The following is a 57,671-nucleotide window of genomic DNA, read 5'->3' on the forward strand; positions in this document are numbered from 1 at the left end:
TCGCTCGCCTTCGGCTCGCAGACGGCGCCTTGGCTGCCGCACGGCTTCTGACCCCGGCGGCGGTGGCGGCCCCGGTCGCGGGCTGGCAGCGCGGGCACCAGAAGAGGTTGCGGGCGGCGAGCGGGGCGGTGCGCACCTCGGTGCCGCAGATGTGGCAGGGCTGGTTCGCCCGGCGGTAGACGTAGACCTCGCCGCCGTGGTCGTCGACGCGCGGCGGGCGCCCCATGGCCTCCGGCAGGTGCTCGGGGCGCACGGTGTCTATCCGGTTGTTGCGCACGCCCTCGCGCATCAGCTCCACCAGGTCGTCCCAGAGTGCCCGCCACTCCTCCGGGCCGAGGTCGCGGCCCGGCCGGTACGGGTCGATGCCGTGCCGGAAGAGCACCTCGGCGCGGTAGACGTTGCCGACGCCCGCGACCACCTTCTGGTCCATCAGCAGGGCGGCCAGGGTGGTGCGGCTGCGGGAGATGCGGCGGTAGGCGGCGGCCGGGTCGTCGCCGGGGCGCAGCGGATCGGGGCCGAGCCGCTCGTGCACGGCCCGCTTCTCGTCCTCGGTGATCAGCGCGCAGGTGGCCGGGCCGCGCAGGTCCACATAGGAACCGCCGCCCGCCAGGCGCAGCCGTACGGTGTCGGCGGGCGGCGGGGCGGGCAGCGCGCCGAAGGCGACCTTGCCGAACAGGCCCAGGTGGATGTGGACATGGCCGGCGCCGCCGAAGTGCAGGAAGAGGTGCTTGCCGTGTGCCTCGGCGCCGGTGAACTCGCGGCCGTCGAGCAGCGCGGCGCTCTGGGCGAAGGTGCCCTGCGGGCTTGTCACGCGCAGCTCGCGGCCCTGGAAGCGGGCGTTGTGGTCCTCGGCGAGCCGGTGGATCGTGTGCCCCTCGGGCACGGTCCCTCCCCTGGTCGGTCAGGCCCGCGAACCCTGCGGAGCCGGGCCTGCGCGGGCCTGTGGTGGATCACTCCCGCGGGCTGCCGGTGCAGCGGCCCCTGGTGCGTCGGGCCCGCCGAGCCTCCCCGGGAGCGGGCCCCGGCCCTGCGGCGGGCCGGGGCGTGGCGGGTTCAGCCCTGCGGGTGGTGGGCCGGGACGGGCGGCAGTTCGCCGGTGGTCTCGTAGCCGGAGAGCATGTCGATGCGGCGGATGTGCCGCTCGTCGCCGGAGAAGGGCGTCGTCAGGAAGATCTCGACGAAGCGGGTGGCCTCCTCGGTGCTGTGCATCCGGGCGCCGACGGCGACGACGTTGGCGTCGTTGTGCTCCCGGCCGAGCGCGGCGGTCTGCTCGCTCCAGGCGAGCGCGGCCCGTACGCCCTTGACCTTGTTCGCGGCGATCTGCTCGCCGTTGCCGGAGCCGCCGATGACGATGCCGAGGGAGTCCGCGTCCTTCGCCGCGCCTTCGGCGGCGCGCAGGCAGAACGGCGGATAGTCGTCCTGGGCGTCGTAGAGGTGGGGCCCGCAGTCGACGGGCTCGTGGCCGTTGGCCTTCAGCCATTCGACCAGGTGGTTCTTGAGTTCGTAGCCGGCATGATCCGAGCCGAGGTACACGCGCATGGCCCCGAGTCTGACACGGACCGCCCCGCCGCCCGGACCCGGCCCGGAAAACCTGACGGCACCTGTCAGGTAATGCTGGCAGCGTCGGGGACGTCCGAGGCCTTCGGACGCGGACGGAGCCGGGGCGGCCCGCGGTGGGCGCCGCCGTCTCCGCCCGGTGGCAGCAGGGAAAGGGCACAGCCATGCACGCGACGGATTCCTCGTTCGAGGGTCGGGTACTCACCCCCGGGGACCCGGAGTACGCGCCGGAGGTGGCGGGCTTCCAGACCGGGTTCGCGCTGCGCCCGGCCCGGGTGTGGGCGGCGCGCTCGGCCCGCGAGGTGGCCGAGGCGGTCGGGTACGCGGCCGAGGAGGGCCTGCCGCTCGGCGTGCAGGCGACGGGGCACGGGCTGCCGGACGCCGCCGAGGGCGGGGTGCTGGTCAGCACCCGGCGGATGGACGCGGTGCGGATCGACCCCGGGGCGCGTACCGCGGTGATCGGGGCGGGCGCCCGCTGGGGCCAGGTCGTCGAGGCGGCGGCGCCCCACGGACTCGCCCCGCTCAACGGCTCCTCGCCGGGGGTGGGCGCCGTCTCGTACACGCTCGGCGGCGGACTGGGCATCCTGGCACGGGAGTTCGGCTACGCGGCGGACCGGGTGCGGCGTCTGGAGGTGGTCACCGCGGACGGGCGGATCCGCGAGGTGACGGCCGGGAGCGAGCCGGAGCTGTTCTGGGCGCTGCGCGGCGGCGGGCACGGACTCGGCGTGGTCACCGAGCTGGAGATCGGCCTGGTCCCGGTGGCCCGGCTGTACGGCGGCGCCCTCACCTTCGACGCCTCGGCGGTCGATCCGGCGCGGATCCTCGCGGCGTACGAGGCCTGGACGCGGACCGTGCCGGAGAACCTGACCTCCTCGCTGGCCGCCGTCCCCTACCCGGACCTCCCGGCGCTGCCCCCGCGGCTGCGCGGCGCCTATCTGATCTCCCTGCGGGTGGCCTTCACCGGCGGCGCCGAGGAGGGTGAGCGCCTGGTGGCCCCGCTGCGCCGGATCGGGCCCGCGGTCACCGACACCCTGCGCGAGATGCCCTACACGGAGAGCCCGAGCATCCACAACGACCCGGCGAGCCCGCACGCCTACTACGGGGACAGCGCGGTGCTGAGCGAGCTGGACGTGCGGGCGGCGGCCGAACTGCTCGCCGCGACCGGCCCCGCGGCGCCGATGATGTGCGTGGTCCAGCTCAACCACCTGGGCGGGGCGCTGGGCCGGGAGCCCGAGCCGCCCAACGCGGTGCCGCACCGGGAGGGCCGCTTCCTGGTACGGGTGCTCGCGGTGCTCGACGGCACCGACCGGGCCGCGGCCCGCGCCCACTTCGCCGGGGCGCTCGCCCCGCTGGCCCCGGTGACCACCGGCCGCTTCCTCGGCTTCGCCTTCGGCGGCGGCGACCGCGGCGAGGGCCTCTACCCGGCGGCGACCCGGGAGCGCCTGGCCGCCCTGAAGAGGACGTACGACCCGGGGAACCTCTTCGGCGGCCCTCACGGGGGACAGGGCTGAGCCCCCACCCGGAGGGGCGGGGGCTCGCGGGTCCTGCGTCCGGTCCCGGCCGGGGGCTCCCGGTTCCGGCCGGGTCCCGGTGTGGCTGCCGGCGGTGTCCGGTGGTTCCCGGCCGGTGGTCTCAGCGCTCGCCGAGCAGCTTCCAGGCGCCCGGGAGGAGGCCCATCGCCAGGGCGGCCTTGAGGGCGTCGCCGAGCAGGAAGGGGGTGAGCCCGGCGGCGACCGCCTCGCTCAGGCCCATGCCGGTGGCGAGGGCGAGGTAGGGCACGCCCACCGCGTAGATGACGGCGGAGCCGAGCACCATGGTGCCGGCGGTCCGGGGCACCGAGCGGTCGCCGCCGCGGCGGGCCAGCGCCCCGGTCAGGGTGGCGGCGAGCAGCATGCCGAGGACGTAGCCGAAGGAGGGGGCCGAGGCGCCGGAGGAGCCCTCGGCGAACCAGGGCACGCCCGCCATGCCGACCAGGGTGTAGAGGACGAGCGAGAGCAGCCCGCGCCGGGCGCCGAGGGCGGTGCCGACGAGCAGCGCGGCGAAGGTCTGCCCGGTCACCGGGACCGGTGAGCCCGGCACCGGCACGGAGATCTGGGCGGCGAGCCCGGTCAGCGCCGCGCCGGAGACGACGAGCACCAGGTCGCGGACGCGCGCCCGGGCCCGGGAGGAGGCGGGCAGCAGGTCCGCGAGGACGGCGCCCGGACGGGCGGGGGAGGCAGCGAGGCTCATCGGGACTCCGCGGGGAGAAGGGTGGGGACCGGGCCGGAGGGCGGTGCCCGGGGGACAGCGCGACGCTATCCCAGCGGCCCTCGGCGCCTCACCGTCAGCCGCCGACAAAGGGGCTCGGCGGGGATTGGTGGGTACTACACAAAAATCGGGGCCACACCTGCCGGGCCCGTGAGGCGCGTCACGCGGGGGCGGGGCGCCGGGTGCGGCCGCTCCGTACGGCGGCACCGGGGCGGCACCCTGCGCGTTCGCCGGAAGCGGCCGCCCGGACCGTCGCGGGGAGCGGCCGGGAGGCCCGGAAAACCGTCCATCCGGAATGCTCGGGGCACCCTGCCGAAGGGTCCAATTCAGCAGGTCACATGAGAGGTCGTTCACAACACCGGCAAGTAAACGGACCATCACGATCCGAGGTCGATGAGTCCGCATCGCGGGCGATCACTTGGCCCTGTCCCGTGCGGTGCCCACACTGTGAGTCCTTTCCCCGGCGTCTCACGTTATGGACAGTCGCTCCCCCATGTCCCGGACTTCTCCTGGTGCCGAGTCGGTCACGACCGACGCCACCCCCCACAGCGAACCGCCCGCATCCGCGCAGCCCGCCCTCTCGCACGGGCTCAAACAGCGCCATCTGTCGATGATCGCCCTCGGCGGTGTCATCGGTGCCGGACTCTTCGTCGGCTCCGGGGCGGGCATCGCCTCCGCCGGGCCCTCGATCGTGCTCGCCTTCGCCGCCTCCGGCCTGCTCGTCACGCTGGTCATGCGGATGCTGGGCGAGATGTCCGCCGCCAACCCGGCCTCCGGCTCCTTCTCGGTACACGCCGAACGCGCCATCGGCCCCTGGGCGGGCTTCACCGCGGGCTGGATGTACTGGGCCCTGCTCTGCGTCGGCATCGCGGTCGAGGCGATCGGCGCCGCCGACATCATGACCAGCTGGCTCCCGGACACCCCCGGCTGGATGTGGGTGGCCGTCTTCATGGCCCTGTTCTGCGGCACCAACCTGGCCGCGGTGAGCAACTTCGGCGAGTACGAGTTCTGGTTCGCCCTGCTCAAGGTGGTGGCGATCACCGCCTTCCTGGTGCTCGGCCTGCTCGCCATCGCGGGCCTGCTGCCCGGCACCGACGCCCCCGGCACCTCGCACCTCACCGGCGACGGCGGCTTCCTGCCCAACGGCAGCGACGGGCTGATCACCGGACTGCTCGCCTCCGTCTTCGCCTACGGCGGCCTGGAGACGGTGACCATCGCGGCGGCCGAGTCCGAGGACCCGCGCCGCGGCGTCGCCAAGGCCGTACGCACCGCCGTGTGGCGGATCGCGGTCTTCTACGTCGGCTCGATGCTGGTGATCGTCACCCTGATCGACTGGCAGGACAAGGCGCTGCTCACCGGTCCCTACGCGGCCGTCCTGGACGAGATCGGCATCGGCAACGCGGGCGAGGTCATGAAGGTGATCGTGCTCGCGGCCCTGCTCTCCGCGATGAACGCCAACATCTACGGCGCCTCGCGGATGTCGTACTCGCTGATCGCGCGCGGCGAGGGGCCGCGCTTCCTCGGCAAGCTCACCGGCGGCGTCCCGCGCCGCGCGGTGGTCGCCTCCTCGGTCTTCGGCTTCTTCGCGGTGCTGCTGAAGTTCTGGTGGGAGGACACCGTCTTCACCTGGCTGCTGAACATGGTCGGCGCCGCCACCCTCGTCGTCTGGGGCTTCATCGCCGTCTCCCAGCTGATCAGCCGGCGCCGCCTGGAGCGGGAGAGCCCGGACAAGCTGCTGGTACGGATGTGGCTCTTCCCGGCGCTCACCTGGGTGGCGCTCGCGGGCATCCTCGCGGTGCTGCTGCTGATGCTCCGCGAGGACGACACCCGCACCCAGCTCTGGTTCACCGGCGGCCTCGCGCTCGCCCTCGCGGGCGCCGGCTATCTGCGGCAGCGGCTCGCCGCCGAGCGCAGGGCGGCTGCCACGGCCGGGGAGTGAGGCGTAGGGCCACGGGCCCGGCGCCCGCTCAGCCCAGTCCGCCGCGAGGAAATCGGGTCTCCCGTCCGGGAGGCCCGATTTCCCGTTTCCCGGCGCTTTCCCAGGGGCTCCCGGGCCGCCGGGACCAAGCCGAGCCTTACCACCGAAAGGGTCAACGCCCTTGTCGGGCAAGGGTTCCGCGGGTGTGCCCCGACCCGTCGGCGGGCACTGTTGTTGCTATGGTGCACTTGCAAGGAGCTTGCAATAAGCCGAGGGGACCGTCATGGCTTTGTACACGCTTCCGGAACTGCCCTATGACTACGCGGCACTCGCGCCCGTCATCAGTCCGGAGATCATCGAGCTGCACCACGACAAGCACCACGCCGCCTACGTCAAGGGCGCCAACGACACCGTGGAGCAGCTCGACGAGGCCCGCGACAAGGAGCAGTGGGGCGCGATCAACGGGCTCCAGAAGAACCTCGCCTTCCATCTGAGCGGGCACATCCTGCACTCGATCTACTGGCAGAACATGACCGGCGACGGCGGCGGCGAGCCGCTGGCCGCCGACGGGGTGGGCGAGCTGGCGGACGCGATCACCGAGTCCTTCGGCTCCTTCGCCGGCTTCAAGGCGCAGCTGACCAAGGCCGCGGCGACCACCCAGGGCTCCGGCTGGGGCGTCCTCGCCTTCGAGCCGGTGACCGGCCGCCTGATCGTCGAGCAGGTCTACGACCACCAGGGCAACATCGGCCAGGGCTCCACCCCGATCCTGGTCTTCGACGCCTGGGAGCACGCCTTCTACCTCCAGTACAAGAACCAGAAGGTCGACTTCATCGAGGCCATGTGGAAGGTCGTCAACTGGCAGGACGTGGCCCGGCGCCACGCCTCCGCCAAGCAGCAGACCGACCGCCTCCTGCTCACCCCCGGGAAGTGAGCGCGGGCCGGTCCCGGTGACCGGCCCCGCTCCCCCGGGTGACCCGACGCCCTGCTCGTGATCGTCTTCTCAGCCTTCACGGGGCAGGCGGAAGAAAGGAGAGCCCCCGCCAGGACGTGACTGGCGGGGGCTCTCCCGTTTCCACGGCGGCCTCTTACGACGGTCTGTTACGGCAGCGGCGGCGCGGAGCCGCGGCCGGGATCAGTCGAAGATCGGCCCCTGGGTACGGGTGCGCTTCAGCTCGTAGAAGCCGGAGACGCCCGCGACGAGCAGGGTGCCGTCCCACAGCCGGGCGGCCTCCTCGCCCTTGGGCGCCGGGGTGACCACCGGGCCGAAGAAGGCGACCTCGCCCTGGCCCTCGGGTCCGGGGACCGCGATGACCGGGGTGCCGACGTCCTGGCCGACCTTGTCGATACCGGTCTTGTGCGAGGCCCGCAGCTCGGTGTCGTAGGTGTCCTTCTCCGCGTACTCGGCGAGCGAGGCCGGCAGGCCCACGTCCGCCAGGGCGCCGAGGACCGCCTCCGGCGTGGTCCCCTCGCCCTGGTTGTGGATCCGCTTGCCGAGCGCCTCGTACAGCGGGCCGACGACCTCCTGGCCGTGCTGCTCCCGTGCGGCGATGACCACCCGCACCGGGCCCCAGGCGGTGGTGGCCATCATGTCCCGGTACTCGTCGGGGAGTTCACCGAGGCGGGGCTCGTTGAGGACGGCGAGGCTCATCACATGCCAGCGCACCTCGATGTCGCGGACCTTCTCCACCTCCACCACCCAGCGGGAGGTCATCCACGCCCAGGGGCACAGCGGGTCGAACCAGAAGTCGACGGGGGTCTTCCCGGAAGTCGTCGTCCCGGACGTCTCGGACATGTCTCTCCTCGGCTTGCTGCGAATGCGGGTACGGAGGCGGGCGGGCGCGCACGCCCCTCCCGTAACCGGGCCAACATCGCCGGGGGTACGCCCCATTCCCGCCCCCGCGGCCCGAACCGGTGTCCGGCAGCCGGTGAGCCCTGTCCTCTGACAGGAGCGCGTGCGAGGATCGGTCCTGATCGATCAACCCCCCATACGCGGATGAACCCGAGGAGTACGACCCGTGCCCGGTGAGAATCTGAGCCGCGACGAGGCGCAGGAACGCGCCGCCCTGCTGACCGTCGACGGGTACGAGGTCGCCCTCGACCTGCGTTCGGCGGTCGCCGAGGGACCCGAGTCCCGGACCTTCCGTTCGGTGACCACGATCCGCTTCCGCTGCGCCGAGCCCGGCGCCGCGAGCTTCGCCGACCTGATCGCGCCGGATGTCACGGCCGTCTCGCTGAACGGCGAGGACCTCGACCCGGTCGCCGTCTTCGACGGCGCGCGGATCCTCCTCGAAGACCTCGCCGCCGAGAACGAACTCGTGGTCGACGCCCGGTGCGCGTACAGCCGCACCGGCGAGGGCATGCACCGCTTCACCGACCCGGAGGACGGCGAGGTCTACCTCTACACCCAGTATGAACCCGCCGACTCGCGCCGCGTCTTCGCCAACTTCGAGCAGCCCGACCTCAAGGCCCCCTACCGCTTCGAGGTCACCGCGCCCGAGGGCTGGACGGTCTGGAGCAACGGCGCCGGTGAACTCACCGAGGGCGTCTGGCGGTTCGCGGAGACCGAGCCGATCTCGACGTACATCACCTGCGTGGTGGCCGGCCCCTACGCCGAGGCCCGCGAGCACTACCGGCGCACCCTCGACGACGGCTCCGCCCTGGAGATCCCGCTCGGCCTGCTCTGCCGCAAGTCGCTGGCCCGGCACTTCGACACCGAGGAGGTCTTCGAGGTCACCAAGCAGGGCCTGGACTTCTTCCACGACAACTTCGACTACCCCTACCCCTTCGGGAAGTACGACCAGGCCTTCGTGCCGGAGTACAACCTGGGCGCGATGGAGAACCCGGGGATGGTCACCTTCCGCGAGGAGTTCATCTTCCGCGGCAAGGTCACCCAGGCCGCCTACGAGCGCCGCGCCAATGTCGTCCTGCACGAGATGGCGCACATGTGGTTCGGGGACCTGGTCACCATGCGCTGGTGGGACGACCTCTGGCTGAAGGAGTCCTTCGCCGACTACATGGGCGCCTTCGCACTGGTCGGCGCCACCCGCTACCAGAACGCCTGGGTCACCTTCGCCAACAACCGCAAGTCCTGGGCGTACCGGGCCGACCAGCTGCCCTCCACCCACCCGATCACCGCCGACATCCGGGACCTGGAGGACGCCAAGCTCAACTTCGACGGGATCACGTACGCCAAGGGCGCCTCGGTGCTCAAGCAGCTGGGCGCGTACGTCGGCCAGGAGGCCTTCCTCGAAGGGGCCCGGCGCTACTTCAAGCGGCACGCCTACGGCAACACCGAACTCGGCGACCTGCTCTCGGTCCTGGCGGAGACCTCGGGCCGGGACATGGCCGCCTGGTCGCGGGCCTGGCTGCAGACCGCCGGGGTCAACTCCCTGACCCCCGAGCTGACTTCGGACGCCGAGGGCCGGATCACCGAACTGGCCGTCCTGCAGGAGGCCGCCGCCTCGCATCCGCAGCTGCGCCCGCACCGGGTCGCGATCGGCCTGTACCGGCGCGAGCCCGACGGCACCCTCGCGCGCTACGCGCGCACCGAGACCGATGTGGACGGCGCCCGTACGGTGGTCGCCGACCTCGCCGGGCAGCCGGAGCCCGACCTGGTCCTGGTCAACGACGAGGACCTCACCTACTGCAAGATCCGCTTCGACGCGCGCTCCCTGGACACCCTGCGGGCCCACCTCGGCGACCTCACCGACCCGCTGGCCCGTGCCCTGTGCTGGACGGCACTGTGGAACCTCACCCGGGACGCGCTGATGCCCGCCCGGGACTTCGTCGACCTCGTACTGCGCTTCGCCGGGCGCGAGTCGGACATCGGGGTGCTCCAGATGCTGCACTCCTGGGCGCGCTCGGCGCTGGCGCACTACGCGGCGCCCGAGTGGCGCGAGGAGGGCGGGCGGCTGCTCGCCGAGGGCGCCCTCGGCGAGCTGCGGAAGGCCGAGCCGGGCAGCCAGCACCAGCTGACCTGGGCGCGGTTCTTCGCCGCGGTCGCCTCCGGCGAGGCCGACCTCCAGCTGCTGGACGGACTGCTCGACGGCAGCGCGAAGATCGACGGGCTCGACGTCGACCAGGAGCTGCGCTGGGTCTTCCTGGAGCCGCTGACCGTGCACGGCCGCGCGGACGGCGCCGCCCTCGCCGCCGAGCTGGCCCGCGACGACACCGCCTCCGGCAAGCGGCACCAGGTGCGGCTGCTCGCGGCCCGGCCCTCGGCCGAGGTCAAGGCGGAGGCCTGGAAGCAGCTCGTCGAGGCCGACACCCTCTCCAACGCCCTGGTCGAGGCGACCATCGCGGGCTTCGGGCAGCCGGAGCAGCGCGCGCTCACCGCCCCGTACGCGCCCCGGTACTTCGAGGTCATCGAGCGGATCTGGGCCGAGCGCTCGATCCAGATCGGCATGCACGTGGTACGCGGGCTCTTCCCCGCCGCCCAGGACAGCCAGTCCACCGTGGACGCCGCGGACGCCTGGCTCGACGGGCACCCGGCGGCGGCCCCCGCCCTGCGGCGCCTGGTCCTGGAGTCCCGCGACGACCTGGCCCGCGCCCTGCGCGGCCAGGACCGCGACCGGACGGCGGCCCAGGGCACCTGAGCGGACCGCGCCCGCGGCTGTGCGTGGGTGCGCCTGCGGCAGCGCGTGGGCGCGCCTGCCCGAGCGGACCGTGCCTGCGGCTCCGCGTGAGCGCAGCCGCCTGAGCGGACGCACCCACGGCCGCCGTGAGCGCTCCCGCCCGGGCGGACCCGCGTGACCGGGCCCCGGCACTCTCCTCACGAGGGGAGCGCCGGGGCCCGCCGCGTCCCCGTACACAAGCTCCGCGGGGTCGCCGTGGCGGGGTCGCCGGCGCTGTTACCGACCCGTCGAGAACCGGGCGCCGCAGCGGACGGCGGCACCGCCCCGGGGCCCGACCGGCAGCAGGGCGGACCCCGTTGGCCAGGGCCCCGCCGGACGTGCCCGAATCCCCGTACCCGGCTCGAACTCCTGCCCCCTTCGGGAGCGATGTCCCGGTTTGCCGACGGGGCTGTAACACCGGTTAGCGGGGCACCGGGCACCGGGAAGCTGGCGGGCATGAACCACAATCCGACGCCGCCGCACGGCACCCGGCTCCCGCTCTCGCCCCGCCCGCTGCGCCATCTCACCGACAGCCGCAGCCGGGTGCTGACCGCCGCCGAGCTGCGGGCGCACGGGGTGAGCGCCGCCGAGGCCGCCGAGCAGTGCCGCCCCGAGGGCCCCTGGCGCCAACTCCTCCCGGGCGTCTTCCTGTTGCACACCGGGCCGCCGACCGGCGAGGAGCGCCTGCAGGCGGTGCTGCTCTACGCGGGCCGGGCGCCGCGCGGTTCCGCCGAGTCGGTGCCGGCCCAGCCCGCCGCCGCGGACCGCTTCGGGGAGGCGGCCCTCACCGGGCTCGCCGCGCTCGCCTGCCACGGCTTCGCCTCGGCGCCGCCGCTGACCTCCCTCGACCGCCTCGACGTCCTCGTCCCCCGGGGCCGCAGGCTGCGCTCCACCGGCTGCGTCCGACTGGTGCGCACCCACCGGATGCCGGGGGCGGTGGTGCTCGGCGGGGTGCCGCTGGCGCCGGTCGCCCGGGCGGCCGCCGACGCGGTGGCCCGGCTCGGCGCCGGGGCGCCGGTGCGCGCCCTGCTCACCGAGGCGGTACGCGAGGGCCACGCCGAAGCCTCCGAGCTGGTACGGGAGTTGGGGCGGGCCCGGCTGCTCGGGCGCCCTCAGGTGACCGAGGCGGTGGACGCGGTGCTCGCCGAGGGCCGCACCCACGCCGAGCACCGGCTGTACCGGATGGTCCGCGAGCAGGGCCTGCCGGATCCCCTGTGGAACGTCGACCTGCGCCTGCCGGGCGGCCCCCACCTCGGCGGCGTGGACGCCTACTGGCCCGATCACGCGGTCGCCCTGGAGCTGCGCACCACCGCCCCGGCCGGGAGCGCCCCGCCCGCCGGGGGCACCGCCCGGTCGGCACCGGGCGTCGAGCGCGAGCATCTGGAGCGCCTGGGCATCGCGGTAGTGCACGCCGACCCGGGCCTGCTGCGCGAGCACCCCGCCCGGCAGGCCGCGGTGGTCCGCACCGCCCTGCTCGCCTCGGCGGACCGGGAGCCGGTGCCGTACGTGGTCGTGCTGCCCCGGTGAGCGCGGGGCGGGAAGGGGCGGTCGGACGAACCTACCGCCCCCGCGCGCCCGGCCGTCGGCTCAGTCCTCGCAGAACTCCGCTTCCAGGACCGGGGTGCTGTCGCCCGCCCAGTCCCCGTTGAAGTTCAGGGCGAGCGCGTGCTTGCCGTCCGCGGTGGTGACGGCGTCGGAGGTGGAGCCGTGGATGCCGCCGTCGTGGCCGTAGAGGGTGACCCCGCAGCTCAGCTTCTGCTCGATCAGCGCGAGTCCGTAGCGGTAGCCCGGGTGCTCGTCGCCGGTCGAGACGGTGTCCTTCATCTCGGCCAGCTGCTTCTTCGGCAGCAGCTTCCCGCCGAGCAGGGCGGAGTAGAAGCGGTTCAGGTCGGCCGAGTCGGAGACCATGTCGCCCGCGGCGCCCGCGAGGGAGGGGTTGAGCGCGGTCACGTCGTAGGTCTTGGTGGCGTCCGGATCGTTCGAGAGCTTGGAGTAGGCGCGGGCGTGCGGGCCGGGCAGGCGCGGGTCGGTGCCGGGTGAGCGGGTGCCGCGCAGGTGCAGCGGCTCGATGACGCGGCGGCGGATCTCCTCGGCGTAGCCGCGGCCGGTGACCTTCTCCACGATCATCCCGGCGAGGGTGTAGTTGGTGTTGGAGTACCGCCAGCCGGTGCCGGGCTCGAAGCTGGGCGCGTGCCGCATGGCGAGGGCCACCTGCTCGGCGGCGGTCACGGTGCGGTAGCGGTTCTTCAGGAACTCGGTGGAGAAGAACTCCCGCACGAACTGCGGGTCCTCGGTGACGTTGAAGACCCCGCTGGTGTGGTTGAGCAGCTGCCGCACGGTGATCCTGCCGCCGTCGTGCCCGTGACCGCGGACCACGCCCGGCAGCCACTTCTCCACCGTGTCGTCGAGGCTGATCCGGCCCTCGGCCTCCAGTTGCAGCAGCACGGTCGCGGTGAAGGTCTTGCTGATGCTGCCCACCCGGTAGTGGTCCTCGGCCCCGCGCGGCTTCCCGGTGCGCAGATCGCCGGTGCCCACCCCGGCCTGCCAGCGGGTGCCGTCCTCGCGGACCCCGGCGGTCGCGCCGGGCACCCCCGCCTCGACCGTCTTCTCCAGTGCCGCGCGGGTCGCCTCGTGGCCGCCGCGCGCCTGCCCGGCGCCCGGTGCGGCCGAGGCGGGTATCGCCAGTGCCCCCGCGGCCAGCGCCGCCACCATCGCGCAGGCCGCCGTCTTCCGTACTGCCATCTCGTGTCCCTGCTCTCCCCGTAGTCCCCGTGCGGCCTCGTCCCCCGAGGCCCGGGCCCCGCCGTCCGGGGCCCTCACGGGGGCAAACCCCGCCGGACCGGCCCGGGTTGAGCACACCCCGGGGGTTGAGCGAATTCGCGCCATTCGGCGTGATCGTACGGTCGGGTGGGGCGGGAGTCAGCCCTTGCGCAGCAGGAGTTCGGTGTTGCGGTCGCCCGGGGCGCCGGAGAGGGTGCTGCGGGCGCCGGGGGCGTTGAAGGCCAACTCCCGGTAGAGGGCGGCGAGTCCGGGCTGGGAGAGGTCGGCGAAGTCGGTGCGCTGCGGGGCCGCCGACTCGATGAGGGTGGTGAACAGCGAGAGGGTGCCGTCCTGGTTGTCGGCGATCTCGATGACGCGGGCCAGCTGCGGGAAGTCCACGTGCGAGGCCGTGGAGATCTCCCAGAAGCCGCCGTGCGGGGTGATGGCGTTCTTGTGGCTGTGGCCGTTCACCCAGGCGAGGACGTTGCGGTGGCCGCGCAGCAGCTCCACCAACTCGGCGCCGCTGTGCCGCCGTTCGCCCGCCCGCGCGGGATCGGGGCGCAGATTGCGCATCGACTTGCTGGTGTGGTGGCTGAAGACGAGGACGTGCTCGTCCTTGTGCGCCGTCAACTGCTCGCGCAGCCAGCTGAACTGGGCTTCGCCGAGGGAGCCCTCGTAGTGGCCGCCCGGGTCGGTGGAGTCCAGGCTGATGCCGAGCACGCCCTCGGCGACCCGGAAGGTGTAGTACCGGGTGTCCTCGGCGAGGTTGGCCTCGGTGTAGCCGTGGCCGTGCGGCCCCGGCCCGGTGAACTCCGGGCGCAGATGGGCCCGTACGTACTCCTCGGGGGTGAAGGGGGCGCGGCTCTCGTCGGGGGTGATCCGGCGGGTTCCAGCGGGGCGGGAGCGGAGCAGCTCCCGGTAGAGCCCGCCGGTCGGGTCGCCGCCCTTCTTGACGGTGTTCCACAGGGCGGCGCCCTGCTCGCCGGGCAGGGTCATCACCTTCCGGTCGCCGACGGCGTATTCGGCCCAGAAGGAGTCGCTCGGGGCGTAGCAGCCGCCGGGGAGCTGGTCGTGGTTGCCGACCGTGGAGTACCAGGGCAGGTTCAGGCCGGGGCTGTTCAGCTCGCGGATCGCGGCGTCCAGGAAGCCGTCCAGGCGGGGGAAGCCCTGCGCCTTGTCGGCGTCGCGCAGGGCGTCGCCGGGCTGCCAGTAGAGCGCGAGGCCGCTGTCCTGCACGCCCTCGTAGCGGCGCGGGTCGCCGGTGTTGGGGGTGAGCCGTCCGCCGCTCATCGCGGTGAGGAACCAGTCGAGTTCGCTGCGGGCGTTGTTGTCGGTGTTGTCGCCGGTGGTCATCACGAAGTGCAGCGGGGAGCCGGTGGCCGGTGCGCCGCGCAGCGCGTTCACCCGCTCGACAAGAGAGACGGCGCCCGCCACCGAGAGGGCCTCCTGCGGCCGCCAGGCGCTCGAGGTCTGCGCGCGCAGGTACTCGTAGCGCAGCGGGTGCTGCACATCGACCAGGTGCAGATCGGTGAACTGCACGAAGGAGGCGAGGGCGGTGCGGCGTTCGGCGCGCCGGGCGCCGGGCGCGGCCAGCTCCTCGCGCACCACCCGCTCCCAGCCCGGACCCGGGCCGAGCCGCCGGTAGCCGGGCCCCGAGCCGCGGGGCGCGGCGACGCTGTCGAGGGTGGTCCCGCGGCGGTACGGGGCGAGCGGCGCCGCCGGGGCGGTACGGGAGGCGGCGGGCGGCGGGCCCGCGGTGGCGCGGGAGCTGCCCGGGCCGAGGGCGTAGCCCGTGACGCCCGCGGCGACGGCGAGGGCGCCGCCGGAGGCGAGCAGGGTGCGACGGTCGATTCCTGTGCCAGAGCCATTGCGCGGCATGCGCGGTTCTCCCCGGGTGCGAACGCATCAGCGGTGGTCGCGGGGCGGTGGACTCCCCGCTCACCAGCGATGGTTCGCAAGTGCGATGGCCGGTGCGTGAACGCGGCGGCAACGCCCGACACCCATCCGCGTACGTGGATCACGGCGTCCGCCGGGCGGCCATCCGTGCCTCGGGTGCGCGAGGGCGGACGGTCACCGGGCGTTCATCCGGCGGGGTACGGGCCGGATTCGGGGTGCGGGTACCCCTCTTCCGGCACCCGGGCCGGCCGGGCGGCGGCGACCGCCCGGAACACCGGAATCCCGCATTCCGGAGGTGAGGGAGACGCGCAGACACCGTGAGGGAACCGTCCAAGTCACCCCGCGCGCCGCATGGATGGGACGCGGACGACATCCGTACCCGGGAGGAAAGATACGGATTTGCCGCCTTTTCTTCCTCATGGCGTATGGCGGAAGTACGCCACGGGGTATTACGGCCCGGGCATTTCTCCCCAAAGACCGGCCGGATCCATAAAGCTGAGCGGTCATCCGGGCACGTATTCCGGGCACTTCCGATCTCTCTTGATCGTCGCGGATCCTTACCTCACAGGGATGATGATGACCTCCGACCCTCAGCCCGCACCGAGACCAGGTGCGAGACGCGCGGCGCGCATAGCCATGGCCGCCGGACTCACGGCGGCCCTCGCGGCCGCCGGACCCGCTCCGCTGGCCTTCTCCGCGGACCCGGCACCGGCGGCCGACCCCGCCGCCAAGTCGGCGAGCGCCAAGCTCGGCGCCGCGGACGCCGACCTCCTCGCCGACGCGAAGGCGTCCGGCGCCAAGAACATCACCATGATGATCGCCACCGCCCCGGGCGCCACCGAGCGGGTCGCGGACCAGCTCGACGCCGTCAAGGGCGGCTCGGTCGGCCGCACCTACGACAAGCTCGGCTATGTGCGGGCCACGGTGCCCACCTCCGGCGCCGATGCCGCGATCAAGGCGGCCGCGAAGCTGTCCTCGGTGCACGGCATCGACCTGCGCCACGAGATCGAGCTGGACGACCCGACCCCGGCCGGCGACCGCGCCGAGGGCGCGGCCCGCGCGGCGAAGGGCGGCTACGCGGCGCCCGGGAAGAAGACGCCCGCGAAGAACCCGTACAACCCGTCCTTCGAGACCGGTGCGGTGGACTTCGTCGCCAAGCACCCGAAGTACGACGGCCGGGGCACCACCATCGGCATCCTCGACTCGGGCGTGGACCTCGGTCACCCGGCGCTGCGCAAGACCAGCACCGGCGAGCGCAAGATCACCGACTGGGTGACCGCCACCGACCCGATCGTGGACGCCGACGGCACCTGGCGCCGGATGACCAACCCGGTGACCGGGCCCTCCTTCACCTTCAACGGCCGCAGCTGGAAGGCGCCCGAGGGCGCGTACCAGATCAGCATCTTCAGCGAGGCCGCGACCAAGGGCGGCGACGCCAAGGGCGACCTCAACCGGGACGGCGACACCACCGACAGCTGGGGTGTGCTCTACGACCCGGCCGCCGGTACCGTCCGCGTCGACCTGGACGACAACGGCGACTTCTCGAACGACAAGGTCCTCAAGCCCTACAAGGACGGCTTCCAGGTCTCCTACTTCGGTGAGGACGACCCCAGCACCGACGTCGTCGAGCGGGTCCCCTTCGTGGTCGAGATCCGCAAGGACGTGCCGACCGACCCGTACGGCGGCGACTGGGTCGGCAAGAAGGCCGACTTCGTCAACATCGGCGTCATCGAGTCCGAGCACGGCACCCACGTCGCGGGCATCACCGCGGCCAACGGCCTCTTCGGCGGCAAGATGAACGGCGCGGCCCCCGGCGCCAAGCTGGTCTCCTCGCGGGCCTGCACCTGGAGCGGCGGCTGCACCAACGTCGCGCTCACCGAGGGCATGATCGACCTGGTCACCAACCGCGGCGTCGACATCGTCAACATGTCGATCGGCGGCCTCCCGGCGCTCAACGACGGCAACAACGCCCGCGCCGAGCTGTACAAGCGCCTGATCGACACCTACGACGTCCAGCTGGTGATCTCCGCGGGCAACGAGGGCCCGGGCGTGAACACCATCGGCGACCCCGGCCTCGCCGACAAGGTGATCTCGGTCGGCGCCGCCATCTCCAAGGAGACCTGGGCCGCCGACTACGGCTCCGGCGTGGCCAAGAAGTACGCCCTGATGCCCTTCTCCTCCCGCGGCCCGCGCGAGGACGGCGGCTTCACGCCCACGATCAGCGCCCCCGGCGCCGCGATCAACACCACCCAGACCTGGCTGCCGGGCTCCCCGGTCGCCGAGGCCGGGTACCAGCTGCCCGCCGGGTACTCGATGCTCCAGGGCACCTCGATGGCCTCGCCGCAGGCCGCGGGCGCCTCGGCGCTGCTGCTCTCCGCCGCCAAGCAGCTGCACATCGAGCTGACCCCGGCGAAGCTGCGCACCGCGCTGACCTCCACCGCCAAGCGCATCCCCGGTGAGCAGGCCTACGCCCAGGGTGCGGGCCGGATCGACATCGTCGGCGCCTGGAAGAACGTGAAGAAGGGCGTCGCCGCCCACGACTTCACCGTCCGCGCGCCCGTCGACACCGCCATCGACCAGTTCCTCAAGGAGCCGGGCTTCGGCACCGGCCTCTACGACCGCGAGGGCGGCCTCAGGGCCGGGCAGAAGAAGACGTACGCGGTGCAGGTCACCCGCACCTCGGGCCCGGACCGGACCGTCTACCACAACCTCGGACTGCGCAACAACGACGGCACGTTCAAGATCGTGGGCGACGACGTCGTCAAGCTGCCGCTGAACAAGACGGTCACCGTCAAGATCCAGGCGAAGCCCACGTCGGCCGGGGTGCACAGCGCCATCCTCGACGTCGACGACAACCGCACCCCGGGCATCGACCAGCAGATCCTGTCGACCGTCGTGGTCTCGGCCGCGCTCACCAAGCCCGACTACGGCTTCTCGGCCAAGGGCTCGGTCCAGCGCAACAGCACCCGCTCGTACTTCGTGAACGTCCCCGAGGGCGCCAAGAACCTCGAAGTGACCCTGGGCGGCCTGAAGGGCAAGAGCCAGACCCGCTTCATCGCGATCCACCCCTACGGCGTCCCGTCCGACGACACCTCGACGCCGCTGTGCTACGCCAACTACGAGAACCCGGACAACACCTGCCGCCCGGACCTGCGCTCCTACGCGGACCCGCAGCCCGGCGTCTGGGAGATCGAGCTGGAGTCGCGCCGCACCTCGCCGCTGCTCGACAACCCGTACCGGCTCGGCGTCTCGGTGCTCGGCGCGGCCTTCGACCCGGCCGTGCAGAAGGTCGCCGAGGCCAAGGTGGGCAAGGCCACCCCGGTGACCTGGAAGGTGACGAACAAGTTCGCCGCCGTCGACGGCAAGCTGCAGGGCGGCCCGCTCGGCTCCTCCAAGGCGGACCGTCCGACGATCAAGCCGGGCCAGACGGTGACCACCGAGGTCGTGGTGCCCGAGGGCGCCGACCGCCTCGACGTCGCCATCGGCGGGGTCTCGGACACCGCCGCCGACCTCGACCTCGCGGTCCTCAAGGACGGCGAGGAGGTCGCCACCTCCGCGGACGGCGACTCCGAGGAGTCGGTGAGCATCAGCAAGCCGGCCGCCGGCACCTACACCGTCGAGGTCCTCGGCTACGCGATCCCCTCCGGGGCCACCGAGTACGACTACCACGACGTGTTCTTCTCCGGCGCGCTCGGCAAGGTCACCGTGGACGGCAAGCCGGTCAAGCTCGGCAGCGGCAAGTCCACCGAGGTCACCGCCGAGGTCACCGCCAACGCCGCCGCCCCCGAGGGCCGCACCTTCTTCGGTGAGGTCCAGCTCCTGAACGGCCGCGGCACGGTCGCCGGAGTCGGCAGCGTGGAGATCGAGAAGGTCACCCCGTAACCGACCCGACCCGGGTACGGCTCCAGGGCGCCCCGTCCGCTTCGGCGGACGGGGCGCTCCCGTGTGAACCGGCAAGGCTCGGCGCCACGGAACGAAGCCGACCGGCAGGAAGACAGAAAGAAGGGCACCGCAGGCCGCAGGGCCTGCGGTGCCCTCGTCCGTCGTACCACCCTGCGGGGAGCGTCACCCCCGAGCGGGGAGCGTCACCCCCAACAAGCCGATGCGCTGTAGCCCGAGTAATTGGCGTTGTAGACGTAGAACCACCCGTTGCCGTTCGTTGTCCCGCAAGCGGTGTACCGGCCGCCCGTGAGGACGTAGGTGAAGTAACAGCCCCACGTCTGCCCCTTCAGGGCAGTGGTCACCAGACTGGCACCGGTGCTGGTACCGGTGCGGATGGCCACGTTCTCCGCTGCTGTCGCCTTGCCGTCGTCACAGGCCGTGTTGGTCCTGACCTGGGTCGAGCCGTCCGCCGCACCGGCAACTCCCGGCAGGGCGAGGCCGACGGCGGCGGCAACCGCCAGCGTGACCGTCAGCCTCGATCGCATGATCTTTCCCATTGAGCCCCCTTTGATCAGCATTTGTGCAGTGCGCATCGATAAGTTGCGCCGGGCTCCGCACCCCGTCAAGCGCCCGGTATGAGGTTGACCTGATTCCACGTGCGCTCGTGGTGGAGGAACCGGTGCTCCGGCAGACGGGGCGCTCCGGGCGGGTGCGGGCGTTCCGGGCGGGTGCGCGAACCGGGCTCGACCGCCCGGGCGAAAAAACTCCGGGAAATCCTCCGCGGCGATGTCGAGAACCGCCGAGCGGCTCCGTCCCCGGGGTGCACGCGGCCACAATGGCCCGCACCAGCACCGAGGAGAACATCATGGCCAAGTACCTGCTTCTCAAGCACTACCGCGGCGCCCCGGCCCCGGCCAACGACGTCCCGATGGACAAGTGGACCCCCGAGGAGGTCACGGCCCACATCCAGTACATGCGGGACTTCGCCACCCGCCTCGAGGAGACCGGCGAGTACGTCGGCGGCGAGGCGCTCGCCCCCGAGGGCAGCTGGGTCCGCTACGACGGCGAGGGCCGCCCGCCGGTCACCGACGGCCCCTTCGCGGAGACCAAGGACCTCATCGCCGGGTGGATGGTGATCGACGTCGACAGCCACGAACGCGCCGTCGAACTCGCCGGGGAACTCTCCGCCGCCCCCGGAGCAGACGGCAAGCCGATCCACGAGTGGCTGGAACTCCGCCCCTTCCTCGCGGCCGCGCCGAACACGGACTGCCACTGAGGGGGGGATGGGTCGGGGAGGGCGGTACGTACGGCCCTCCCCCAGAGACGGACGAGCGGGCCAGGTGAGGGACGAGCAGGGCAGGTGAGGGGGGAGGGTGGAGAAGGAAGAGCGGGCGGGGCAGGCGGCGCAGCCCCGTCAGGCGGCAGAGCCCGGCCGAGTGGCAGAGCCCGGCGCGGCTTCCGACGGGGGTCAAGTGGCTGACGGCCGTCAGGCGGCAGAGCCCGGCCCGGTGACCGAGGGAGGTCAAGTGGCTGACGGCGGTCAGATGGCTGAAGGTGATGAGATGGCTGCCGGTGGTCAAGTGGCCGAAGAAGGCCGGTCGGACGGAGCCGACCGGATGGACGGAGGCGGCCAGGTGGTGGACGAGGCCCTGCTCCGGAGCCTCACCCCGCAGGTGCTCGGGATCCTCGTACGCCGCGGGGCGGACTTCGCGGCGGCCGAGGACGCCGTGCAGGAGGCCTTGCTCGAAGCGGTCCGCGGCCGGCCGGGGTCGCGGCCGCGGGACCTCAAGGGCTGGCTGGTCACGGTGGCCTGGCGCAAATTCCTCGACGCGGTACGGGCGGACAGCGCCCGCCGCCGCCGTGAGGACCTGCTCGACGAGCAGCCCGCGCCGGGCCCGGCCCCCTCGGCGGACGACACCCTCCAGCTCTACTTCCTGTGCGCCCACCCCTCCCTGACCCCCTCCTCCGCCGTCGCGCTCACCCTGCGCGCCGTCGGCGGACTCACCACCCGCCAGATCGCCGAGGCCTATCTGGTGCCCGAGGCGACCATGGCCCAGCGCATCAGCCGCGCCAAACGCACCGTCTCCGGAGTCCGCCTCGACCGGCACGGCGATGTAGCCACCGTGCTCCGCGTCCTCTACCTGGTCTTCAACGAGGGCTACTCCGGCGACCTCGACCTCGCCGCCGAGGCCATCCGCCTCACCCGCCAACTCGCCGCCGCCGTCGACCATCCCGAGGTGGCGGGCCTGCTGGCGCTGATGCTCCTGCACCACGCCCGCCGCGCCGGCCGCACCGCCCCGGACGGCAGCCTGGTCCCGCTCGCCGAGCAGGACCGCAGCCGCTGGGACACCGCCTCGATCGCCGAGGCCGTCGGGATCCTCCAGACCGCCCTCGCCCGCGACCGGCTCGGCGAGTTCCAGGCCCAGGCCGCCATCGCCGCCCTGCACGCCGACGCCCCCGCCGCCGAGGAGACCGACTGGGTCCAGATCGTGGAGTGGTACGACGAGTTGCTGCGCCTGACCGACAGCCCCGTGGTCCGCCTCAACCGCGCGGTGGCGGTGGGCGAGGCGGACGGCCCCCGCGCCGGTCTCGCCGCCCTCGCGGAACTCGACCACTCCCTGCCCCGCCACACCGCGGCCGCCGCCTACCTCCACGAACGCGACGGCGACCTGAAGACCGCGGCCCGCCTCTACGCCGAGGCCGCCCACCAGGCCCCCAACCTCGCGGAACGCACCCACCTGACCCGCCAGGCGGCCCGGCTCAACTCCGGGCCCGCCTGAGCGCCCCGACTCCCGGGATCGCCGAATCCGCCCCGACGCCCAGCGCCCAGGACCGCTGAATCCCGCCCGGTCGCCCAGGATTGCCGAATCCCGCCCGGCAAACGACCGCCGACCGGCCCCTCAGCGGAACTCGTGCACCACCTGGATCTCGCCCACGAGGTGCGCGTTGAACTCCGCCAACTCCTCCGCCGGAACCCAGAGTTCGAGAATCGTCCGCCCACCGGCCTGCCGCACCGGATACCGCCGGACGAACTCCGACTCGACCTCGAACCGCGTCACGTACCCGACCCCGCTGTGCTTCACATTCCAGTCCCGCGCGATCTTGACCGCGTACTCCTCGTCGAGCACCGGATAGAAGATCGGCTGCTCCGGCAACCGCGGCGGCCACGCCCGCCACCCCGACTCCCGTACGAGCGCGAGCTCTTCGGGACCGGTAGGACGCCAGAGGGTGGTCGTCACCGGACGACTGGCCATGAGCACCGCCTTGCGAACGCCGCCTGCCGGTAGGGCAGTTCAGGGAATGGGACAGCCGGAGAGCACGGGGAACCGAAGAGCTCCGGGGGTCGGACGGTATCGGGACTGTCGAGGGGGTGGCCAGGCAATTTCCCGTGGCTGAGCGGGCGCCGGGCCGGGGCCCGCCGCCCGGGGAGTTCGTCCTCCACTCCAGGGCATTCGAGGCGGAGATCAGCCGATCCTGATGTCGTAGCGGAGGCGCTGCACGCGGGCGGGCATAGTGATCAAGTCTGCCTGGAAAGGCCGCTCTTCGGCGTCGAGGAGGACCCGGGCAAGCTTCAACACGGCCTCCCCTGGGCCGAGTTGCAAAGTCTCACATTCCTCCTCATCCGCGAGCGCGGCCCGCACATCCTCCCGGGCACGCACTCCGACATGCCCCAAATCGGCGAGCAGTGCGAGAGCCCCTCCCCGGATCTTCGCCGTCCCGGCAAGCGCGGTCCCCCGGGCAATGCGCACGGGGTAAAAGGAGTCGGTCACCTCACAGGGCACCTCGTCCAGAAACATCAACCGCCGCCGTACGACGACCGGTTCCCCCTCATCCAACCCGAGCAGCGCAGCGACTTCGGCGGACGCGGGCACCTCACCCGCGGCAACGATGCGCTGCCGCCCGGTCCCACCACGCGCGGCTGCTTCCGCCTGCCACACGTCCGCGGCACCCGTCTCCGGAGACAGATAGGGCAGGGAGGTGCTGACCCATTCTCCTGGGCGCGGTCGTGTCATGGTGCGGGCTCCCTCGATCCTGATGTCGTGCCGAGTGGCTTACGTGGGGGCGAACTCAGCCCGTAACCGATGGGACAGCTGGAGACGCCGGGGACCCGAGGAGCTCCGAAGCCCGGACAGTGGCTGGGCTGTCGACTGGGCAGCCAGGCGATTCCCGGTGGCCGAGTGAGCGGACTCGGGGGCGGGCAAGGCCGTCACGGTCACGCGGGAAAGTCGTACTCCAGAACATAAGAGGCCGAGTCGAGCGTCATCTCGTTCACCTCGACCGCCCGGCCGTCAGCCGCGAAGGCGCTCCGCACCACCAGTACGACCGGGGTCCCCATGGCGAGCTCCAGCTGCTCCGCCTCCGCAGCCGAAGGCATACGGCACCTCAACTCCTCCCGGAAACGCACCGGTTTCTGCCCGATCTCCGCGAGCCTGGCGTATGTGCCACCGGGCCCGGTGTCCTCCTGCGTGATCGCGGTACCGGCAACCAGGGCCGCGGGCAGAGACGACCGCGCGAGCAGAACCGGCTTCCCGTCCAGGACGAACCGCCTGCTCCGGACGCACACCGCCGCCCCCTCCTCGATCCCGAGTACCCGAGCGATCAGCCCCGAAGCGGCTTCCTCCCCCACGGCCACCTGATCGACGACCAACTCCCGCCCCTCGGCCTCCGCTTCCCACACCGACCGCCCGGCACCCCACTGCTCCTGCGCGAGCCGGGAGACGCTGCGGCGACGGAGGGGGCGGAAGTCCCGTACGAAGACTCCGGCACCTTTGCGGGCCTCGGCGATGCCCTCGCTCTGGAGCACACCGACCGCCTGGCGGGCGGTCATCCGAGCGACACCGTGCTTGGCCATCAGCTCGTTTTCACCCGGCAGCCGATCGCCGGGGCCGTAAGTCCCCGCCTGGACGGCGGCCCTGAGTTCCTCCGCGATCCGCTGGTACTTGGACTGCCCGGCCCTGCCTTGGTCGGCCATTTCTGATCACTCCCTCGCCTCTCTAGACACCCTAAGGCGGACCGCGGGCGGCAGCACATCACCGGGAGTACGGAAAGCGGACGTTACATCTCTAGAGAAATCTTGACACCCTCCCGACGCACTGCTTCTCTAGAGATCTTATCTCTAGAGAAGCAGCCGGACCATGTCCCGGACTCTTAGGAGCGCCATGAGCCACCGGATCTCGACTCCGCAGCCGACGACCTCCGCCCAGGCCCCTCCTCCACTCCGCTGGCACGGCCTCCCCGTCCCTCAACTCGCCCCCTGGAGCGAGGAGCGAGTGCCGCCCCACACCCTTGTCCACGCCTGGTTCCAGGGTCGCCCCCGGCTCGGGTACGGGGATGAAGTCGCCGCTGTCGACCGGGTGGACGGAGTGCTGTGGGTCCGGCAGGCCTTGCGGCGGGGGTTCGGGGTGCCGGATCTCGGGGGGATGCACGCACTGCGGCAGCGGCGGGCGATGAAACGGCTGCTGTGCCAGGTCTGCGGTGGTGTCACGGAGGGCCGACTGCCGGGCGGGCGGCGGCTGTTCCTCGTACGGGCGGTGGAGGGGCACCCCGTCGGCGAGGGCGAGCGCACGGCTTCGCCGCCCCTCTGCCCGCCCTGTGCGCTCGACTCGCTGCGGCACTGCCCGCACCTGCGCAGGGGGCACACCGCCGCGCTGGTCGAGGAGGTGCGCCCCTGGGGCGTGGCCGGGCTCGTGCACCATCCGCGGACTCTGCGCCGTATCCCCACCCCCGAGCCCCTCACCCTGGTCCCGTACGGCAGCCCCCTGCTCGACTGGACCCTCGCGGCCCGCATCATGACCACCCTGCACGGCTGCACCCCGGTGGACGTAAGGGAGTTGACGGCGCGGCACGCGTGGCCTCGGAGTGGTGAGGGAGAGGGCGCGGGGAGGCCCCTTCCCGCCGCCTCAAAGCATGGGACAAGGCGTCATCAGTCGTAAGGAAGATCCGGTTCGACGCCTGGTTGTTCTTCAAGACTCTTGCTCAGCCGGTGCCTGGCGACCTCATGCGAGCGCGGAAGACCCTGAACTGGACGGAAAGCCTTCGGCGAGGCGGGCAGGCAGTCGTTCAAGAGCTGAATGCAGCGCGAACTCTTGACGGTGCGGGCGGAGTTGCACGACAGTCGTCTCGCCCTGCTCCACTCCCCCACGTGGTCGAGGCGCCTGACGTACCGACGCCGCCTTGCCCCGGATCACGGATCGCCCCGCACTCCCGCACCCCCGCAGGGCTCGGCCCTCCTCTGCTGCCGCAGAGGTCCCCCCTCGTCGAAAGCAGGCATCATGAACCGTACGTTCCGGACCTTTTGGCGTTCTTCCCCGGGCTCGGGACGGCGAAGCCGTCGCCTTCCCACGCTGCTCCTCACCGGACTCGCCGTATCGGCGCTGGTGGGGCCCGCGGCCCTCACCGGCTCCGCCGCGGCAAGTGTGCCGCCGCCCGCGGACGGCTGGTCGACGATGTTCAGCGACGACTTCGAGGGGGCCGCGGGCAGCCGCCTCGACGGCGCCGACTGGCTCTACGACATCGGCACCGGCTATCCCGGCGGCGCGCCCAACTGGGGCACCGGCGAGATCGAGGTCTCGACGGACTCCACTGACAACGTTTACCAGGACGGCGAGGGTCACATGGTGATCAAGCCGATCAAGGACTCCGCGGGCAACTGGACCTCGGGCCGGGTGGAGACCCAGCGCACCGACTTCGGCGCGCCGGAGGGCGGGCAGATGGAGATGAGCGCCTCCATCAAGCAGCCCAACCCGGAGAAGGCGCTGGGGTATTGGCCGGCCTTCTGGGCGATGGGCGCCGACGCCCGGCCGGTCGGGGCGACCAACTGGCCCAGCATCGGCGAGCTGGACATCATGGAGGACGTCAACGGCCTCAGCAAGCACTCCACCACCTTCCACTGCGGTGAGTGGGCCGGGGAGTGCCACGACCCCGACGGCATCAGCAGCGACCTCCAGGCCTGCGACGGCTGCCAGACGGAGTTCCACACCTACTCCGTCATCGTCGACCGTACGAACGCCGCCGCCGAGCAGCTGCGCTTCTACCTCGACGGCAAGGAGACCTACCGGGTCGACCAGAACCAGGTCTCCGAGGCCACCTGGCGGACCGCGGTCGACCACGGCTTCTTCGCCATCTTCGACGTGGCCATCGGCGGCTCCTACCCGAACAAGGTCTGCGGCTGCACCTCCCCGGCCGCCGACACCTCCTCCGGCGCGGGGATGAGCGTGGACTGGTTCGCCGTCTACAAGACCGACAACGGCGCGACGGCGGGCCCGGCCCCGGCGGTCGCCCACGGCTCCGCCCACGAGCGCCCGTAGAGGTCCTGGGCGTCGTCCGGGATCCGGCTCCTCCGGTCCGGATTCCCTCCGGCCTGAGCCGGGTTCCCTCCGGTCCCGGTCCGGGTTCCCTCCGGCCCCGGTCGGGGGGAACCCGGCTCACGGACGCCGCCCCGCGCCCTCCTTGGTGTCGAGCCTGCCCAGCGGATGGGTGCCCCCTTCCAGGGCCCGGCGCGCCGCCGTCCAGCCGGAGCTGTCGATGCCGAGGGCGTGGCGGAGGTAGGCCCAGGTGACCTGTTGGAGGAGGGCGAGGCGGGCGGGGTTCTCGTCGGTGGTCTCCGCGGCCTCGTAGCCGGGGATGCCGCCGAGGGAGTGCTCCGCGCCGTGCAGGGTGAGCAGGCCCTCGGCGCCGGGGCTCAGATGGTACGGATCGGCCGTCCACTCCGGTCCGCGCACGCTCAGCGGGGAGTCGTCCCGGTCGCCCGCGACCACCAGGGCGGGGGTGGTCAGATGGGTGAAGTCCGGGTTCATGAAGGGGAATTGCCCGGCCGCGAAGGGGGTCAGGTCGGTGCCGCCTCGGCCCGCGGTGGCGAGCAGCACCCCCGCCTTGACGCGCGGGTCGGAGAGGTTCGGCACCTCCTCGGTCCCCGGTTCGCGGACGCGCAGGCCGAGCAGGGTGCCCGCCGTCTGACCGCCGAAGGAGTGCCCGGCCACAGCGATACGGCTCCGGTCGAGACGGCCGGCGAGTCCGGGGACGGCGGCCTCCACTACGTCGAGCCCGTCCAGGATCCGCCTCAGGTCCGCCGACCGCAGACGCCAGATCCGGGGGATACGGGGATCGCCCTCGGGCAGGCCCACCGTCCGGGAGTCGAGGTGGGTGGGCTGGATCACCGCGAAGCCCCGGGCGGCCCAGTAGTCGGTCAGGGGGCCGTAGCCCTCCAGGGACGAGCCGTAGCCGTGGGCGAAGAGCACGATCGGCAGCTCGCCTCCGGTCACCGGCGCGGAGACCCGTACCCGCAGGTCCTCGCCTCGGTCCGGCGCGGGCAGCACGAGCGGCTTCACGGAGACGACGGGCGTGGGGGCCGGAACGGGAATCCCGGTCGGTGAGAGTGAGGAGGAGGGGGAGGGGGAGGGAGTGGATGAGGTGGCTGAGGTCGGTGCGGGGTTCTCGGTGGTCGTGGGGTTCTCGGTGGTCATGGGGGGACTTCCTTCCGCCGGGCCACCGGTCGGTCGCGGTGGAGCCCTCACGGATTACGCTAGGACCTGACGTCGACGTGAGGGTCAAGGGCCGAGGGGAGGCACCATGCGCATCGGTGAACTGGCCGCCAGGACGGGTGTCAGCGTCCGGGCGCTGCGCTACTACGAGGAGCAGAGCCTGCTCGGCGCGGAACGCAGCGCCGGCGGGCAGCGGCGGTACCCGGAGAGCGCGGTCGAGCGCATCCGGCTGATCCAGCAGCTCTACGCGGCGGGCCTGTCGAGCAGGACGATCGTCGAGCTCCTGCCCTGCGTCGTCGACGGCAACGCCACCCCGGAGCTGCTCGACCGGCTCGCCTCGGAACGGGACCGTATCGACCGACAGATCGCCGACCTGCTCGGCACCCGGGACCGGCTCGACTCCGTCCTCGGCGGCGCCGCCCGGAACCTGCGTACGGGTCAGCCCTGCCAAGGGCGGGCCGACGCCGCCGGGCTCAGTGGGCGAGCTTCAGACCCGCCACGCAGCCGATGATCCCCGCGAGCAGCAGGATCTTCAGCACTCCGGCGGGCTCCCCCTCGAAGAGCATCGCGTACGTGGCGGTGAGGACCGCGCCGATGCCCACCCAGACCGCGTAGCCGGTTCCCACCGGCAGCGTCCGCAGGGCGTGGGCGAGGCCCGCCATGCTGAGCGCCAGGCCGACGGCGAACACCGCGGTGGGGAGCGGGCGGCTGAAGTTCCCGGACTTCCCCAGGGCTGTCGCCCAGACCGCTTCGAGCATTCCGGACAGCACCAAGATGACCCACGCCATGACAGCTCCTCGGGCACCGTCTTGTCGTGTGCTGGGTACGGCGCGCTCGTCCAGGAGCCGATCGGGGCTCTGCGACCATCCTCGCACGCACCGCCCGGACCGCGCATCGGCACCGGACCGTCCCGCCCACTCCCCCTGCAACTCCCCCTGAGTCGCAGGCACTTCGGCTGCGTACGGGGAGATCGGGTCCAGCGGGCGGCTCCATGGGCGGGGGCGGCTCAGGACGTGTGGCCCGGCCCCCCGCAGGAGATGCCCTCGGTCTTCCGGGCCTTCGGCAGCGCGGCCTCGATCCACGCGCGGTCCTCGTCGACCCGGCTGCCGGTCGACCAGATGTCGGGTGTGGCCGCGCCCCGGGGGATCCCGATGAGCGCGTGGTCGCCGACGCGCAGCCGCGGGGAGGAGTCCACCCCCATCGCGAACGAGACCCGGGGCTTGCCGCGCTCCGGCTTGTAGTAGCGCTCGGCCGCCAGGACCACCCGCTCCTCCAGGCCGCCCGGGACCGGCGTCACCTCCAGGACCGTGCCCTCGACGATCAGTGCGGCGCAGGCGACGTACCCCTCGGGGCTCAGGTCCCCGCCCGCGGATCCCCCGTCCCGGTCCGACGGCCGCTCCGCACCCGGGGCGCTCGCCTCCGGCTGCCGGGCGCCCGCCGCGTCGTCCGCGCCCTCGCGGTCACCGCCGCCGAGGGTGGTGAGGCCGGCCGCGCCGAGCACCACGGCGGCCGAGGCGGCGGCCAGCCCGAGGACCAGGCGCCGGGTGCGGCGCCCGGGGGCGTGCGCGCGCGAGGGCGCGGAGAGCTCCCGCCCACCGGCACCGGCATCCGCACCCGCACCCGCACCCGCACCCGCACCCGCACCCGCACCCGCACCAGGAGACGCACCAGGAGACGGGGACGGTGTGGCCGCCGTGCCCGTCAGTTCCTCCGCCAGGGTCGCCAGGCCCTCCCGCAGCAGGGCGAGGTCGGCCACCGCCCGCGCGTGCTCGGCCCTGAAGCCCGCGTCGTCCCGGACCTCGGCGGACAGCGGCTCCCCGAAGAGCGCGGCCCTCAGCGGATCGGCCGCGAAGGCCGCGTCGCCCCCGTGCGCGGGGCTGCCGTTCCCGGTCATGTCACACCACCTCGTCCTCGTGCAGTCGTACGCGCAGGGCCCGTACCGCCGCGTGCAGGCGGCTCTTCACGGTGCCCTCGGGCAGGTCCAGCTCCTCGGCGATGCTGCGCACCGGCAGGTCGGCGTAGAAGCGCAGGACCACCACCTGGCGCTGGAGGTCGGTGAGCGCGTCGAGGCCGCGGGCGACGGCCAGCGAGAGCAGGCTGCGCTCGTCGGCGGCGGGCTGCTGCTCCTGACGGAGCGCGGCCAGGCGTTCGCCGAGCCCCTCCTGCCGCCTGCGGGCCCGGTGCCAGTCCATCGCCAGGTGGGAGGCGACGACCGCGGCCCAGGCCGAGACGTCCCGGGGCGCTTCGAGGCCGCGGGCGGCCCGCTCCAGGAGCCGCAGCCTGACCTGCTGCACCCCGTCGGGCACCTCCGACCGCGGGACCCCGCCGAGCACCAGCACGGCCCGTACCCGGTTCTCCTGGGCGGCGTCGAGCGGATCCGCCTCCCGCTCCGCCTCCCGGCCCTTCCCCCAGCGCAATGCGCCACCCCTCCCCCTGCGTGCTTTCCCCCGTGCGTCCCTCCTACGACGCGGCAGGCGGCCGGAACGTTCGCGCAGCGGCCCGGGAAATTCCGCACGGGGGTGAATCGCAGGAGAACCCCCCGTCGAGCCCGGCGTGCCGAAGGTCACGTGTCCCAGGGACCGGACAATGGATTGGACAAGTCGGCGCAGGACATACGCATCATGGACACGTACGAAGGCCCAGTTCGCGGGCCCGGGCCGCAGAGAAGGAGTCCCCGTGAGGGTCGGAATCGTCGGAGCCACCGGTCAGGTCGGCACAGTCATGCGCGGGATCCTCCAGGAGCGGGACTTCCCGGTCGAGGAGCTGCGGCTGTTCGCCTCCTCGCGTTCGGCGGGGTCGACGATCGACTGGAAGGGGCTCCCGGTCACCGTCGAGGACGCGTCCACCGCGGACTACTCGGGGCTGGACATCGTGCTCTTCTCGGCGGGCGGCGCGACCTCGAAGGCGATCGCCGAGAAGGTCGCCGCCCAGGGCCCGGTCGTGATCGACAACTCCTCGGCCTGGCGCCGCCACCCCGAGGTGCCGCTGGTCGTCTCCGAGGTGAACCCGCACGCGGCCGCCGACCGCCCGAAGGGCATCATCGCCAACCCGAACTGCACCACCATGGCCGCGATGCCGGTGCTGCGCCCGCTGCACGCCGAGGCCGGGCTCGAAGCCCTGGTCGTCGCCACCTACCAGGCGGTCTCCGGTTCCGGTCTCGCCGGTGTCGCCGAGCTGCACGGCCAGGCGCAGAAGGTCACCGCCGAGGCCGACCGGCTGACCCACGACGGCGAGGCGGTGGAGTTCCCCGAGCCGAACGTCTATCAGCGGCCCATCGCCTTCAACGTCCTGCCGCTCGCGGGCAGCATCGTCGACGACGGCTCCTTCGAGACCGACGAGGAGCAGAAGCTGCGCCACGAGTCGCGCAAGATCCTGGAGATCCCGGAGCTGAAGGTCTCCGGCACCTGCGTCCGGGTGCCGGTCTTCTCCGGCCACTCGCTCCAGGTCAACGCCCGCTTCGCCCGGCCGCTGAGCGTCGAGCGCGCCCAGGAGCTGCTCGCGGGCGCCCCCGGCGTCGCCCTCTGCGAGATCCCGACCCCGCTGGAGGCCGCGGGCAAGGACCCCTCGTACGTCGGCCGTATCCGCGCCGACGAGACGGTCGAGAACGGCCTCGCGCTCTTCCTCTCCAACGACAACCTGCGCAAGGGCGCCGCGCTCAACGCGGTGCAGATCGCGGAGCTGGTCGCGGCGGAGCTGAAGGGCTGAGGCCCCGGCTCCCGCGCCTGCCGGGCCGCCACTCCCCGCGCGGGGGTGGCGGCCCGTCGCGTACCGGCCCGGCGGTGCATCGGCCCGTCGGTGTATCGGCCCCGGGGTGCGTCCCGGACCGGGGCGCAGCGGGTGCCGCGGTGCGTCATGAGTCCCGCCCGTTCGGGTACGCCCCTGTTCACCGGCCCTATGGGGACATCGTCTTGGAGGGTGTCCGCGTGGAAGGATGGCCGGAACGTCACCTGTGACGGACCCGACCCCGAACGAACGACGCTCTGAAGAAGACGCATCGAGGAGATGACCGCGTGCCCGGCACCAATCTGACCCGTGAAGAGGCGCAGCAGCGGGCGAAGCTGCTCACCATTGACTCGTACGAGATCGATCTCGACCTCTCGGGTGCGCAGGAGGGCGGGACCTACCGGTCGGTGACCACCGTCCGCTTCGACAGTGCCGAAGCCGGGGCCTCCTCCTTCATCGACCTGGTCGCGCCCGCCGTGCACGAGGTGGTCCTCAACGGCGCGGCCCTGGACCCCGCCGCGGTCTTCGCCGACTCCCGGATCGCCCTCGCGGATCTGCAGGAGGGCGGCAACGAGCTGCGGGTGGTCGCCGACTGCGCGTACACCAACACCGGTGAGGGACTGCACCGCTTCGTCGACCCGGTGGACGAACAGGCCTATCTGTACACGCAGTTCGAGGTGCCGGACGCGCGGCGGGTGTTCGCCTCCTTCGAGCAGCCGGACCTCAAGGCGACCTTCCGGTTCACCGTGCGGGCGCCCGAGGGCTGGACGGTGATCTCCAACTCGCCGACCCCCGAACCGGCCGACAACGTCTGGGCGTTCGCGCCGACGCCGCGCATCTCCTCGTACATCACCGCGCTGATCGCCGGGCCCTACCACGCGGTGCACAGCAGCTACGAGAAGGACGGCCAGTCGGTGCCGCTGGGCCTCTACTGCCGCCCCTCGCTGGCCGAACACCTCGACGCGGAGGCCATCTTCGCGGTCACCCGGCAGGGCTTCGAGTGGTTCCAGGAGAAGTTCGACTACGCCTACCCCTTCGCCAAGTACGACCAGCTCTTCGTGCCGGAGTTCAACGCGGGCGCGATGGAGAACGCGGGCGCGGTGACCATCCGCGACCAGTACGTCTTCCGCTCGAAGGTCACCGACGCCGCCTACGAGGTGCGGGCCGAGACCATCCTGCACGAGCTGGCGCACATGTGGTTCGGCGACCTGGTCACCATGGAGTGGTGGAACGACCTGTGGCTGAACGAGTCGTTCGCCACCTACACCTCCGTCGCCTGCCAGGCGCACGCCGCCGGCAGCCGCTGGCCGCACGCCTGGACCACCTTCGCCAACTCGATGAAGACCTGGGCCTACCGGCAGGACCAACTGCCGTCCACGCACCCGATCATGGCCGAGATCAACGACCTCGACGACGTCCTGGTCAACTTCGACGGCATCACCTACGCCAAGGGCGCCTCGGTGCTCAAACAGCTCGTCGCCTATGTCGGCATGGACGAGTTCTTCAGCGGCGTGCAGGGCTACTTCAAGCGGCACGCCTTCGGCAACACCCGTCTCTCCGACCTGCTCGGCGCCCTGGAGGAGACCTCGGGCCGGGACCTGGCCACCTGGTCGCAGAAGTGGCTGCAGACCGCGGGCATCAACGTCCTGCGCCCCGAACTCGCCACCGACGAGGAGGGCGTGCTCACCTCCTTCGCGGTACGGCAGGAGGCCCCCGCGCTGCCCGCCGGCGCCAAGGGCGAGCCGGTGCTCCGCCCGCACCGCATCGCGATCGGCCTCTACGACCTCGACGAGGCGAGCGGCAAACTGGTGCGCCGCGAGGGCGAGTCGGGCCGGATCGAGCTGGACGTGGACGGCGAACTCACCGAGGTCCCGCAGCTGGTGGGCGTCCGCCGCCCCGCGGTGATCCTGCTCAACGACGACGACCTCTCGTACGCGAAGGTCCGCCTCGACGAGGAGTCGCTGCGGGTGGTCACCGCGCACCTCGGCGACTTCGCGGACTCCCTGCCGCGCGCGCTGAGCTGGGCCTCCGCCTGGGACATGACCCGCGACGGCGAACTGCCCGCGCGCGCCTACCTCGACCTGGTGCTCGCCGGGGTGGCCAAGGAGTCCGACATCGGCGTGGTGCAGTCGCTGCACCGCCAGGTCAAGCTCGCCCTGGACCTCTACGCGGACCCCAACTGGCGGGAGACCGGCCTCGCCCGGTGGACCGAGGCGACCCTCGCGCATCTGCGCGGCGCCGAGGCGGGCAGCGACCACCAGCTCGCCTGGGCCCGCGCCTTCGCGGCCACCGCCCGCACCCCCGAGCAGCTGGACATCCTGGAGCAGCTCCTCGACGGCACCGACACCGTCGAGGGCCTGGTGGTCGACACCGAGCTGCGCTGGGCCTTCGTGCAGCGGCTCGCCGCGGTGGGCCGCTTCGACGAGCCGGAGATCACCGCCGAGTACGAGAAGGACCGCACCGCGGCGGGCGAGCGGCACGCGGCCACGGCCCGTGCCTCCCGGCCCACCGACGAGGCGAAGGCGGAGGCCTGGGCCTCGGTGGTGGAGTCGGACAAGCTCCCCAACGCGGTGCAGGAGGCGGTCATCGCGGGCTTCGTCCAGACCGACCAGCGCGAGCTGCTCGCCCCGTACACCGAGCGCTTCTTCTCGGTGGTGAAGGACGTCTGGGAGTCGCGTTCGCACGAGATGGCCCAGCAGATCGCGATCGGCCTCTACCCGGCGGTCCAGGTCGAGCAGCCCACCCTGGCGGCCACCGACGCCTGGCTGGAGTCCGCCGGGCCGAACGCGGCGCTGCGGCGGCTGGTCTCGGAGTCCCGCTCGGGCGTGGAACGCGCGCTGCGGGCCCAGGAGGCGGACGCGGCGGCGAGCGCCCGCTGAACGCATCCGGCCGTGACGGCAGGACGCGGCCATGGCGGCATGGCGTGGCCATGGCGGCAGGACGCGGTGATGTCGGCAGGACGCGGCCGTGACGGTTGAGAGGTGAGACGGGCGGCCCCCGCGCTGGGGGCCGCCCGTCGGCGTCCGGGAGGGAGGGCTCTCGGCGAGGGCCCGGCGGCGGGGCGGAGGGCCCGGCCGGAGAATCGGCCCGTGCGCCTCCGGATCGGCGCTTACGCATCCGGATGGGCCCGTCCGGGTCCGGGTCCAAGTCCGGATCCGGACCGGCCCGCGAGCATGCCGAGGGCGTGGCCCGTACCCGAGCTGGGGTACGGGCCACGCCCTCGGTCGGTCACACGGCGCGGATCAGCTCTGCTTCTGCTGCTTGCGGGACTTGTCGCCCACCATCACCAGTCCGGCGATCACCAGGAAGAGCACGAGCGGCGCGGCCACGAAGAGGCCCAGCGTCTCCACCACGCTCAGCTTGGCGCCCGGGTCGTCGCCGTCGTCCGGGGTGGCAGCGAGCGCGGGGGCCGTCATCAGCAGCATCATCAGCGTCGTACCGGCGGTCAGGGCTCCGGCGCGCAGGGCGTTCTTCTTGTCCACGGGCCCAACGTAGCGAATGGCTAGAGCACTCGCGCGTCCGGGGGTACCGATCGGGGCCCCGGGGAGGCCTCCGGGGAGCGGAAGACGTCGATGAGGGAGTAGAGGCGGGAGGAGGCGGCCAGCTCCTCCAGGGTGACCGGCCTGCCCTGGTCGTCGGCGATCGGCAGGCGCCAGTTGGGGTACGCGTCCGAGGTGCCGGGGACGTTCTGCGGGCGGCGGTCGCCGACGGCGTCCGGCAGCCAGACGCCGACCAGGCGGGCCGGGGTGCGGCGCAGATAGCGGTGCACCGCGCGGATCTCGTCCTCCTCGTCGCCCGCCCCGGCCGGGAGCAGCCCGAGCCGCGCGAAGACGGCCAGCCACTGCGCGACCTCGGTGGCCTCGGCCTCCTGGGCCTCTTCGTCCGCCCGGGCCTCGCTCTCGGCCTCCTGGGCTTCGCTGTCAGCCGCCCGGGCTTCGCTGTCAGCCGCACGAGCCTCGCCGTTCGCGTCGGCCGCGTCGGCGGCCGGGTCCGGTGGCGGTGCCGGGGCCGCCGTCGCGGGCGGGCCCGCCTCGTCGCCGTGACCCGTGGTGCCGCCCGACTCCGGTCCGTCCAGGCCGAGTTCGCGGCGCAGCCGGACGTGGTCGCCGCTGAGCCGGGCCGCGGTGGGCGGCAGGTCGTGGGTGGTGGCGGTGGCCAGGCAGTCCGCGCGCCACTCCTCGGGGGCCAGCGGGCGCCCGGAGCCCCGGTAGTCCCGCTCGAACCAGAGCACCGAGGTGCCGAGCACCCCACGCCGCTGGAGCGTCTCGCGCACGCCGTCCTCGACGGTGCCGAGATCCTCGCCGATCACCAGGGCGTCCGCTCGGTGCGCCTCCAGGAGCAGCACGGCGAGCATCGCCTCGGCGTCGTAGCGGACGTAGGTGCCCTCGGTGGGCGGCTGCCCCGCGGGCACCCACCACAGCCGGAACAGGCCCATCACATGGTCGATGCGCAGCGCGCCCGCGTGCCGCAGCAGGGCGCGCAGCAGCCGGCGGTACGGGGCGTAGCCGCTCTCCGCGAGCCGGTCGGGGCGCCAGGGCGGCAGCCCCCAGTCCTGGCCGCGGGCGTTGAAGGCGTCCGGCGGTGCCCCGATCGACATGCCCTCGGCGAAGTAGCGCTGCTGCGCCCAGGTGTCGGAGCCGGAGGGGTGGACGCCCACCGCGAGGTCGTGCACGAGGCCCACCGCCATGCCCGCCTCCCGGGCGGCGCGCTGGGCGGCGGCGAGCTGGCAGTCGGTCAGCCAGGCGAGCAGGCAGTGGAAGTCGACGCGGTCCCGGAGTTCGCCGCGCAGCCGCCCGGTCCCGGTGGAGCGGGGGTCGCGCAGCTCCTCGGGCCAGCCGCGCCAGTCGCTGCCGTGCACCTCGGCGAAGGCGCAGAAGGTGGCGTGGTCCTCCAGGGCGCGGCCTTCGAGGGCGAGGTAGTCGCAGTAGGCGGCGCGGCGGCCCGGCCCCTGGGGCACCGCGGCCACGAGGGCGAGGGCCTGCTCCTTGAGCTCCCGGACGGCGTCCCGGTCGATCAGCTTCCCCTCGCCGAGGACTCCTTCCCGCAGCGCCGCCGCCCGCCGCAGCAGTTCCTCGGCCGCCGCGCGCTGCTCGCCGCGCAGCTGGGCGTATTCGGGGATGTCCTCGATGCGCAGATGGACGGGGTCGGGGAAGCGGCGGGTGGAGGGCCGGTACGGGGAGGGGTCGGAGGGCGCTCCGGGCAGGGCCGCGTGCAGCGGGTTGACCTGGAGGAAACCGGCGCCGAGGTCGCGGCCCGCCCAGGAGGCGAGTTCGGCCAGGTCGCCGAGGTCGCCCATGCCCCAGGAGCGGGCGGAGAGCAGCGAGTAGAGCTGGACGAGCAGTCCGTAGGTGCGGGCGTGCGGCGCGGGCGCGCGCTCCGGCGCCACGATCAGCCGGGCCTCGGCGCGGCGCCCGTCGGCGGCCTCGGCGTCGAGGCGGTGCACTCCCGGCGGCAGCCCGGTGGTCTCGGCCCGGGTCTCGCCCTGCTTGGTGGTGACCCGCAGCCGGGTGCCGGGCGGCAGCCGGTGCAGCGCCTCGGCCTGCCCGGCCTCCTCGGTGCCCCAGCAGACCACGGTCGGGGGCAGCAGCCGCTCCCGGTCCTCGGCCTCCCGTACGGCGAGCGCCCGGCGGACGGCCCCGGGGGTGCTCGCGTCCACGCCGAGCGCGGCGAGCGCGGCGATCACGGTGGACTCCGGCACCGGAACGTCCCGGCCGGGTGAGGGCGAGTAGGAGGTGGCGACGCCGTGGAGCGAGGCGAGCCGGGACAGCGGCATCGGGTCTCCCGTGAGGTCTAGGCTCCCGTGGACTCCGGCCCGGCCGCGGTGGCGTTGGCGGTCGGCTCGCTGGTGAGGGGAAGTACGTCGGCGAGCGGGGGCTCGCTGGTCAGCGGGGCCGCGTCGGCGAGCGGGGGCTCGCTGGTCAGCGGCAGCTCCGCGAAGGACCCCTCGGAGGTGAAGAGCGCGGCGTCGTCGAGGGCGGAGGCGGGTTCGGGGACCACGGTCAGGGGCCGGGTCCCGCTGCGTTTGGACAGGGCGGTGGGCAGGACATGCGCTGAAGCGGCCACGGTGGGCTCCTTGCGGTTGGGCGGAGAGTGCGGGGTGCGAGGCTCGGAAGCCCGGCGTCCGGTATCCGGATCGTCGCGTCCCGATGACAGCAAGCTCTACCCAGTGAACTCCAACCCAGACATCTTCGCCCCACCAACGTGACGCTGCCCACAGTCCGGCTCCCCGCCGCCCCGCGCCCGGACGGCCGGGCGGCCCGCCGTGGCGGGGCCGGGGCCTGGCCAGGCGTACGTACGGTCGTCGGGTGACCGCGGAGGGGTGCTACCCGATCGGGTGGTTGCGGAGGGGGTGGGGCGTGGGTGCGGGTGGGGCGCGTCCGGGGGTGCGGGTGCGCGGACAGTGCGCCTGGGATTGTCGGTCCCTGGACTGTCGGTCCCGGGATTGTCGGTCCCGGGATTGCCGGTCCCTGGACCGCGGATCCTGGGACCGGCGATCCCAGGGTCCCCGCTCCTATGACTGACGATCCCGGGAGCGGCGGGCCGGTCCCCCTGACCGGTGATTGCAGACCGGCCCCGGAACCCGCCCGAGAAGCCGGTCCAGGACCGGGCCCTCAGGCCGAGACCCCCTCGATCCGCGCCAGCGCGTCCTGCGCCCCGTACGGCTGGAGATAGGGCAGCCAGCTCGGGTCGCGGTGCCCCGTGCCGATGATGCGCCAGGCCAGGCCGGTCGGCGGGGCGGGCGGGTGCCGCAGCCGCCAGCCGAGTTCGCGCAGGTGGCGGTCGGCCTTGACGTGGTTGCAGCGGCGGCAGGAGGCGACGACGTTGTCCCAGACGTGCTGACCGCCGCGGCTGCGCGGGATCACGTGGTCGACGCTGGTGGCGGCCTGACCGCAGTACATGCACCGGCCGCCGTCGCGGGCGAACAGGGCGCGCCGGGTGAGCGGAACGGGCCCCCGGTAGGGGACCCGCACGAACCGCTTGAGCCGGACCACACTGGGTGCGGGCACGGTGCGGCTTGCGCTGTGCAGGAAGGCGCCGGATTCCTCAAGGCAGATGGCCTTGTTCTCCAGGACGAGGACGAGCGCGCGGCGGAGCGGTACGACGCCGAGCGGCTCGTACGACGCGTTGAGGACCAGGACATGCGGCACGTAGGCCTCCTTGTACGCCGGCGGCGCGTGGCTCGCGCCGGGACGATCTGCAGTCAGTCTCTCCTCATGCCTGGTCGGAGCGCCACCATGTACCCGTAACGGGCACGGAGTGTTTTGCCCCACACCGGCCTTCCGGCCCGCCTCCCGGCGCGGCCGTGCGAAGGCCCAGGGTGAGCACATCTTTTCCCGGTTCTCCCCCGCCTTCCTCCCCGAAACCGCCCACCGATCCGCACACGATGCCCCGTTAGTGTGGTTGGTGCTGCCCGTACGGCTTCACCTCGTGAAGACTGCCGGACCGTACGGGCGGGCAGCTGATCTGGAGGTTCCCGCCGTGTTCTCGTCCGTCCTTGCCGCCACCGGCACCGATGACCGCTCCGGCTCCTTCGGGAACACCCCGAACCGGGTGAACGAGGCCGCGGGCTGGTTCCAGGACAACTGGTCGCAGTGGCTCGCCGTGAGCCTGCGGATCCTGCTGATCGTGATCGTCGCCGCGGTGCTGCGGGGCGTGGTCCGGCGCGCGATCACCCGGCTGATCGACCGGATGAACCGCACCGTGCAGGCCGTGGACGGCACCGCGCTCGGCGGCCTGCTCGTCAACGTCGAGCGGCGCAGGCAGCGTTCCCAGGCGATCGGCTCGGTGCTGCGCTCGGTGGCCTCCTTCCTGATCCTCGGCACCGCCGCGCTGATGATCATGTCGACCTTCGAGATCAACCTCGCCCCGCTGCTCGCCTCCGCGGGCGTCGCGGGCGTGGCGATCGGCTTCGGCGCCCGCAACCTGGTCACCGACTTCCTCTCCGGCGTCTTCATGATCCTGGAGGACCAGTACGGCGTCGGGGACAGCATCGACGCGGGGGTGGCCTCCGGCGAGGTCATCGAGGTCGGCCTGCGGGTCACCAAGCTGCGCGGCGACAACGGCGAGATCTGGTACGTGCGCAACGGCGAGGTCAAGCGGATCGGCAACCTCTCCCAGGGCTGGGCCACCGCCGGGGTCGACGTCACCGTCCGCCCGGACGAGGACCTGGACCGGGTGAAGGCCGCCCTGACCGAGGTCGGCGAGCAGCTGGCCAAGGACGAGCCGTGGAACGAGCGGCTGTGGGGCCCGGTGGAGGTGCTCGGCCTGGACAGCGTGCTGCTCGACCAGATGACGGTGCGCCTGTCGGCGAAGACCATGCCGGGCAAGTCGCTGGGCGTGGAGCGCGAGCTGCGCTGGCGGGTCAAGCAGGCCTTCGACCGGGCGGGGATCCGCCTCGTCGGCGGGCTGCCCGCGCAGGCGGAGCCCGAGGCCGACGACCCCTCCGCCGGTGTGGCCGCGCCCTCGGCCTACGCCTCGGCCACCTCACCGCAGTCGGTCGCGGCCTCGCCGATCGTGCCGCCGCCCAACCTCTCCAAGTAACCGCGTAACCGCCGCACGACGCGCGGGAGCGCCGCGGGCCCAGGGCACCGGCGCTCCTCGGCACATGGGCCCCCTGGACACCCGCCCCCTCGGCGCCTGAACCTCTCGACGCCCGCACCCCGCGCCCGCCCCCCTCGGCTCCGGCCCGCTCCGGCGCTTCCCTCCCCTCCCTCAACTCCCTTGATCTCCCCGGCCGTCCGGCCCGCTCCGGCCGCCCCGAAGCCCCTCACCACCGGCCCCCGCGACACACCCTTTCCGGTCAAAGCGCCCCAGGACGGCGCCGGTCGGGTCACCACCGGCGCATCCGGCGCCACCCGGGAACCGATGTGCCCGCGCGTACGTGTACAAGTGCGGAGGCGGTGCGCCGGAGGGAGCCGGGGGCGCCGTCGCCGTATCAAGATCGTGGAACGCTGGTGTGGATGTCGGTCCCTGCGGCCATACTTGCGCCCGTGCACCTCTTGTCCCGGACCGGGCGGAGGTGACCGCGAGACGACCGAGGGGGAGGCACAGGTGACACACCCGCCGAACGGCAGCGCCGCGCCGCCGGTCCCGGCGCCGCCTGCCATGCCCGCCGTACCGCCGCAGCAGGCGCCCGCCGGGCCGCCGGGTGCCGCGCCCGGCACCCCGCCGCCGGGGCCGGGGCGGCGCACGGCCTGGGCCGAGGGCGTCGAGCGGCTGCGCGCCGCGGCGACCACCGAGCCGGGGCGGCTGCGCATCATCGGCGCCGTACTCGCCCTGCTCGTGGTGGTGTTCGGCGCGGTGACCGCCTGGGAGACCTCGGCCCGTTCGGCGGCCGCCGACGACGTGCTGCACCGCAGTCAGCGGCTCAGCAGCGACGCGGCGGACATCTACCGCTCCCTCGCGGACGCCAACACCGCGGCCTCCAGCGGCTTCCTCGCGGGCGGCCAGGAACCGGCCGCGGTGCGCGAGCGCTACGACCGGGACATCGAGCGGGCCTCGGAGAAGCTGGCGCGGGCCGCCTCCAGTTCGGGCGCGGACAGCGGCTCGGCCGACGCGATAGCCGAACTCAACCAGCTGCTCCCGCAGTACACCGGTCTGATCGAGCGGGCCCGCGCCAACAACCGCGAGGGCCTGCCGCTGGGCGGCGCCTACCTGCGGTACGCGAACGACCGGATGCAGCGCGAGATGCTCCCGGCCGCCGAGAAGCTCTACACCAGCGAGAACGAGCGGCTGCGCGGCGACTACGACGACGCGACCCCGTATCCGTGGCTCTCCCTCGCCCTCGGGGTCCTCGCCCTCGGCGCGCTGGGCTGGGCGCAGCACCGCAACTACCGCCACACCAACCGGGTGTTCAACCACGGCCTGCTCGCCGCGACCGCCGCGGCCACGGTGGCCGTGCTGTGGCTGGCGGTCGGGCACAGCGTGGCCCGCTCCGGCCTCGACGACTCCTACGACGGCGGGGTGCGCTCCCTGAAGGTGCTCAACGACGCGCGCATCGCCGCCCTGAAGGCCCGCGGCAACGAGAACCTGACGCTGGTCAGCCGGGGCGCCGAGACCGTCACGGTCAAGGACAGGTCGCAGGACAAGTTCGACTTCGACTACCAGAAGCAGATCAGGAGCCTCGGCGACGCGGAGTCCGGACTCCTCGGCGAGGCGGCCCGGCTCGCCGACGACAGGGACGGCGACGAGCCGGTGGCGAAGGCGGCCGACGGACTGCGCGCCTGGACCGAGCGCCACACCCTGGCCCGCGAGAGGGACGACACCGGCGACTACGAGGGCGCGCTGGAGAAGGTCATCGGCGCCGACGACAAGGACCCCACGGGCGAGTCCTTCGACCAGGTGGACCGCGCGCTCGGCGAGGCGGTCGCCCATGAGCAGCGGCAGTTCACCGGCGCGGCCGAGGACGGGCGCGGCGCGATGACCGGTCTGACGGTCGGCATCGCGCTGCTCGCGGTGCTCGGCGCGGCGGCGGCGGTGCTCGGCATCGGGCGCAGGCTTTCGGAGTACCGGTGAGAGGGGACACTGTGGGCGGGGCACAGCGGGCCCCCGGGCCAGGAGGCAGGCGTACCGGCGGAGTTGAGGAGTGTGGCGTGACAAGGCGGCGAGCCGTTCTCGGGGGGCTGCGCGGCTGGGGCGGGGTGGCCGCGATGGCGGTGGCCATCGTGCTCACGGCCGTGTTCGTCCTGCTGCCGGTGCTCCACTCCCGCGGCCAGGAGAGCGGCGCGAGCCCCGGCGGACCGGGGGTGGCGAAGGCCAGGCCCGCGGCCGACAACTGCAAGGATCCCGAGGCCAGCGTGCGCCCGTCCGGCGGGAGCGGGCCCGAGATCGAGAAGATCAAGGACCGCGGCCGGCTGGTGGTCGGCGTCGACCAGAACAGCTACCGCTGGGGCTACCGCGACCCGAACAAGCCCGGCGGCGACCTGGAGGGCTTCGACATCGACCTGGTCCACGAGATCGCGGAGAAGATCCTCGGCGACCCGGACAAGGTCCAGTTCCGCGCCATCCCCACCAACCAGCGCATCCCCGCGATCCAGAGCGGGGACGTCGACATGGTGGTGCGCACCATGACGATCAACTGCGAGCGCATCGAGGACGTCGACTTCTCCACCGCCTACTTCGAGACCGGCCAGCAGGTCCTCGCGCCGAAGAACTCGGAGATCACCGGCTACGACGACTCGCTCTCCGGCAAGAAGCTGTGCCTGGCGGCCGGTTCGACCGCACAGGCCGCCCTGAAGAAGGAGAGCTACGGCGCGGACCTCTCCACCACGGTGCCCAACCAGCTCGACTGCCTGGTCCGGCTCCAGCTGGGCGAGGTCGACGCGATCGTGACGGACGGCGCGCTCGGCGCGGGCCAGGCCGCCCAGGACCCGACGATCGAGCTGAAGGGCGAGCCCTTCACCGAGGAGTTCTACGGCGTGGCCATGAAGAAGGGCGCCACCAAGCTGGTCGCCCGGGTCAACCAAGTGCTCGTGGACTACCGGAAGAACGGCTGGAAGTCCTCGTACGACGCATGGCTGGCCGCGGACCTGGGCAAGTCCAGCGGGCCGCCCGCGGCCAAGTACCGCTGACCGCAGGAGGAGAGCCGGGCGCCGGACAGGACAGACAGGGAGGAGACAGCCGGGAGAGGAACCCGGCCCGGTGCAGTACGCGGAGCCCCGGACCGCAGCAGATGTGCTCCACAGCAGGACTCGATGTGACCCACACAGGACTCAAGAGGTGATCGATGGGCGTCGCGGGACCCCCCGGGCCGGTGATGGACCGGGACGAGGTGGACCGTGCGCTGGCGCGACTCGGCGCCGAGCACGAAGCCGTGGAGACCTCGCTCCTTTCGCTGCAGGACCATGCCGGGCGCAGACTGCTCGAAGGCGCCGAGCTGACCGGCGTCACGGCGGAGCGCTGGGCCGAGGCGGACTCCTCGATCACCCTCCTCTGGTCGTACTTCGACGCCTATACGGCCGCCCTGCACGAGGCCCGCTCGCTGCGCGCGGGCAAGCGCTGGCTGAGCCAGGAGGCGCTGGCCGAGCTGACCGAGCGGCTGCGCGGCGCCAGTGTGACGGTGCCCGGCGCGACCGGGGCGGTGGCCGCGCGGCTCACCGGCTCCCAGTCGCTGAGCGAGAGCTTCACCCTGGGGCAGCTCGTCGACCGGATGAACAAGCTGTACGCGCACTCCCTGGACATGGTGGTCGCCGCGGACGCCGTCTGGTCGGCGCTGCCCGCCCGGATAGACCTGCTCTCCGCGGAGCTCCAGCGCACCCTCAGCCTCGCCAACTCCGTCGGGGTGCGCCCCGGCGAGCACCCGGCCGGTGACGACCTGGCGCGCATCGCCCGTACGCTCACCAGGCTGCGCGCCCAGGTGATCAGCGACCCGCTGGCCTTCTGGCAGTCCGCCGGGGGCAGTTCGGCGCCCGGCGGCGGGCGCCCCGACACCGAGCGCTACGACCGCGAGGCGCGTGCCCTGGAGGATGTGCGCCGCGAGATCGAGGCGGTGCTCGCGGTCCGCCAGGACGCCGAGGCCCGCCTGCACGGGCTGCGCGACGTGCTCTCCCGCGCCGACCGCACCCTCGCCGAGGCCCGCACCGCGCGCGGCGAGGTGCTCGCCAAGATCGCCGCCTTCGAGGTGCCCGCGGTCTCCGGGCCGCCCACCGCGCTGCACGAGCAGCTGGCGACGGCCGCCGAGTACCGCAGGCACGCCCAGTGGAACCGCCTCTCCCCGCTGCTCGACTCCCTGGAGGCCAAGGCGGAGGACGAACTCCTGCGCGCCCGCGAGTCGTTGACCGCGGTGACCGCCCCGCTGGCGGTGCGGGCGGAGCTGCGCGGCCGCCTGGACGCGTACAAGGCGAAGGTCGCCCGGCTCGGCCACGCGGAGGACCCGCTGCTCCTGGAGCGCTACGACACCGCTCGCCGGATGCTGTGGAGCGCGCCCTGCGATCTGCGCGCCGCCGAGGCCGCGGTGCGGCGCTACCAGCAGGCGGCGGCCGAGGCGCTGACGCCGCGGGTCCCCGAACAGGGCGGACCCACCGACTCCAGGGGGGACTCATGAGCGGACAGTCGTGCCAGCGGCCCGGCTGCCCCGGCGCCTACGAGGACATGGGCGGCGGTGAGCTGTACTGCGACACCTGCGGCCTGGCCCCGGTCGTCTCGCCCACCGGCATGGTCAACTCCCCTTCCACGGGGATGACTTCGGGCGGGGAGGGCGGCCAGGGCTCGGCGGGCAGCTCCCGGTCCTCCGCGCAGTCGGCGCGCTCCTCGCGCTCCTCGCGGTCCTCGACCTCCCGCCGCTCGGTCTCCGGCCGCCTCTCGCGTTCGGTCTCCGGGCGGAGCTCCTCGCGTTCGGTCTCGGTGCGCAGTTCGGGCACCTCCGGCGCCTCCTCCTCCGGGCGCGGGCGGCTCGGCGCCGGGCTGGTGCAGGTGCCGGACGTGCCGCGGCCCGATCCGCGCGCGATGGTCCAGCAGAACCCGGAGGTCCCCGAGCGCAAGCGGTTCTGCTCGCGCAGCGACTGCGGTGCCCCCGTGGGCCGCTCCCGCGGCGAACGCCCCGGGCGCACCGAGGGCTTCTGCACCAAGTGCGGCCACCCGTACTCCTTCGTGCCCAAGCTCGGTCCCGGCGACATCGTGCACGGCCAGTACGAGGTGGTGGGCTGCCTCGCGCACGGCGGGCTGGGCTGGGTGTACCTCGCCGTCGACCGCGCCGTCTCCGACCGCTGGGTGGTCCTCAAGGGCCTCCTGGACACCGGGGACCAGGACGCGATGGCGGCGGCGATCTCCGAGCGGCGCTTCCTCGCCGAGATCGAGCACGCCAACATCGTGCGGATCTACAACTTCGTCGAGCACCTCGACCAGCGCACCGGCTCCCTGGACGGCTACATCGTCATGGAGTACGTCGGCGGCAAGTCGCTGAAGGAGATCGCCAACCAGCGGCGCACCGCCGGCGGCAAGCGCGATCCGCTGCCGGTGGAGCAGGCCTGCGCGTACGGCATCGAGGCCCTGGAGGCGCTCGGGCACCTGCACAGCCGCAATCTGCTCTACTGCGACTTCAAGGTCGACAACGCCATCCAGACCGAGGACCAGCTGAAGCTGATCGACATGGGCGCGGTGCGCCGGATGAACGACGAGGAGTCGGCCATCTACGGCACGGTCGGCTACCAGGCCCCGGAGGTCGCCGAGGTCGGCCCCTCGGTCGCCTCCGACCTCTACACGGTGGCCAGGACGCTCGCCGTGCTCACCTTCGACTTCCAGGGCTACACCAACGTCTACGCCGACTCGCTGCCCGACCCCGACAGCATCGCGGTCTTCCGGGGCTACGAGTCCTTCTACCGCCTGCTCGTGCGGGCCACCGACCCCGATCCGGCACGGCGGTTCGCCTCCGCGCAGGAGATGGCCGAGCAGCTGACCGGCGTCCTGCGCGAGGTCGTCGCGCTCCAGTCGGGGCGGCCGCGGCCCTCGCTGTCCACCCTCTTCGGGCCGGAGACCAAGGTCACCGACACCGAGCTGTTCGGCGAGGCCGAGGCGGAGGTCTCCCGGCTCGGCCCGCGCCCGCTCACCGCCGGGCCCGGGCGCAAGCGGGCGGGCGCCGCGCTGCCGCCGGGCCCCGCCGCGCCCGCGCCGCCCGGCTCGCTGGTGAAGGCGCTGGACACCCCGGCGGCCTCGCTGGCGCTGCCGGTGCCGCGGGTGGACCCCGGCGACGCCAACGCGGGCTTCCTCGCCGGTCTGATGGCCTCCGCGCCCGCGGAGCTGCTCACCGCCCTGGAGGCGGCGCCGAACCCTTCGCTGGAACTGCGGCTGCGCGAACTGCGCGCCCGCCTGGAGATGGGCCAACTCGCCCCGGCCGCCGAGTCGCTGGCCCGCCTGGAGAGCGCCCACCCGGACGACTGGCGGGTGGTCTGGTACCGCGGCGTCGCCGCGCTCGCCACCGGCGACCGCGAGCACGCCGCCCTCTCCTTCGACGCGGTCTACGACGCCTTCCCCGGCGAACCGGCGCCGAAGCTGGCCCTCGGGGTCTGCGCCGAGGTCCTCGGCCAGCTCGACAACGCCGCCGAGTACTACCGCCTGGTCTGGACGACCGACCCCAGCTATGTCAGCGCCGCCTTCGGACTCGCGCGGGTGCAGCTCGCCGCGGGCGACCGGCGCGGCGCGGTGGCCACCCTGGAGTCGGTGCCGGAGTCCTCCATCCACTACACGGCGGCCCGGGTGGCGGCGGTACGGGCCAGACTGCGCCACCGGGTGGGCGCCCCGGAGCCCGCCGCGGGCCCCGGCAACGACGTGCCCTTCCTCACCGAACTCACCGCCGCCGCGGGCCAGGTGGAGGCGCTCGACGGCTACGGCCTGGACGCGCTGCGCCGCGAACGCCTGTCCACGGAGGTTCTGGGTACGGCGCTGGACTGGGTACTCTCCACGGGCCGGAGCGGCGCGGAGGCCGCGGGCGGTGCCCGCACCGTGCTGCTCGGCAGCGAACTGGACGAGCGCGGACTGCGGTTCGGTCTGGAGCGCTCGTACCGTACCCTCGCCCGGCTCGCGCAGCGGGGTGAGGAGAGGATCGAACTGGTGGAGCGGGCCAACCGCCTCCGCCCCCGGACGTGGGTGTGAGTGATGTCGCAGATCGACCAGCCGGCTGCCGGTGCGAACTGTCCGAACTGCGCGGAGCCGCTGGAGTCGGACGACAGATTCTGCGGTGCCTGCGGGCTGGACCTCGCGGCGCGCCCGGGCGGGCCCGGCGACCGGCCGACGGTCGCGCTGAGCACCCCGCCGGAGGGCACGGCCGTCCCAGTGCCCGCGGGCAGGGCCCCGGCCGAGGGCTCGGTGGACTGGCCCGAGGCGCCGGAGGTGGACAGCTCGGACCGTCCCGTGCCGGTGCACCACGGCAGTGAACTGCCCGGCACCGACTCCACCGGCATCGCCCTGCCCCGTACCGAGGAGGAGGCCCTGCGCCACGACGCCAGGGCCGGGGACGCCGGGAACCCCGAAAACGCTGCGGACGCCGCGCATACCGGGAACCCCGAGAACGCCGCGGACGCCGCGCACACCGGTGGCACCGACTACCCGCTCGCCGCGCCCGCGGCGGCCGATCCGCGGCTGGCCGTGCCCGCGGCCCCGGAGTCCGGCGGGGGCAGGGCCTGCGTGGCCTGCCGCCTCGGCCGGGTGGACAGTGACGGCTACTGCGAGAACTGCGGCCACGCCCAGCCCCGCGAACGCGACCACATGGAGCAGGAGTTGGGCGCCGTCGCCGCGGTGAGCGACCGCGGCCTGCGCCACCACCGCAACGAGGACGCCTTCGCCGTCTCCCGTACCGCCCTGCCGGACGGTTCGGAGGCGGTCGTCGCCGTGGTCTGCGACGGGGTGTCCTCGGCGACCCGGCCCGACGAGGCCTCGCTCGCCGCCTCCCGCGCGGCCAACGAGACCCTGCTCGCCGCGCTGCCCCGGGGCACCCACCCGCAGCAGGCGATGCACGAGGCGATCCTCGCCGCCTCCGGCGCGGTCAACTCGCTCGCCGCCCAGGGCGGGGTGCAGGTCGACCAGAACGCGCCCGCCTGCACCCTGGTGAGCGCGGTGATCGCCGGTGAACTGCTCACCGTCGGCTGGGTCGGCGACAGCCGCGCCTACTGGGTGCCGCTGGACCGTACGGCGCCCTCCGCGCGGCTCACCGAGGACGACTCCTGGGCCGCGCAGATGGTCGCCAACGGGCTGATGACCGAGGCCGAGGCCTACGCCGACGAGCGCGCCCACGCGATCACCGGGTGGCTCGGCGCGGACGCCTACGAGGTGGAGCCGCACATCGCCAGCTTCAAGCCCGACCGCCCCGGCACCGTGGTGGTCTGCACGGACGGGCTGTGGAACTACGCGGAGGCCGCCGAGGAGATGGCCCGCGTCCTCCCGGCGGACGCCGCCGAACGCCCCCTGCACAGCGCCCAGGTGCTCGTCGGGCACGCCCTGGACGGCGGGGGCCACGACAACGTAACAGTGGCGGTTCTGCCGTTCCCGCCCTCGGCGACGGGGGAAGTATCGGCCTGAGGCGCGGGATGTCCGGGCGAAACGGACAGCCAGGTGCCCGGATAACTAGGGGGAGCACGAAGGATGGCGAATTTCTCGAAGCCGATCGGCCCGCGGTTCTCGGTCGAGGTGTACCAGAACGAGTATCTGCCGGAGGGCGGCCGCGAGGTCAACGCGATCGTCACGGTGACCGCGACGGGCGGCGGCACGGTCGGCGGCGCGGTGAGCGCACCGGGGCTGTACGGCGCCGCCGCACCCGACGCCGCGGTGGCGATCATGGTGGACTGCTCGGGCTCCATGGACTACCCGTCCACGAAGATGCGCGGCGCCCGTGAGGCCACCGCCGCGGCGATCGACACCCTGCGCGACGGGGTGCGGTTCGCGGTGATCGCCGGTACGCACGTGGCCAAGGAGGTCTACCCGGGCGGCGGGGCGCTCGCGGTCGCCGACTCCCGTACGCGGGAGGAGGCGAAGGACGCGCTGCGGAGCCTCTCGGCGGGCGGCGGCACCGCCATCGGCACCTGGCTGCGGCTGGCCAAGGGGCTGCTCACCGGGGCCGAGGCGGCGATCCGGCACGGCATCCTGCTGACCGACGGACGCAACGAGCACGAGTCCCCGGAGGACCTGAAGGCCGCGCTCGACGACTGCGCCGGGAGCTTCACCTGCGACGCCCGCGGGGTCGGCACCGACTGGGAGGTCAAGGAGGTCACCGGCATCGCCTCCGCGCTGCTCGGCTCGGCCGACATCGTCGCCGACCCGTCCGGTCTGCGCGAGGACTTCACGCGGATGATGGAGCAGGCGATGGGCAAGGAGATCGCGGATGTCGCGCTGCGTCTGTGGACCCCGCTCGGCTCCGAGATCCGCTTCGTCAAGCAGGTCGCCCCGACCGTGGAGGAACTCACCGACCGCCGCGCCGAGGCGGGCCCGCGCGCGGGCGACTACCCCACCGGCTCCTGGGGCGACGAGTCCCGCGACTACCACCTCTGTATCGAGGTGCCGGACGCGGCGATCGGCCGGGAGATGCTCGCCGCCCGGGTCTCGCTGGTGATCACGGAGGCCGACGGCGGCGTCCAGACGCTCTCCCAGGGGCTGGTACGCGCGGTGTGGACCGACGACATGGCGGCCTCCACCTCGCTCAACCCCCAGGTCGCGCACTACACCGGCCAGGCCGAGCTGGCGGACGTCATCCAGCGCGGGCTCGAAGCACGCAAAGCGGGCGATCTGGACGGCGCGACCGCCAAGTTGGGGCGCGCGGTACAGCTCGCGAGCGCCTCCGGGAACGCGGATACGGCCAAGCTCCTGGCGAAGGTGGTGGACGTGGTGGACGAAGCGACGGGTACTGTGCGACTGAAGGCGAAGGTCGCCGACTCCGACGAAATGACCTTGGAGACCCGGTCGACAAAGACCGTCCGCGTCAAGAAGTCTTAGCGTCGACGCAGTGGCACGGCCGGGAGGACCGGCCACCGGCCACCTGCCGCAGACGACGCGGACGTCCACAGGAACCGGCCCGCGGGCCGGAGAAGGAAAGGGGGAGGCGCCACCATGCCGACCTGCCCGAACGGACACCAGTCGGGTTCCGACGACTGGTGCGAGGTCTGCGGTCACCGCATGGCCGGAGCCGTACCGCCTCCCCCGCCCCCGCCACCACCCGGCGGCACCTACGGCTACCCGCAGCCCGGCGCCGGCTACGGCTACCCGGGCCCCGGCGGCCCGGGAGGCCCGCCGCCGCCACCCGGCGCGGGGGGTCCGCCGCCGCCTCCCGGCGCGGGCGGACGGCCGCACCTCTCGGCCGTACCCGACCCGGCCCCCGAGCCCCAGCTGTGCCCGCAGTGCCGCACCCCGCGTGAGGGCGGAGCGCCCTTCTGCGAGGAGTGCCGCTGGAACTTCCTCACCAATACGGCGACTTCGTACACCCCCGCGGCACCCAACTCACCGCTGCCCGGCGGCCCGGGTGGGCCCGGTCAGGGCGGCCACGGCTTCGGCGGGCCCGGCGGCCCGGGCATGCCTCCCGGCCCGCAGGGGGGCAACCCCTTCCCGCAGCAGGGCCCGCCGCCCGGCCAGGACGCGTACGAGTACCAGGGGTCACGCCCCTCACAGATGAACCGGCCTGCGGAACCGTTGCCTCAGGGGCCTGGCGGGCCTGGGCCCGGCGGACCCGGCGGACCTGGCGGACCGGGCGGACCTGGCGGGTACGGGTATCCCGGGCAGGGGGGACCGCAGGGGCCTGGTGGGCCCGGTGGGTTCCCGGGGCCCGATGGTCCTGGGGGATTCCCGGGGCAGGACGGACCCGGCGGGTTCCCGGGAACGGGTGGGCCGCAGGGGCCCGGCGGTCCCCACGGGCCTGGTGCGCCTGGCGGATTCCCGGGTCAGGGCGGACCGGGCGGGCCCGGGATGCCTCCGGGCGGGCCGCAAGGGCCTGGCGGTCCCCACGGGCCGGGGCAGAACGGGCCGGGGCAGCAGGGTCCGGGGCAGAACGGTCCCGGTCCCGGTCAGCACGGTGGCGGGCCGGAAGGGCCCGGAGGTCCGGGTGGTGGCGGGGCGCCGCAGGCGTTCCAGCAGCCGGGGCCGCCCCCTGCCTTCCCCCAGAGCGGGGACCGTCAAGGTGGCCCCCAGCCTCAGATGCCTCCAGGCCCGGCCTTCGGCGGCGAGGACGACTGGGTGCTCTCACCGCCCTCGGCCCCCGCGGGTGGCCCCGGCCCCGAGGGCTGGAACGGCCAGGGCGGCGCCCAGCAGACGCAGCCCCCGCAGGCGTACCCGGCGCCGGGCACCAACTGGTCGATCACCATCGGTCCCGACCGCGAGTACTTCATGGCGATGATGCAGCGTTCGGGTCCGGAGGCCGCGGGGCTCAACCTGCCCGCGTACTCCCCCGAACAACAGCGCCCGCTCACCGGCAACCAGATCACCATCGGGCGCCGGCGCCACTCGACGGGTGACACTCCGGACATCGACCTGTCGGTGCCGCCGGAGGACCCGGGCGTCTCGCATCAGCACGCGATGCTGGTGCAGCAGCCGGACGGTTCCTGGGCGGTCGTGGACCAGAACTCCACGAACGGCACCACGGTCAACGGCGGCGAGGAACCGATCCAGCCGTTCGTCCCGGTACCGCTGCAGGACGGGGACCGGGTGCACGTGGGGGCTTGGACGACGATCCGGGTTCGACGGGGCTGAGGTTGGGCCCGGGAGGCGGGTTCGGGGGATCCGGGGGTCCGGTGAGTCCGGCGGATCCGAGGCTCCGGTGAGCCCGGTGAGCCCGGTGAGCCCGGTGAGCCCGGTGAGCCCGGTGAGCCCGGTGAGCCCGGTGAGCCCGGTGAGTGGAGCCTAGACGGGAGCGTCGGGGAGTCGGGGCTGCCGGGGGCCGACAGGTGACGCCTGACAGATAACAGCTGACGGATATTGATATCTGTCATCCGTCATCTGTTACCCGTCACCTGTCATCTGCCACCAGCCTCCACCCCCACCTCACAACTGCCACCGATAAGCCCCCTCCGGATCATCCAGCCAAGCCCACTGCCGGTCCCCGTGCACGGTGATCCCGAAGCGTTCGCGTCGCGGTGCGCCCTCCGTCTCCCAGACCGCGAGGGCCTCCTCCGGGTCGAGGGCGCCCGCGCCGAGCGTGGCGAGGAAGCGGAACCCGTCGTCGCCGAGCACCCGCGGGGGCAGTCCCGAGAGCACCAGATCCCCGTCCGGGCGGGCGGTTCCGCGCAGCGGTACGAAGAAGGCCGAGGTCTCCAGGAAGCGGCCCTCCGCCTGGGCCGGCCCCTGCACGTCCAGCGCGATCAGGCCGGTGGACAGCGGCGCGAGGATCCGGGCACCCGGCGCGCACTGCCGGAGCCAGGGGCCGGGGATCGAGGCGAGGGTGCAGGTGGCGATGATGCGGTCGAAGGGGGCGCGCGGCGGGCAGCCGAGGAAGCCGTCGCCCGTCACCACCGCCGGTGCCCAGCCCGCGGCGGCGAGATGGCTCCGGGCGGACTCGGTGATCTCCGGATCGAGGTCCACCGTGGTCACCCGGTCCTCCCCCACCCGGGCGGCGAGCAGCGCCGCGTTGTACCCGGTACCGGCGCCGATCTCGAGCACCCGGTCCCCGTCCCGTACCCGCAGATCGGTGAGCATCCGGGCCATCAGGGAGGGCTGGCTGCTGGAGGAGAGGAGTTCGCCGTCCCTGATGCGGGTGGCGAGCGGGCCGTCCGTATAGGCGCCGCGTACCCAGCTCAGGCGGCGTTCGGGGTCCGGATCCTCGCCCCACAGCCGTTCGTAGCCTCCGACGACCCCGATGTAGTACCAGGGCACGAAGAGGTGGCGCGGCACCGAGGCGAAGATCTCCTGCCAGACCTCGTCCCCGTCGAAGGCGCCGCGCGCCGCGATCTGCCGGACGAGATCGGCGCGTGCCCGGTCCGCCTCGGCCTCCAGTCCCTGCTCGCGCAGGCCCGTCGCGTACGGCTGTGCGCGTTCGGTGTCCCCTCGCTGCTTGCCCATGACTCCACTGTCCTGCGGCGCCCCGCCCGAAGCGAGGCGCATCGCACGGAACACGGCATCATCGCCGGATCACCCGCGTCCGGCGGGGGTCACAGGGGGCTCACCCGGGGCTCATGCGGACCCGGATGTCCCCCGCGTACGGCCGGGCGGGCCCCGGTCCTAGGACCGGGGTCCTCGTTCACCGCATCTGAGACGATGGACGGTGTGAATGAGATTCCGCGCGGCACGCTTCAGGAGCAGACCTTCTACGAGCAGATCGGCGGCGAGGAGACCTTCCGGCGTCTGGTGCACCGTTTCTACGAGGGAGTCGCCGAGGACCCGATACTCCGGCCCATGTACCCGGAGGAGGACCTCGGACCGGCCGAGGAACGCTTCACGCTGTTCCTGATGCAGTACTGGGGCGGCCCGACCACCTACAGCCAGCACCGCGGCCACCCTCGGCTGCGGATGCGGCACGCGCCGTTCGCCGTCGACCGCGCGGCGCACGACGCCTGGCTGAAGCACATGCGGACCGCGCTCGACGAGCTGGGGCTCACCGAGGAGCAGGACCGCACCCTGTGGAACTACCTCACCTACGCCGCCGCCTCGATGGTCAACACGGCAGGCTGACCGGGGCTCTCCCGCCCCGCCGCCAGCCGTCCGGTCTCAGCCCGCCCGCCGCCCGCGCCCCTGCGCGGGCGTGACGCTGAGCTGCGCCGAGGATCCCGACCTGCGGACCGCGACGGACCCGTAGTCCGTACGGAGCCGCAGCCAGGGGCCGGTGGCGAGCAGGGCCAGTACCGGTTCGCGTCCCGGGGCGGCGGGACGCAGGAAGCCGAGGGAGTGGGCGGCGTGGGCGGCCCGCAGCGGGAGCCCGCCCTCGCCGAGGGAGCGGGACCAGAGGTCGTTGCCGATCCGGTCGAGCGCCTCGCGGGTGCGTTCCTCGGGCGCCAACTGCTCGGTGCGGGAACGGAATTCGGCGACGGCGGCGCCGACCGCCGCGCGGATCCGCTCGGGTGCGGGCAGCCCGGGCACCTCGCGCCAGCCGCCGCGCGGGGGCAGCACGCCCGCCCAGGACGGGCCGGTGACGGGCTGGGGCACCAGGGCCGTACCGGCCCCTTCGTCGATCCGCTCCAGGAGTTCGCCCGCGGAGGCGGTGAGGTCGAGGACCGCGTCGAGCCCGTGCTCGTACGGCTTCGCCAGGCGGGCCGTGCGGATGGCGAGCACCTCGAAGGAGGCCGGGCGGCCGAAGACGGCCAGGGTGGTCCCGGTGGCCTGGACGCGTACCGCCGCCGCCTTGTCGTAGTGGAGCAGGCGGGTCAGGAAGGCGGCGAGGTCCGCCGCCTCCCCGGTGTCGGCGAAGTGCACCGTGGGCCTGGGGGCCGTCATGCGGCTCGCGTCCCCGCGTCCTCGCCCGGCTCGGCCAGGTACTTGGTCAGGAAGGACTTCTCCTCCGCGCTGATCCGGCGCGGACGCTGGGTCTGGAGGTTGTACGGGACGACCAGCGTGGAGGCGCGGACGTAGATCTCCTCCGCGCCCTCCTCGTCCTTGATCTCGTAGGCGATGGTCAGCGAGGCCGCCGAGATCTTGGTGACCCAGGACTCCACGAGCACCGGCTCGTGCCGGTGGACGAGGGGCCGCAGGTAGTCGATCTGGTGGCGGGCCACCACGGAGCCGCCCGAGAACGAGGGCGAACCGTCGCCCGGCGCCAGCCGGAACATGAAGTCGATGCGGGCCTCCTCCAGATAGCGGAGGAAGACCACATTGTTGACGTGGCCGAAGGCATCCATGTCCGACCAGCGCAACGGGCAGCGGTAGAGGTGGCGCGCCACGAGATCCCTCAGCCTCGCGTGAGCTTCTTGTAGGTGGCGCGGTGCGGACGCGCCGCGTCCGGGCCGAGCCGCTCGATCTTGTTCTTCTCGTAGGACTCGAAGTTGCCCTCGAACCAGAACCACTTCGAGTCGCCCTCGTAGGCGAGGATGTGCGTCGCCACCCGGTCCAGGAACCAGCGGTCGTGGGAGACGACCACGGCGCAGCCCGGGAACTCCAGAAGGGCGTTCTCCAGCGAGGACAGGGTCTCCACGTCGAGGTCGTTGGTCGGCTCGTCGAGGAGGAGCAGGTTGCCGCCCTGCTTGAGGGTGAGCGCGAGGTTGAGGCGGTTGCGCTCACCGCCGGAGAGGACGCCCGCGGGCTTCTGCTGGTCCGGGCCCTTGAAGCCGAAGGCCGAGACATAGGCGCGGGAGGGCATCTCGACCTGGCCGACGTTGATGTAGTCGAGCTCGTCGGAGACGACCGCCCACAGGGTCTTCTTCGGGTCGATGTTCTCGCGGCTCTGGTCGACGTAGCTGATCTTGACCGTGTCGCCGACCTTGATGGAACCGGCGTCCGGCTCCTCCAGGCCCTGGATCATCTTGAACAGGGTGGTCTTGCCGGCGCCGTTCGGGCCGATGACGCCGACGATGCCGTTGCGCGGCAGGGTGAAGCTCAGGTCGTCGACGAGGACCTTGTCGCCGAAGGCCTTGCTGAGGTGCTCGACCTCGACGACGACGCTGCCCAGGCGCGGGCCCGGCGGGATCTGGATCTCCTCGAAGTCCAGCTTCCGCATCTTGTCCGCCTCGGCGGCCATCTCCTCGTAACGGGCAAGGCGCGCCTTGGACTTGGCCTGGCGCCCCTTGGCGTTGGAGCGGACCCACTCCAGCTCTTCGCGCAGCCGCTTCTGCCGCTTGGCGTCCTTGGCGCCTTCGACCTTCAGCCGGGTCTGCTTGGTCTCCAGGTATGTGGAGTAGTTGCCCTCGTAGCCGATGGCGCGGCCGCGGTCGAGTTCGAGGATCCAGCCCGCGACGTTGTCCAGGAAGTACCGGTCGTGGGTGATGGCCACGACGGTGCCCGGGTACTTGGCGAGGTGCTGCTCCAGCCACTGCACCGACTCGGCGTCGAGGTGGTTGGTGGGCTCGTCGAGGAGGAGCAGGTCGGGGGCTTCGAGCAGCAGCTTGCACAGGGCGACGCGGCGCTTCTCACCACCGGAGAGGGTGGTGACCGCCCAGTCGCCGGGCGGGCAGCCGAGGGCGTCCATGGCCTGCTCCAGCTGGGCGTCGAGGTCCCAGGCGTTGGCGTGGTCCAGGTCCTCCTGGAGCTTGCCCATCTCCTCCATCAGCGCGTCGGTGTAGTCGGTCGCCATCTGCTCGGCGATCTCGTTGAACCGGTTGAGCTTGCCCTTGACCTCGGCGACGCCGTCCTCGACGTTCTGCAGCACGGTCTTGGTCTCGTCGAGCGGGGGCTCCTGGAGCAGGATGCCGACGCTGTAGCCGGGCGAGAGGAAGGCATCACCGTTCGACGGCTGCTCCAGGCCCGCCATGATCTTCAGCACCGTCGACTTACCGGCGCCGTTCGGACCCACGACACCGATCTTCGCGCCGGGCAGGAAGCTCAGCGTCACGTCGTCAAGGATCACCTTGTCGCCGTGCGCCTTGCGTGTCTTGCGCATCGTGTAGATGTACTCAGCCAAGAGAAACCGTCCGGCAGCTTGAATCCTGCAGTGTCATTAGCGACTCCGCCGCATGAGGGCAGACGTACACCATCTTGCCGTACGGGCCGTGCGCTGCGAAAACCGCCTGGTGAGGCCGCACCCGGCCGCAGCTGGGGGTTCGGCCCCGAGGGACCCCTGGGGCGGGTGGCACGGGAGGGCCCACCGCCCTGCCGGGTTCAGCTCCCGGAACCGTCCGCGTCCGGCGCCCCGGCCCCGGCGTCCGCCTTCCTCCTGCGCACCAGGAGCAGCGCGCCGCCGCCGAGGACGACCAGGGCGACCGCGATCCCGGCGACCACCGGCGTCGAGCCGGAGCTGCCCGAGTCCGCCAGGTCGGCGTCGACCTGGGTGCCGCCGACCGTGGCCGTACCGGGGCCGGAGGCCAGCTGGGCGGTCGTCCCGGCCGGGATGTCGCCCTGGGTCCGGCAGTCGAGCACCCCCTTGAACCTCTTGGCGAAGCCGTGCACCCCGGTGATGGTGAAGTCGTAGGCCTGGTCCTCCTGCAGCGGAACCGTCACGGTCTGTGAGCCGCCCGCCTCGATCACGTACGTGAAGCCCATCAGCCGGAAGCTGAAGTCCTCGTCGCCCTGGTTGGAGGCGGTGAGGGCGAGCCCGTCGTCCGCGCACCTCTCCTTCGCCGTGAGTCCGGGAACCGCCCCGGAACCGGCCCAGTTGGCGGTCGCCGCGGCCGAGACCGTCGACTCGCTGGACCCGGCGAGGACCTGGGTCGGCCCCCGGGTGTCCGAGGTGAAGGCCCGGCCGACGGGCACCTTGGTGGAGGCCTGCACGGTGAGCGCCGCGGTGCCGTCCATGGCGCCCGAGGGCACGTCGAGGTAGACCTCGCTGCCGTTGCCCGCCGAGGTGACCCGCTTGCCGTCCTTGTCCACGACCTTCACCCCGCTCGCCGTGGAGTCGGCGGGCGGCAGCACGCTGACGCTGTCCGCGGTGGTGCGTATCGTCACCGGGCCGAGCCGCTCCCCCGGGTGACCGGAGAGCGCCGCGGGCTCCAGGGCGAGCGAGGCCTTCGGCTCCGCGAGCCCGCGGGCGTGCCGCTGGAGGTAGTCCGCGAGGCGCTCGGCGTCCGGGTCGGCGGCCGTGACCTTCGCGCCGTCCGAGTAGCGCCAGATCGCGACCTGGGTGCCCGCGGCGGCGTCCTCCTCGGAGAGATGCTTGGCCCCGGCCTTCTCGGCGAGCGCACCGAGGTCGTTGACCTGGGGGTAGGAGTGCTGGAGTATCCAGCGGATCCTGCCCGCCTGCCGGTTGGCCCCCAGCGAGGTGCTGCCCCAGTCGGCCTCCTGGTACTTGGCGTCCTTCTGCGTGGGGCTGTGCAGATCGACGCCGTAGGTGAGCAGGGAGCCGCCGCCCTCGACGGACATCTCGAAGAGCCCGGCGGATATTCGCCGTTCCCCTCCGGCCTCGCGGACCACGGCCTCCCCGTGCGTACGCGAGGAGCCGAGCGCCGCCGAGGCACCGCCCTGGTGGTGCGGGATTTCCTGTGCCACCGCGTCCTGGGCGGTGACCGCGATTCCCCCGGCGGTCATCAGCCCCGCGGCGAGCACGGGCGCGGCCCGCCGCATACGCGGACGCCGACAGCGGAGGGTGCGTTCCGTGGTGCCGCTCGTGCCGGATCG

Annotated in this window: 45 protein-coding genes, 1 pseudogene and 1 riboswitch (1 of these 47 cut by a window edge); of the genes and pseudogenes, 23 read left to right on the plus strand and 23 right to left on the minus strand. The window is 73.0% G+C overall.

Annotated elements, in window-relative coordinates:
• Window positions 1-51, plus strand: the end of a protein-coding gene (locus HFV08_RS15145) for a GNAT family N-acetyltransferase (RefSeq protein ID WP_168539729.1). 1,179 nt of this gene lie to the left of the window's left edge; 51 of the gene's 1,230 nt are visible here — the last part of the coding sequence; its start codon lies off the left edge, out of view; its stop codon occupies window positions 49-51.
• Window positions 52-82: 31 nt separating this feature from the next.
• On the opposite strand, the pseudogene HFV08_RS15150 reads toward HFV08_RS15145, so the two are convergent.
• Window positions 83-883 (minus strand): annotated as a pseudogene (locus HFV08_RS15150) (Fpg/Nei family DNA glycosylase); the annotation flags it as partial.
• A gap of 170 nt (window positions 884-1,053) precedes the next feature.
• Window positions 1,054-1,539, minus strand: coding sequence for a ribose-5-phosphate isomerase (locus HFV08_RS15155; protein ID WP_168539731.1), 486 nt, complete (start codon window positions 1,537-1,539; stop codon window positions 1,054-1,056).
• Between the two features lie 182 nt (window positions 1,540-1,721).
• Here HFV08_RS15155 and HFV08_RS15160 point away from each other — a divergent pair, with 182 nt between their 5' ends.
• Window positions 1,722-3,068, plus strand: coding sequence for an FAD-binding oxidoreductase (locus tag HFV08_RS15160; protein ID WP_168539732.1), 1,347 nt, complete (start codon window positions 1,722-1,724; stop codon window positions 3,066-3,068).
• A gap of 121 nt (window positions 3,069-3,189) precedes the next feature.
• Here HFV08_RS15160 and HFV08_RS15165 read toward each other — a convergent pair whose 3' ends face one another.
• Window positions 3,190-3,786, minus strand: coding sequence for a biotin transporter BioY (locus HFV08_RS15165; RefSeq protein WP_168539734.1), 597 nt, complete (start codon window positions 3,784-3,786; stop codon window positions 3,190-3,192).
• 511 nt (window positions 3,787-4,297) lie between these two features.
• Here HFV08_RS15165 and HFV08_RS15170 point away from each other — a divergent pair.
• Window positions 4,298-5,743 (plus strand): amino acid permease, encoded by a 1,446-nt coding sequence (locus tag HFV08_RS15170; protein ID WP_168539736.1) that lies wholly within the window; start codon window positions 4,298-4,300, stop codon window positions 5,741-5,743.
• A gap of 262 nt (window positions 5,744-6,005) precedes the next feature.
• Window positions 6,006-6,653 (plus strand): superoxide dismutase, encoded by a 648-nt coding sequence (locus tag HFV08_RS15175; RefSeq protein ID WP_168539738.1) that lies wholly within the window; start codon window positions 6,006-6,008, stop codon window positions 6,651-6,653.
• Between the two features lie 201 nt (window positions 6,654-6,854).
• Here the strand turns inward: HFV08_RS15175 and HFV08_RS15180 are convergent, their stop codons facing one another.
• On the minus strand, window positions 6,855-7,514 hold the full coding sequence (locus tag HFV08_RS15180) for a mycothiol-dependent nitroreductase Rv2466c family protein (protein ID WP_168539740.1): 660 nt from the start codon (window positions 7,512-7,514) through the stop codon (window positions 6,855-6,857).
• Between the two features lie 223 nt (window positions 7,515-7,737).
• Here HFV08_RS15180 and pepN (HFV08_RS15185) point away from each other — a divergent pair, with 223 nt between their 5' ends.
• Window positions 7,738-10,317 (plus strand): aminopeptidase N, encoded by a 2,580-nt coding sequence (gene pepN, locus HFV08_RS15185; protein WP_168539742.1) that lies wholly within the window; start codon window positions 7,738-7,740, stop codon window positions 10,315-10,317.
• A 474-nt stretch (window positions 10,318-10,791) separates the two neighbouring features.
• Window positions 10,792-11,862, plus strand: a complete 1,071-nt coding sequence (locus HFV08_RS15190) for a hypothetical protein (RefSeq protein ID WP_168539744.1) — start codon at window positions 10,792-10,794, stop codon at window positions 11,860-11,862.
• A 60-nt stretch (window positions 11,863-11,922) separates the two neighbouring features.
• Here HFV08_RS15190 and HFV08_RS15195 read toward each other — a convergent pair whose 3' ends face one another.
• Window positions 11,923-13,077 (minus strand): serine hydrolase domain-containing protein, encoded by a 1,155-nt coding sequence (locus tag HFV08_RS15195; RefSeq protein WP_168539746.1) that lies wholly within the window; start codon window positions 13,075-13,077, stop codon window positions 11,923-11,925.
• 177 nt (window positions 13,078-13,254) lie between these two features.
• Complete coding sequence (locus HFV08_RS15200; RefSeq protein ID WP_168539748.1) at window positions 13,255-14,973, minus strand: TIGR03767 family metallophosphoesterase; 1,719 nt, start codon at window positions 14,971-14,973, stop codon at window positions 13,255-13,257.
• A gap of 594 nt (window positions 14,974-15,567) precedes the next feature.
• On the opposite strand from HFV08_RS15200, the gene HFV08_RS15205 reads away from it, so the two are divergent.
• A complete protein-coding gene (locus HFV08_RS15205) occupies window positions 15,568-18,873 on the plus strand; it encodes a S8 family serine peptidase (protein WP_168539750.1) in 3,306 nt (1,101 codons plus the stop codon).
• A 203-nt stretch (window positions 18,874-19,076) separates the two neighbouring features.
• Here the strand turns inward: HFV08_RS15205 and HFV08_RS15210 are convergent, their stop codons facing one another.
• A complete protein-coding gene (locus tag HFV08_RS15210; RefSeq protein WP_168539752.1) occupies window positions 19,077-19,430 on the minus strand; it encodes a hypothetical protein in 354 nt (117 codons plus the stop codon).
• Window positions 19,431-19,738: 308 nt separating this feature from the next.
• Between HFV08_RS15210 and HFV08_RS15215 the strand changes: the two genes are divergently transcribed.
• Window positions 19,739-20,149 (plus strand): YciI family protein, encoded by a 411-nt coding sequence (locus HFV08_RS15215; RefSeq protein ID WP_168540029.1) that lies wholly within the window; start codon window positions 19,739-19,741, stop codon window positions 20,147-20,149.
• 361 nt (window positions 20,150-20,510) lie between these two features.
• Window positions 20,511-21,653 (plus strand): RNA polymerase sigma factor, encoded by a 1,143-nt coding sequence (locus HFV08_RS15220; RefSeq protein ID WP_168540031.1) that lies wholly within the window; start codon window positions 20,511-20,513, stop codon window positions 21,651-21,653.
• A gap of 120 nt (window positions 21,654-21,773) precedes the next feature.
• On the opposite strand, the gene HFV08_RS15225 is transcribed toward HFV08_RS15220, so the two are convergent.
• From HFV08_RS15225 to HFV08_RS15235, 3 genes are all read right to left on the minus strand, one after another.
• The gene (locus HFV08_RS15225) at window positions 21,774-22,127 is read right to left on the minus strand and encodes a hypothetical protein (RefSeq protein ID WP_168539754.1); all 354 of its coding nucleotides are present in this window, start codon (window positions 22,125-22,127) and stop codon (window positions 21,774-21,776) included.
• 210 nt (window positions 22,128-22,337) lie between these two features.
• Window positions 22,338-22,886 (minus strand): GntR family transcriptional regulator, encoded by a 549-nt coding sequence (locus HFV08_RS15230; protein ID WP_168539756.1) that lies wholly within the window; start codon window positions 22,884-22,886, stop codon window positions 22,338-22,340.
• A gap of 200 nt (window positions 22,887-23,086) precedes the next feature.
• Window positions 23,087-23,845 (minus strand): GntR family transcriptional regulator, encoded by a 759-nt coding sequence (locus tag HFV08_RS15235; protein ID WP_168539758.1) that lies wholly within the window; start codon window positions 23,843-23,845, stop codon window positions 23,087-23,089.
• Window positions 23,846-24,293: 448 nt separating this feature from the next.
• Here HFV08_RS15235 and HFV08_RS15240 point away from each other — a divergent pair, with 448 nt between their 5' ends.
• Together HFV08_RS15240 and HFV08_RS15245 are read left to right on the plus strand one after the other, a co-directional pair.
• Entirely contained in the window at window positions 24,294-24,806 is a 513-nt protein-coding gene (locus HFV08_RS15240) for a hypothetical protein (RefSeq protein WP_168539760.1), read from the plus strand.
• 444 nt (window positions 24,807-25,250) lie between these two features.
• Complete coding sequence (locus tag HFV08_RS15245) at window positions 25,251-26,180, plus strand: glycoside hydrolase family 16 protein (RefSeq protein ID WP_312885628.1); 930 nt, start codon at window positions 25,251-25,253, stop codon at window positions 26,178-26,180.
• A 117-nt stretch (window positions 26,181-26,297) separates the two neighbouring features.
• On the opposite strand, the gene HFV08_RS15250 is transcribed toward HFV08_RS15245, so the two are convergent.
• Window positions 26,298-27,335 (minus strand): alpha/beta hydrolase family protein, encoded by a 1,038-nt coding sequence (locus tag HFV08_RS15250; protein ID WP_168539764.1) that lies wholly within the window; start codon window positions 27,333-27,335, stop codon window positions 26,298-26,300.
• Window positions 27,336-27,441: 106 nt separating this feature from the next.
• On the opposite strand from HFV08_RS15250, the gene HFV08_RS15255 reads away from it, so the two are divergent.
• On the plus strand, window positions 27,442-27,864 hold the full coding sequence (locus tag HFV08_RS15255) for a MerR family transcriptional regulator (RefSeq protein ID WP_168539766.1): 423 nt from the start codon (window positions 27,442-27,444) through the stop codon (window positions 27,862-27,864).
• On the opposite strand, the gene HFV08_RS15260 is transcribed toward HFV08_RS15255, so the two are convergent.
• The 3 genes from HFV08_RS15260 to HFV08_RS15270 all read right to left on the minus strand — a co-directional run bounded on the left by HFV08_RS15260 (window position 27,827) and on the right by HFV08_RS15270 (window position 29,770).
• A complete protein-coding gene (locus HFV08_RS15260) occupies window positions 27,827-28,141 on the minus strand; it encodes a DMT family transporter (protein WP_168539768.1) in 315 nt (104 codons plus the stop codon). The genes HFV08_RS15255 and HFV08_RS15260 overlap by 38 nt on opposite strands.
• A 10-nt stretch (window positions 28,142-28,151) precedes the next feature.
• Window positions 28,152-28,214, minus strand: a riboswitch (guanidine-III (ykkC-III) riboswitch).
• 145 nt (window positions 28,215-28,359) lie between these two features.
• Window positions 28,360-29,247, minus strand: a complete 888-nt coding sequence (locus HFV08_RS15265) for a hypothetical protein (RefSeq protein WP_168539770.1) — start codon at window positions 29,245-29,247, stop codon at window positions 28,360-28,362.
• 1 nt (window position 29,248) lies between these two features.
• Window positions 29,249-29,770 carry an RNA polymerase sigma factor gene (locus HFV08_RS15270; RefSeq protein ID WP_168539772.1) on the minus strand — a complete coding sequence of 174 codons (522 nt, stop codon included), beginning with the start codon at window positions 29,768-29,770 and terminating at the stop codon, window positions 29,249-29,251.
• Window positions 29,771-30,029: 259 nt separating this feature from the next.
• Between HFV08_RS15270 and HFV08_RS15275 the strand changes: the two genes are divergently transcribed.
• On the plus strand, window positions 30,030-31,058 hold the full coding sequence (locus HFV08_RS15275) for an aspartate-semialdehyde dehydrogenase (protein ID WP_168539777.1): 1,029 nt from the start codon (window positions 30,030-30,032) through the stop codon (window positions 31,056-31,058).
• Between the two features lie 305 nt (window positions 31,059-31,363).
• The gene (gene pepN, locus HFV08_RS15280; RefSeq protein WP_168539779.1) at window positions 31,364-33,955 is read left to right on the plus strand and encodes an aminopeptidase N; all 2,592 of its coding nucleotides are present in this window, start codon (window positions 31,364-31,366) and stop codon (window positions 33,953-33,955) included.
• A 363-nt stretch (window positions 33,956-34,318) separates the two neighbouring features.
• Here pepN (HFV08_RS15280) and HFV08_RS15285 read toward each other — a convergent pair whose 3' ends face one another.
• From HFV08_RS15285 to HFV08_RS15300, 4 genes are all read right to left on the minus strand, one after another.
• Entirely contained in the window at window positions 34,319-34,558 is a 240-nt protein-coding gene (locus HFV08_RS15285; RefSeq protein ID WP_040253556.1) for a hypothetical protein, read from the minus strand.
• A gap of 20 nt (window positions 34,559-34,578) precedes the next feature.
• Window positions 34,579-36,849 carry a 4-alpha-glucanotransferase gene (gene malQ / locus HFV08_RS15290; protein WP_168539781.1) on the minus strand — a complete coding sequence of 757 codons (2,271 nt, stop codon included), beginning with the start codon at window positions 36,847-36,849 and terminating at the stop codon, window positions 34,579-34,581.
• A gap of 17 nt (window positions 36,850-36,866) precedes the next feature.
• The gene (locus tag HFV08_RS15295) at window positions 36,867-37,139 is read right to left on the minus strand and encodes a hypothetical protein (protein WP_040253554.1); all 273 of its coding nucleotides are present in this window, start codon (window positions 37,137-37,139) and stop codon (window positions 36,867-36,869) included.
• A gap of 548 nt (window positions 37,140-37,687) precedes the next feature.
• A complete protein-coding gene (locus tag HFV08_RS15300; protein ID WP_040253551.1) occupies window positions 37,688-38,224 on the minus strand; it encodes an HNH endonuclease in 537 nt (178 codons plus the stop codon).
• Window positions 38,225-38,555: 331 nt separating this feature from the next.
• Here HFV08_RS15300 and HFV08_RS15305 point away from each other — a divergent pair, with 331 nt between their 5' ends.
• From HFV08_RS15305 to HFV08_RS15340, 8 genes are all read left to right on the plus strand, one after another.
• On the plus strand, window positions 38,556-39,617 hold the full coding sequence (locus HFV08_RS15305; RefSeq protein ID WP_168539783.1) for a mechanosensitive ion channel family protein: 1,062 nt from the start codon (window positions 38,556-38,558) through the stop codon (window positions 39,615-39,617).
• A gap of 510 nt (window positions 39,618-40,127) precedes the next feature.
• On the plus strand, window positions 40,128-41,591 hold the full coding sequence (locus HFV08_RS15310; protein ID WP_168539785.1) for a GlnX family signal transduction membrane protein: 1,464 nt from the start codon (window positions 40,128-40,130) through the stop codon (window positions 41,589-41,591).
• Window positions 41,592-41,725: 134 nt separating this feature from the next.
• Window positions 41,726-42,646, plus strand: coding sequence for a glutamate ABC transporter substrate-binding protein (locus HFV08_RS15315; RefSeq protein WP_168540033.1), 921 nt, complete (start codon window positions 41,726-41,728; stop codon window positions 42,644-42,646).
• Window positions 42,647-42,801: 155 nt separating this feature from the next.
• A complete protein-coding gene (locus HFV08_RS15320) occupies window positions 42,802-44,118 on the plus strand; it encodes a coiled-coil domain-containing protein (RefSeq protein WP_168539787.1) in 1,317 nt (438 codons plus the stop codon).
• On the plus strand, window positions 44,115-46,661 hold the full coding sequence (locus tag HFV08_RS15325; RefSeq protein WP_168539789.1) for a serine/threonine-protein kinase: 2,547 nt from the start codon (window positions 44,115-44,117) through the stop codon (window positions 46,659-46,661). The genes HFV08_RS15320 and HFV08_RS15325 overlap by 4 nt, the downstream gene beginning before the upstream one ends.
• Window positions 46,662-46,664: 3 nt before the next feature.
• Window positions 46,665-48,083, plus strand: a complete 1,419-nt coding sequence (locus tag HFV08_RS15330) for a PP2C family protein-serine/threonine phosphatase (RefSeq protein WP_168539791.1) — start codon at window positions 46,665-46,667, stop codon at window positions 48,081-48,083.
• A gap of 63 nt (window positions 48,084-48,146) precedes the next feature.
• Entirely contained in the window at window positions 48,147-49,490 is a 1,344-nt protein-coding gene (locus HFV08_RS15335; protein WP_168539793.1) for a vWA domain-containing protein, read from the plus strand.
• Between the two features lie 114 nt (window positions 49,491-49,604).
• Entirely contained in the window at window positions 49,605-51,233 is a 1,629-nt protein-coding gene (locus HFV08_RS15340; RefSeq protein ID WP_168539795.1) for an FHA domain-containing protein, read from the plus strand.
• 291 nt (window positions 51,234-51,524) lie between these two features.
• Here HFV08_RS15340 and HFV08_RS15350 read toward each other — a convergent pair whose 3' ends face one another.
• On the minus strand, window positions 51,525-52,538 hold the full coding sequence (locus HFV08_RS15350; protein ID WP_168539797.1) for a methyltransferase domain-containing protein: 1,014 nt from the start codon (window positions 52,536-52,538) through the stop codon (window positions 51,525-51,527).
• A 195-nt stretch (window positions 52,539-52,733) separates the two neighbouring features.
• Between HFV08_RS15350 and HFV08_RS15355 the strand changes: the two genes are divergently transcribed.
• Window positions 52,734-53,147, plus strand: a complete 414-nt coding sequence (locus HFV08_RS15355; protein WP_040253533.1) for a globin — start codon at window positions 52,734-52,736, stop codon at window positions 53,145-53,147.
• 36 nt (window positions 53,148-53,183) lie between these two features.
• Here the strand turns inward: HFV08_RS15355 and HFV08_RS15360 are convergent, their stop codons facing one another.
• The 4 genes from HFV08_RS15360 to HFV08_RS15375 all read right to left on the minus strand — a co-directional run bounded on the left by HFV08_RS15360 (window position 53,184) and on the right by HFV08_RS15375 (window position 57,617).
• Window positions 53,184-53,906, minus strand: coding sequence for a DUF8185 domain-containing protein (locus HFV08_RS15360; protein WP_168539799.1), 723 nt, complete (start codon window positions 53,904-53,906; stop codon window positions 53,184-53,186).
• Window positions 53,903-54,349 (minus strand): acyl-CoA thioesterase, encoded by a 447-nt coding sequence (locus tag HFV08_RS15365; protein ID WP_040253527.1) that lies wholly within the window; start codon window positions 54,347-54,349, stop codon window positions 53,903-53,905. Before HFV08_RS15365 ends, HFV08_RS15360 begins: the two co-directional genes overlap by 4 nt.
• 8 nt (window positions 54,350-54,357) lie before the next feature.
• The gene (gene ettA / locus HFV08_RS15370; protein WP_168539801.1) at window positions 54,358-56,022 is read right to left on the minus strand and encodes an energy-dependent translational throttle protein EttA; all 1,665 of its coding nucleotides are present in this window, start codon (window positions 56,020-56,022) and stop codon (window positions 54,358-54,360) included.
• Window positions 56,023-56,219: 197 nt separating this feature from the next.
• Window positions 56,220-57,617, minus strand: coding sequence for a TQXA domain-containing protein (locus HFV08_RS15375; RefSeq protein ID WP_168539803.1), 1,398 nt, complete (start codon window positions 57,615-57,617; stop codon window positions 56,220-56,222).
• Between the last annotated feature and the right edge of the window lie 54 nt (window positions 57,618-57,671).

It is taken from the genome of Streptomyces physcomitrii, from assembly GCF_012273655.1.
Lineage (GTDB): Bacteria > Actinomycetota > Actinomycetes > Streptomycetales > Streptomycetaceae > Streptomyces > Streptomyces physcomitrii.

What these genes read in the sequence shown, in the direction of transcription:
- HFV08_RS15265 (WP_168539770.1), bottom strand. Translation starts at nt 29,247, where the DNA reads ATGACCGGGAACGGCAGCCCCGCGCACGGGGGCGACGCGGCCTTCGCG.
- HFV08_RS15315 (WP_168540033.1), top strand. Translation starts at nt 41,726, where the DNA reads ATGGCGGTGGCCATCGTGCTCACGGCCGTGTTCGTCCTGCTGCCGGTG.
- HFV08_RS15255 (WP_168539766.1), top strand. Translation starts at nt 27,442, where the DNA reads ATGCGCATCGGTGAACTGGCCGCCAGGACGGGTGTCAGCGTCCGGGCG.
- HFV08_RS15170 (WP_168539736.1), top strand. Translation starts at nt 4,298, where the DNA reads ATGTCCCGGACTTCTCCTGGTGCCGAGTCGGTCACGACCGACGCCACC.
- HFV08_RS15335 (WP_168539793.1), top strand. Translation starts at nt 48,147, where the DNA reads ATGGCGAATTTCTCGAAGCCGATCGGCCCGCGGTTCTCGGTCGAGGTG.
- HFV08_RS15165 (WP_168539734.1), bottom strand. Translation starts at nt 3,786, where the DNA reads ATGAGCCTCGCTGCCTCCCCCGCCCGTCCGGGCGCCGTCCTCGCGGAC.
- HFV08_RS15250 (WP_168539764.1), bottom strand. Translation starts at nt 27,335, where the DNA reads ATGACCACCGAGAACCCCACGACCACCGAGAACCCCGCACCGACCTCA.
- HFV08_RS15355 (WP_040253533.1), top strand. Translation starts at nt 52,734, where the DNA reads ATGGACGGTGTGAATGAGATTCCGCGCGGCACGCTTCAGGAGCAGACC.
- HFV08_RS15330 (WP_168539791.1), top strand. Translation starts at nt 46,665, where the DNA reads ATGTCGCAGATCGACCAGCCGGCTGCCGGTGCGAACTGTCCGAACTGC.
- HFV08_RS15215 (WP_168540029.1), top strand. Translation starts at nt 19,739, where the DNA reads ATGGCCAAGTACCTGCTTCTCAAGCACTACCGCGGCGCCCCGGCCCCG.
- HFV08_RS15225 (WP_168539754.1), bottom strand. Translation starts at nt 22,127, where the DNA reads ATGGCCAGTCGTCCGGTGACGACCACCCTCTGGCGTCCTACCGGTCCC.
- HFV08_RS15180 (WP_168539740.1), bottom strand. Translation starts at nt 7,514, where the DNA reads ATGTCCGAGACGTCCGGGACGACGACTTCCGGGAAGACCCCCGTCGAC.
- HFV08_RS15320 (WP_168539787.1), top strand. Translation starts at nt 42,802, where the DNA reads ATGGGCGTCGCGGGACCCCCCGGGCCGGTGATGGACCGGGACGAGGTG.
- malQ (WP_168539781.1), bottom strand. Translation starts at nt 36,849, where the DNA reads ATGCCGCTGTCCCGGCTCGCCTCGCTCCACGGCGTCGCCACCTCCTAC.
- HFV08_RS15210 (WP_168539752.1), bottom strand. Translation starts at nt 19,430, where the DNA reads ATGGGAAAGATCATGCGATCGAGGCTGACGGTCACGCTGGCGGTTGCC.
- HFV08_RS15200 (WP_168539748.1), bottom strand. Translation starts at nt 14,973, where the DNA reads ATGCCGCGCAATGGCTCTGGCACAGGAATCGACCGTCGCACCCTGCTC.
- HFV08_RS15205 (WP_168539750.1), top strand. Translation starts at nt 15,568, where the DNA reads ATGACCTCCGACCCTCAGCCCGCACCGAGACCAGGTGCGAGACGCGCG.
- HFV08_RS15155 (WP_168539731.1), bottom strand. Translation starts at nt 1,539, where the DNA reads ATGCGCGTGTACCTCGGCTCGGATCATGCCGGCTACGAACTCAAGAAC.
- HFV08_RS15175 (WP_168539738.1), top strand. Translation starts at nt 6,006, where the DNA reads ATGGCTTTGTACACGCTTCCGGAACTGCCCTATGACTACGCGGCACTC.
- HFV08_RS15350 (WP_168539797.1), bottom strand. Translation starts at nt 52,538, where the DNA reads ATGGGCAAGCAGCGAGGGGACACCGAACGCGCACAGCCGTACGCGACG.
- HFV08_RS15325 (WP_168539789.1), top strand. Translation starts at nt 44,115, where the DNA reads ATGAGCGGACAGTCGTGCCAGCGGCCCGGCTGCCCCGGCGCCTACGAG.
- HFV08_RS15260 (WP_168539768.1), bottom strand. Translation starts at nt 28,141, where the DNA reads ATGGCGTGGGTCATCTTGGTGCTGTCCGGAATGCTCGAAGCGGTCTGG.
- HFV08_RS15375 (WP_168539803.1), bottom strand. Translation starts at nt 57,617, where the DNA reads ATGCGGCGGGCCGCGCCCGTGCTCGCCGCGGGGCTGATGACCGCCGGG.
- HFV08_RS15240 (WP_168539760.1), top strand. Translation starts at nt 24,294, where the DNA reads ATGCACGCACTGCGGCAGCGGCGGGCGATGAAACGGCTGCTGTGCCAG.
- HFV08_RS15235 (WP_168539758.1), bottom strand. Translation starts at nt 23,845, where the DNA reads ATGGCCGACCAAGGCAGGGCCGGGCAGTCCAAGTACCAGCGGATCGCG.
- HFV08_RS15195 (WP_168539746.1), bottom strand. Translation starts at nt 13,077, where the DNA reads ATGGCAGTACGGAAGACGGCGGCCTGCGCGATGGTGGCGGCGCTGGCC.
- HFV08_RS15360 (WP_168539799.1), bottom strand. Translation starts at nt 53,906, where the DNA reads ATGACGGCCCCCAGGCCCACGGTGCACTTCGCCGACACCGGGGAGGCG.
- HFV08_RS15340 (WP_168539795.1), top strand. Translation starts at nt 49,605, where the DNA reads ATGCCGACCTGCCCGAACGGACACCAGTCGGGTTCCGACGACTGGTGC.
- HFV08_RS15190 (WP_168539744.1), top strand. Translation starts at nt 10,792, where the DNA reads ATGAACCACAATCCGACGCCGCCGCACGGCACCCGGCTCCCGCTCTCG.
- HFV08_RS15230 (WP_168539756.1), bottom strand. Translation starts at nt 22,886, where the DNA reads ATGACACGACCGCGCCCAGGAGAATGGGTCAGCACCTCCCTGCCCTAT.
- HFV08_RS15160 (WP_168539732.1), top strand. Translation starts at nt 1,722, where the DNA reads ATGCACGCGACGGATTCCTCGTTCGAGGGTCGGGTACTCACCCCCGGG.